This window comes from Streptomyces sp. NPDC018031 (genome assembly GCF_044327625.1).
In the GTDB taxonomy this organism is placed as follows: Bacteria; Actinomycetota; Actinomycetes; order Streptomycetales; family Streptomycetaceae; genus Streptomyces.
Genome location: NZ_JBIRFT010000016.1, coordinates 56,240 through 113,910, shown reverse-complemented (window position 1 = coordinate 113,910; position 57,671 = coordinate 56,240). Strand labels below are relative to the sequence as shown.

Below are 57,671 nucleotides of genomic sequence, written 5' to 3'. Positions count from 1 at the left end.
ATGAGGTGTGCGTCCGCGAACTTCACGGCGCCCTCCGGGATCTCGGGAGCAGGGGGGTGTGGTCACGCCCTCCAGCCTCATCTACAGTAATCCATGGATTCATGGAGGATGCTATGTCGGAGAACACCAGGAGCGGGGCGAAAGCGCGGCTGTACGACGCGTTCGCGGCCAGTGGAAAGGCGCTGGCCAGCGGAAAGCGTCTGGAGCTGCTGGACCTGCTGGCCCAGGGCGAGCGCACCGTCGACGCGCTGGCGAAGGCGGCCGGGCTGAACCTGACCACCGCGTCGGCGCACCTGCAGACCCTCAAGCAGGCCGGGTTCGTCGCCACCCGACGTGAGGGCGTGCGCATCCACTACCGCCTCGCCGGCGACGACGTCGCCCAGTTGTTCGCGCTGCTGCGCAAGGTCGCCGAGAAGCACCAGGCCGCCGTGCCCGCCGCCCGTGACGCCTATCTCGGCGAGGACGCCGCGGCCGGGGTCGGCCATGAGGAGCTGCGGGCGCGGATCGCGGCCGGGGATGTCGTCGTACTCGACGTGCGTCCGGTGGAGGAGTACCAGGCCGGGCACATCCCCGGGGCGATCTCCATTCCGGTCGCGGAGCTGGCCGACCGGATCCACGAGCTGCCCGAGGGCACCCAGATCGTCGTGTACTGCCGTGGCGAGTACTGCGCCCTGGCCTACGACGCGGTGCGGTTGCTGACCGACCGCGGGCGCCGGGCGATCCGCCTCCACGACGGCATGCTGGAGTGGCGCCTGTCGGAACTGCCCGTCGACGCCGCGGACCTGACGTGACGGGGCCGGGCGGCCTCCCGTCGCACCCGGGTGCGGCCCACCGGCCCGGCTGCCTGTTCCGGGCGGCTGCCGCCCGGTGAACCGGACCCCGTCCGGGCTCGCCGGACCCGAAGGCGGTGAACAGTCCCTCGCCCTCTCCTCCGGCATGGCCGCCGAGGCCGCCGTGTTCCTCGCCGCTGCCGCACCGGCGAGCACCTCGTGCGTGCCGGCGCCGGCCTCGCTCACGCCCGCACCGCCGGCTGACGCACCCCCCTCGGGCGCGCCGCCCGCAAGCCCCTTGGCCGGGGCCGGGCCGGTGCGTCACCACGCCCGCATTCCTGCTTCGGAAGAGAACATGACCAGCACCGCACCCGCCGGCACGGCTGCCCGCATATCCGATCCCGGCCAGGCCCAGCGCCGCGTCCTGCACGTCCTGGTCGTCTCGCAGATCCTCAGCGGCGCAGGGCTTGCCGCCGGGGTCACCGTCGGCGCCCTCCTCGCCCAGGACATGCTCGGCTCCACCAGCCTCGCCGGGCTGCCCAGTGCCCTGTTCACCGCCGGATCGGCACTGGCCGCGGTCGCCGTCGGCCGCATCTCCCAGGCCCGAGGCCGCCGTCCCGGCCTCGCCGCCGGATACCTCGCCGGCGCCGCCGGATCGGCGGGCGTCATCATCGCCGCCGTACTCGACAACCCCGTCCTGCTGTTCAGCGCCCTCTTCGTCTACGGTGCCGGCACGGCCACCAACCTCCAGGCCCGCTACGCGGGAGCCGACCTCGCCGCACCCGGGCACCGAGCCCGCGCCGTCTCCACCGTCCTGGTCGCCACCACCCTGGGCGGCGTCGCCGGCCCCAACCTCGCCGCCCCCACCGGCACCTTCGCCGAGCGCCTCGGCATCCCCGACCTCGCCGGGCCCTTCATCCTCTCCGGCGTCGCGTACGCGCTGGCCGCGCTCGTCCTCGCGTTCTGGCTGCGGCCCGACCCGCTGCTCCTGGCCCGGGCCGTCGCCGAGGCCGGGGAGGATGCCGACCCCGCGACCGCCCCTGCCGCCGCCGGCACGGCGGAAGGCGGCGGCGTCGTCCTCGGCGCGCTGGTCATGATCCTCACTCAGTTCGTCATGGTCGCGATCATGACGATGACGCCGGTCCACATGCACGACCACGGCCACGGAACCGCCGCCTCCGGCCTCGTCATCGCCATCCACATCGGCGCCATGTACCTGCCCTCCCCGCTCACCGGCTGGCTCGTCGACCGCTACGGCCGTATGAAGATCGCGGCCGCCTCCGGCCTCGTCCTGCTGGCCGCCGGGATCCTCGCCGCGGCGGCGCCCGGTGACTCCGTCGCCCTCCTCGCGCTCGCCCTCACCCTGCTCGGACTGGGCTGGAACTTCGGCCTCGTGGCCGGCACCGCGATCATCACCGACACCGTCCCGCTCGCGACCCGCGCCAGGACCCAGGGCCTGGCCGACGTCTCCATCGCCATCGCCGGCGCCACCGGCGGGCTGGCTTCCGGGCTGATGGTCGCCGCCACCGGCTACCCCGTCCTCGCCCTCACCGGCGGCGTCCTCTCGCTCGCTCTCCTGCCCGCCATCGCCGCCACCGCCCACCGCCGATGAGCACCGTGGACCGCGGCACCCCCGCTCCCGGCATCACCGTCGACGGCACCGGACTCCTCTGCGTCGCCCTCCTGCTCCGACTGCGCAGGGCAATCGACGGAGCGGAGCCGGGTACCGTCGTCCATGTCATCGCCACCGATCCGGCCGCCCCGCTCGACCTGCCCGCCTGGTGCCACATGACCGGTCACACCTACCTCGGTCCCGTCGCCGGTACCGAGCAGCCCGTGTACGCGTGTCAGCTGACCGCCGGGGCGCTGCCCACCCGCCCGGACGCGCCATGGCACCCGGCCACCCGGTAGCCCTCCCGCCCCGGCCCACCCGTCCTGGTCCCGGCCGGCCGCGGCGGAGCCCCGCGCAACGGGCGCCGGCCGCCACCGGAGTGGGCGTGCGGTTCACCCAGGAGGGCATCCGGGTCAACGCCCGGTGCCCCGGCCGGGGGCGGTGACACGGAAGCCGTAGCGGTCCGGGCAGTCGGACGGCCCGCCGCCTCACGCCGCCAGTGCCGCCTCCACCTTCGCCAGCTCCTCCCCCGGGTCGACCATCCGGGACAGTACGTCCAGGTCGTCCCGGCTGTAGCGGGCGCGCACGTCGTCATCCCAGCGTGCGGCGGCGATCCGCAGCGGCTCGACGGCTTCCGCAAGGCGGCCCAACCGGTGCAGGGCGAGTCCGTAGTAGCCGGCGGCCTCCGTCCGGTAGGCGGTGTCGCCGCCGTGTTCCCAGGCCACGTGGAGAAACGGTTCCGCCTCGGCGTACGCGCCGCGCTGGGCCTTCAGTTTGCCCGCGAGCATGGCGTTGAGCGGGGTTCCGTCCTCGGCCGCGCGCACGTACCAGCGCTCGGCCTCCTGGTAGTCCCGGTGGTGCTCGGAGAGCCATCCCATCTGGTTGCACGCGTCGTGGTGGCCCGCCTCGGCGGCCGTCCGGTACCACCGGTCGCGCAGGGCGGGCCTGCGCAGCGCGGCGTACAGCTCCGCGAGGTCGTATGCCGCCTGCGGGTCTCCGGCCAGCGCGGCGGGTTCGATCCAGCGGACCAGGTGACGGTCGTCCGCGCCGCCCCAGTCGCCGAGGATCCTCCCGTACGCGTACGAGGCATGCAGGTCGCCCGCCTCGGCCCGCTCACGCAGCCCGGGCAGCCGGCGGAGGTCCTTGCCGGGGCCGACGGCCCCGCCCGCGCGGATCGCGGCGATCCGGGCGAGCTGCTCGACGACGTCCCCGTCGTCCTCGCCGACCTCCCGGAACCAGCGCTCGGCCTCCTCGTACCGCCGCTGCCGCTTGCACAGGAGCCCGAGGTTCCACTGAGCCGGCTGATGCCCGTGGGCCGCCGCGAGGCCGTACCAGTGCTCGGCGTCGCCGAGGTCGCCGCGCTGCTCGTGCAGGGCGCCGAGCACGTACGCGGCTCCTTCGTAGCCCTCCTCGTGGGCCTGGAGCAGCAGGCCGCGGGCCTCGGGCCAGGACGCCTCGCCGCCGGTCTCCGTCAGGAACACGGCGTGGTCCACGCGGGCGGAGGCGCTGAGCGCGGAAGCCCTGCGGTAGTGGCCGGCGGCCTCGGCCGTCAGGCCCGGGTAGTCGCGGAAGTGACGTTCCATGGCGAAGAGCGGGCGCAGCGCCTCGGCCGCGGCGTCTGCGTCGCCGGCGGCCTCGGCGGCGTCGAGCCCGGCCGCGACGCGGTCGAAGTCCGCGCGGATCGAATCGAAGAGCTGCGCCCAGCGGAAGACCGCGATGTCGCCCAACTCGATGTCGCTCATCAGGAACTTCGAGGCCTCGCCGAGCAGGCCCTCGGCCGCGAGCAGCTTGCCGAGCTCGATCTTGCAGTCGAGGTTGCGTCCCCCCTCCCAGCCGCGGCGGAACCATTCGGCGGCCTCCGGGTCGCCGTCCTCGCGGAGCAGTACGCCGAGTCCATAGGCGCATCCGGCGTGGCGGTCGGCGACGGCGCGGTAGAGCGCCTCCGCGGCCTGCCGGTCGCCCCGGATCTTCCGGTACCGGGCGAGGGTGTAGTGCGAGAAGGCGTCGCCGGCCGCAACGGCCCGCTCCCAGTACGGGATGCCTTCGTCCACGAGCTTGCGCAGTACGAAGAAGTCGGTGTGCCGACGGGCGGTCCTGGCGTCGCCGGCACGCGCGGCGGCGACGAGCGCCTCTCCCTGCGCCTGGATGTCTTGCGTCATGATCGCATCGTGTCAGGTGGCGCCGAGGACCAGCCAGTTCGCGGGGTGCCCGTCCACCGCCCTCGCCGGCCTTCTCCGGGACACGGGGCCGGTTCCCCGGAGAAGGCAGAGCCGGACCAGGTGGGCGAGCCGCCGGTCAGGCGGTCGTGGTGAACACGTGCAGATGCTCGCGGAGGAAGTCGGGGAGGGTCCTGGCGGGGCGGCCGAGGACGGTCTCGACGGTGTCGTCGGGGGCTTCCGGTCGGGTGAGGGCCAGTTGCTGGATCTCCACCACGTGGTCGGCGAGCCAGGGGGGCATGTGTGCGGTCGACCGCAGATGGCGGTGGAACTCGTTCGGCGGCAGGTCGATGTGGCGGACGGGGCGGCCCACCAGTTCCCCGAGCAGACGGGCGAGTTCTGGGTGGCTGAAGGCCTGCGGGCCGGTCAGGGTGTACGTGCTGCCGGCGAGGTCGGGGCGGAGGAGGGTTTCGGCGGCGACGTCGGCGATGTCCCGGACGTCGACGTAGTTGCAGGGGGCGTCGCGCATCGCCCCGATGAGCACCCCCGCGGCGACCGCCGGCGCGTTCAGGAGCAGTTTGTGCATGAAGGCGTACGGCCGGAGCAGCGTAGCCGTCATGCCGGTTGCGGCCAGGTGTTCCTCGACCCGCCAGTGCCCGCGCGAGACGGCCACCGGTGAGGCGGGCTCGGCTGCCGGGGCGGAGACCTTGACCACGTGCCGTACCCCGCACGCGGCCGCGGCGTCTATGACGTTGGTCTCGAGCTCGGCCTGGCGGGGGCTGTTGGCCATGGCGAGGAACAGTTGTGTGGTTCCTTCGAGGGCGTCGCGGAGTGTACGGGGGTCCGCGGCGTCCGCGGCGGCGATCTCGACCCGCGCTCCCGCGCCGGTGGTGGCGCGCAGGACGTCGGGGGTGCGGGTGACGGCGCGGCAGGGGACGTCGCGTCCGGTGAGCCGCCGGAGCAGCGCGCCGCCGGTGGCGCCGGTTGCGCCCATGATGGTGATCACAGTGTGCCTTTCAGGGTCAGGGGGCTGGAACACGGGGTCGCGGAGGGACGGATCACGTCCGCTGCCGTGATGCCATGCGGTGCCACCGCCAGGTGACGATGGCGGCGGCGAGAGCGGCGGACAACGGCAGATCGATCCGCAGTCGCTCCAGCCATCCGGCGTCGGGCACCGGTGTGTGCGACGGCAGCCAGTCGGATGCGAACCACCCGCCCAGGCCGGCGACCGCGGCCGCCGCGACGGCCAGTCCGAGGGTGAGCGCCGGTCGCGGCGCCGAGGTCGTCCACCTGCGGGGCCGGCCATGGCGGTGCAGCCACGCGCCGACGACGCAGGCCGCCAGGGCGGACGTGGCCCCGATGGAGGTGAGGGCGGCCCTGGCCAGTTGGGGCTGCCCGCTGAGAACTCCACCGAGCCCTGCGGTGACCGCCGGGGCCAGGTAGGCGACCGCGACTTCCTTCCCGAGGCTGAACGAGCGCGTCGCGGGAGGGGGTGCGGGGGTTCTGCGGAGCGGGCTCACGAGACTCCTCAAGGTGATTAGGGAGCTAATTATATGGACAGCAATTAGGTGGCTAACTATGCGGGCATGACGTAGCGCCGCTCGGCTGAACCGGCTGTTTCCCGCGCGACGCGGTGGGACTAATCGGCGGTCAGCGCGCCGATCCGTCGGGTGATCCGCCCCAGGAGGTCCAGGAAGAGCCCTCGCTCGTCGACACTCAATCCGTCGACCAGCGCCTCGAGTCGCGCGAAGTGGTCCGCGGCCATGTCGCGCAGCCGCTGGGCGCCGCGCGCGGTGAGTACCACCACGGCACCCCGCCCGTCCTCGGCGGAGGCACGGCGAGCCACCAGGCCCTCCCGCTCCAGCCCGCCGACCAGGCCGGTCACGGTAGCGCGCGAGACACCAAGACTCTTCGCGAGCCCCGACGGCGACTTCTCCCCGCCGCCGTCCTCCAGGTCCACCAGCAGGCGGTAGCGCCCGGTCGACAGCCCGGAACGCGAGAAGTGCACCTCCGAGGCCCGGTCCAGACGCGCCCCGGCCGCCATCAGACGCACCGCGACGAGCACCGCCTGCGGGTCGGCGTCAAGCCCGTACCGCTCGATCTGCTTCCGCGCCTGATCGAGCGTGGGTGCGGCGCCGGCCATCGCGTCCTCGTCACTCATACAAAGTAATATGGCAGCTAACCAGTAGGCGGTCAAGGTGCCGTTGCCGACCGCGGCGATGGCCGCCGGCGCGCCACGCGGTAATGGATCCTGGTCCCGGTCTCCCGGTACGGCATCGTGGCGGGTGCGTCCGTGACTGCCGTGCCAGAGTGGAACCAGGATCGTGCGCCGGCAGAGGAGGCGGAGGACCTTGATGCCCGACGACCGGCCCGGCCGGGCCCAGCGGATGGACAGGGAACGCAGCATCCGTGGGCGTGCGGAGGTGGCAGGCGTCCCCGGTTCCAGTGCCGTCGAGCTCGTCGCCCGGCTGCGCGCTTCCGGTGTCGACGCCGCCGCCGTGGACGGGCTGCGCGTCACCGTCGACCGGCTGTGCGCGCAGTACGCGTATCTGCCCGCTGATCAGCTCCTGCACGAGGCGCGGGGCTGGCTGACGCGTATCACCGCGCTCCGGGACCGCGGAGCCGCACTCGCCCTGCGCCGGGAGCTCCTGGTTCTCACCGGCCGGCTGACCCTCCTGCTGGGCTGCGTCGAATTCGACTCCGGGTGGCGCCGGCGTGCCGAGGCCGCCCGGCAGGTGGCGATGGCCATGGGCCGGGAGTCGGGACACTCCGGGATCGTCGGCTGGGGCCACGAGATGGGAGCCTGGTTCTCCCTCACCGCAGGGGACATCCACGGTGTCATGGCCTGCGTCGAAGCCGGCACCACCGCGACGTGCGACCGGAACGCGGCCGTACAGTTGCATGTGCAGGCAGCGAAGGCCTGGGCCCGCCTCGGCGACCGCCGCCGGACGAACGTCGCCCTCGACGCCGGCCGGCGGCTTCTCGACGCACTCCCCTACCCGGAGAACCCCGATGACCATTTCGTCGTCGACCCCGCGAAATGGGACTTCTACCTCATGGACTGCTATCGGACAGCGGGCGAGGACCGCCTCGCCGATGCGCTGGCACGCGAGGTGCTGCGAGCCGGAACCGAACGAGCCCCCATGCGCCTGGCAGAAGCACACGTCACGCTCGCCACGGTGGCCGCCAGGAACGGAGACCTGGAAGGCGCGATCGCCTACGGTCGGCAGGCCCTCCGGGCGGACCGGCGGTCACTTCCCTCCCTGACCATGATCCTGGGTGACCTGGAAGCCGTGCTGGCCCAGCGGTACCCCGCGGAGCCGGTGGCACGGGAGTTCGTCCACCACCTGCGGGAGCTTCGCCCGCAGGGGTAGGCCGCGGGTCGCGGGAGCCGGGGCGGTCCGTTGCCGTGCAGTGGCTCACCATCACTGCTGCCTGAAGTGCTCGATCAGACGCGAGTAGCTGTCATTGGCATGCCCTTCTTCCAGGGCCCCCTCCACGAGGCCGAGGGTGTAGCCGGGGAATTCGGCATCGATGTTCCGCGCCACGCTCTCGCGGACCAGGTCCTGGACCGAGGGAAGGTGGTGCTGGAGTGCCCCGTACTCCGTCGCGTACTCACCGCGGTCCACCTCGTCGGCGATCATCGGGAGGGATGCCAGCAGTGCGGAGACGGACGGGTTGGCGTCGTCCAGGAACCGCTTCACCTCGATGCCCTCGCTGGACAGCAGAGCGGCTGCGTGCAGGAATCCGTTGAGCGCTCCCCACATGGTGCCGTGCACAGCCATTCCGTACAGGGTCGGTACACCGGCATCGGCTGCGACCAGGGCGCCCCGACCGCCGATGAGCTGGAGCGTCCGCTGGTAGCGGTCGTACACGGCGTGGGATCCACCGTAGAAGACCACCGTCTCCGCTCCCCCGATGCCCGGAGCGATCGTCATGATCTGCCCGTGGAGGTACGGGACGCCTTGCCCCTCCGCCCAGTCGGCAACAGCCCTGACCTCGGCCGATGCCCCATCCGTCAAGTTGACTACGGCGCGGCTGGAAAGCTCCTCACCCGATGACTTCAAAAGCTCGTGGGCCGTGGCATTGCCCTTCACGCTGACGACCACGAGCGAACTGGCGGCGACGGCCTCGTGGACGGTCGCGGCCCGCTCAGCTCCCTTGGCGACCAGGGCGTCGGCCTTCTCCGGCGTACGGTTCCACACCGTGGTCGGATGCCCCCCGTCCAGGAAGGCGCTCGCCAGCGCGAAGCCCATTTCGCCCAGCCCGATCACGGTCACGGCCGGCAGGGCATCTGTCTGTGCTGAGGCAGTGGTCATCAACGTCATCCTCGTTCAGGTCGCCGTGGCCCAGCTCGTCCGGGCCACCCTTGGTGGTGCTGCTGAACGTCACGCTAGAAGCTGAACCGCGCTTGAGGTCAAACGAGGTCTCGACCGATTCCACAAGCCGCGTCGGCGTGTTCTCACCCCTCGTGGTGACATGCGCGGCCGGGGTCGCCGGTGCGCGCGTTTCATCGAGTGGGTCGCCCGGTCGGCCTGGGGAGTTCCGACGGCAGGGGCCGGACGCGCCGTCGGCCGATGATGCCGGGCGCCTGAGGGCGCAGCCCGTGAGGCCGGTCGTGCGGTGGCGGAGGGGGGCGCGGGAGTGTGTGGCGAAGCCGGAGACGAGACCGATCAGGATCGGAGAAGCCCCGGCCCCCGCGCAGCCTCTAGCGTGATGGCCATGGCAACCACCGATTCCACCGCATCCACCGCGTCCACCGCGTCCATCGCGTCCATCGCGTCCGTCACCCTCGAGGTGGCCGACCCCGAGGCCGTCCGCGGCTTCTACGCCGCGTTCGGAGTGGACAGGTACATACGCCTGCGGGCGTCAGAGGCGCACTCCACCGGTTTCCGCGGCTTCACCATGGCGCTCACGGTGTCCGGGCCGGCCACCGTCGACGGCTTCCTCGACGCCGCCAGGAAGGCCGGCGCCACGGTGCTGAAGCCTGCCGCGAAGTCGCTGTGGGGCTACAGCGGAGTCATCCAGGCCCCGGACGGCACCATCTGGAAGGTCGCGACCTCGGCGAAGAAGGACACCGGCCCGGCCACCGGGGAGATCGACGAGATCGTCCTGCTGCTCGGCGTCGGGGACGTGAAGGCCAGCAAGCAGTTCTACCTCGGCCAGGGCCTGGCCGTGGCCAAGAGCTTCGGCGGCAAGTACGCCGAGTTCACCTCGCACGAGTCCGGCCCCGTCAAGCTGGCACTGTACAAGCGGCGCGCCCTGGCCAAGGACCTCGGCGTCCCCGCCGACGGCGCCGGCTCGCACCGCATCGTCATCGCCGGCACCACCGGCGCCTTCACCGACCCGGACGGGTTCGCCTGGGAGGCCGCCACGTCGCCCGCCTCCGCCGACCCCACGGCTCCTGTACCGGCCTGATCCCGCGCCCCGCACGCCCACCCCGACCCACCGCAGCCCCGCACGAGAGGAAACCCGCCATGCCGTCCACGAAGTCTTCCGCCGACAACTCCCAGTCCGACACCACCGCCGAGCAGTACAACGGATTCACCGCCGAGGAGCGGGCCGCGATGAAGGACCACGCGCTCGAGCAGAAGAAGGCGGCGGCGCGGCGCGGGTCCTCCCGGGCGGAGAAGGACGCGGCAGCCGAGCAGGACGTCCTCGCGAAGATCGCCGAGATGCCGGACGCGGACCGGGCCCTCGCCGAGCGGATACACCACATCGTCCGGACCGTCGCTCCCGACCTGATGCCGAAGCTCTGGTACGGGATGCCCGCGTACGCCCGGGACGGCAAGGTCCTGTGCCACTTCCAGAGCGCGCAGAAGTTCAAGACGAGGTACGCCACTCTCGGCTTCAGCGACCAGGCGGCACTCGACGACGGCGCCGTGTGGCCGACGGCGTACGCCCTGAGGGAACTGACCGCGGCCGACGAAGAGCGCATCAGCGCACTCGTCAGGAAGGCGGCCGGCTGAGGCCGGCCATGGCCGCGACGCCGGGCACGCCGCCGGCCGCCCCCGTCAGCACCCCGACGGGGGTGCGCGGCGGCACCGCCTCCGGTTCGCGCGGCGCGGGCACCTGCTCGCCGGAGCGTTCGGCGCCGCCGCCACTCCGGTGCCCATGACCGTGCCGGTCATCCGTGGTGACCTGGAGTTCCGTCCGGCCGCCTGATCGCGGTGGGCCGGCGTGCCGCGGCGGCATCCGAACGCGGCTCTCGATGGGGGTCAGGCCACGGCAGCGGGGCGAATTCCGGCAGCGTAAGGGCCGTGTGGGCCGGTACCGCCGTCGCGGAGGGCAGGGTGACGAGGTCGCGCAGCCTGGTGTTGCGTTGCTCCAGGGCCCGCGCCGTGGTGGGGAAGAGGGTGGCCCCGCCGTCGGCGACCAGTGCCTGGTTCATGGTGACGTACTCGCGCAGGTCGCGTTCGTAGGCCGCGAAGGCCGCGGTGTGATCCGGTTGTGTGGCCAGGGAGTCGGCGAGCACGTAGGCGCCGGCCAGCGCGAGGCTGGAGCCCTGACCGGTGAGGAACGACGGCGCGTACGCGGCGTCGCCGACGAGCGCCACGCGGCCGCGGGACCAACGGGGCATGCGGATCTGTCCGGCCGTGTCGAAGAACAGGTCATCCGCGCCGCGCATGGCGTCGACCAGGCCGGGGACCTCCCATCCCGCACCCGCGAAGACCGTGGCGACCAGGTCCCGCTGGGCGTCGGGGTTCCGGAGGGCGTCGAACGGCGGTGCCGGCTGGTGGAAGTTCAGGAAGGCGTGCAGCTCGTCGTCGTCCCCGACGGCGTAGAGGGCCGCGGCCTTCCCCGGGGTGTTCCACAGCAGGAGCTCGCGGGAGAGCCCGAAGGTGTTCGGCAGGGTGAAGACGGCGAAGCAGTAGCCGAGGTAGTGGTGGAACCGTCCTTCGGGACCGAACAGGAGCTCCCGGGTGTGCGAGTGCATGCCGTCGGCGCCGATCACCAGGTCGAACGTGCGGTGTCGTCCCCCGCGGAACGTGACATCCACCCCCTGCTCGGACGGGTCGAGGGTGTCGATGGAGTCGCCGAAGAGGAACTCCACGTCGTCGCGGACCACCCCGTAGAGGGCCGCGGCCAGATCCCCGCGACGCACCTCCAGGTCCTGTCCCTCGGCACCGCCGTCGACGGCTCGCGGGCTGAGCGAGACCACCGTGCCGCCGTCGGCGTCGAGGAACGTACAGCGCCGCGATCCGATGTGGGCGTCCCGCAGCCGCGGCAGTATCCCCATCCGCCGGACCACCTCTGTCGCGGTACCGCGGATGTCGATCGGATAGCCCCCGGCGCGCAGGGCGCCCGCCTTCTCCACCACGGTGACGGTGAAGCCGGACCGGTGCAGCCAGTACGCCAGCGCCGGGCCGGCGATGCTCGCCCCGGAGATCAGGACCTTCTGCCTGGCACCGGTACGCACGCCGGTGGTGGGTCCGTCAGGTGTCGTCATGCCTGGGCTCCTTGGTTCCTCGTGATCCGGACGATGGGCAGTGACAGTGCGGCGACGAGGCCGGCGGCGGCGAAACCGGTGGCGAAGGCCGATTCGGTCGGCAGGCCCGTCGCCGGGTCGGACCCGGCGTCGAGGATCGCGCCGCCGATCTGCACACCGAGGGCGACGCCGATCACCCGTGTCACCACGAGCAGGCTGGTGGCGATGCCCGTGTCCCCGGTCTCGACAGCGGTCGCGGTGCGGGTGAGCAACGCGGTGGAGGCGACGCCCGCGGCGATCGTGGTCAGCACCTTGGCGACCACGAGCTGCCATGCCGCGTCATGCAGTGCCGCCAGGGCGATCGCCGTGACCGCCGTGACGACGGCGCCCCCGACGAGTACGGCACGCAGACCGCAACGCCGCGCCACGATCCCGCCCACCGAGTCGCTCACCGCCCCGGCGACGGCACCGGGCAGCAGGAGCAGTCCGATGTCGGTGGTTCCGAGTCCGAACCCGTACCCGTCGGCCGATGCCGCGAACAGCTGCGGGAGCAGAAAACCCACCGATCCGAAGCTGGTGGTGATGACCAGGGTGAGCACGCACGAATGCCACACCGCAGGCTTCGCCAGCATGCGCAGATCGACCATCGGCGCGGCCGCCCTGCGCTCGACGGCGACCCATCCGGCCGCGAGGGCGGCCACCACCGCCGCGACGGCACCGGCCGCGAGGGGGGAGAGTCCGGCACCTGTCACCCGTACGAGCCCGAGCATGAACACCAGCAGTGCGCCGCTCAGCAGCATCGCGCCGGGCCAGTCGATCCTGTCGCCGGAACGCACCGGCGGATCGTGCGGCATCAGCCGGGCCACGACCGACGTCGACACAATGATCACGATCGTCGGCAGCGCGAACATCCAGTGCCAGGACATGCCTTCCGCGAGCGGCCCGGCGACCAGCGTCCCCACCATCCCTCCTCCCGTGAACAGCGCCATGACCAGACCGATCGCCATCCGTGACGCCCGCGCGGGCAGGTGTTTGCGCACCAGGATGAAGGAGAGGGGCAGCGTACCGACCATGACGCCCTGCAGGATCTGGCCCAGCAACAGCACCGGCAGGTTCGGCGCCAGAGCGGCCAGCAGACCACCGGCCGAGACCACGGCCATCAGCCGGACCAGCACGCGCTTCCCGCCGTAGCGGTCGCCGAGTTTGCCGGCGATGGGTGTGACGACCGCGCCGGTGATGAGCAACGCGTTGCCCACCAGTGCCCCTTCGGCGGGACTGACCCCCAGCTCGCGTTGGAGTTGGGGGAGCGCGGGCTCCACCACCGACTGCAGGGTGCCGAGGGCGAGTGCCAGGATGCCGAGGGCACCGATCGGCAGCCTCCCGGTACGGGCCGGGGAAACCACGGCTTCGGACATGGACATCCTCTTCGTCGTCGGTTGCGAGCAGGTGCGTGGACCCGCTCGATGTGTGCGCCGCGCTCTCGTGGCGCACGGTTCAAGGGGGTCAAGGGGGCTGCGCACAGCGCTGGTCCTGCCAGGCGGGCCGAACTGCCCGGCCCGGTCCTTCGGTTGCGTCGGCCCCGCCGCGTCGTGACGGGGTCGCCGGAAGGTCCACCGTCCGATCCGGTGAAGAGAAGTCGCCACCTGTTGATCACTCCAGACACCGTTAGGCAGGGGGAAGGCGCGAGATGTACGCGCCTCCCACACTCCCCTCCGGCGCCCGGCCGGGCATCGTGCCCCGCAGCCGTCTTCCCCTGGTGCGACCGGACCAGCCACTCGGGTGTCCTGGTGCCCGCGCACCACACGCCGGCCCGGACCGGGACGGGGCCCGACCTGCCGGCCGCTTCCGGCTCCGCTTCCCAGCGGCACCCGCGGTGTTCTGCCGGCGGCAGAACACCGGCCCGACCGGGCCCAACGATCACTACGGTCTCGTCTCATGCAGACGATCACCACGCGCACGGTCGAGTACCCGGCAGACGGCCTGACGATGACGGGGTACCTCGCGGTCCCCGCCGGCGTCGACCGCCGACCCGCGGTGCTGCTGGGACCAGAGGGCCCGGGGCTCAGCGACGTCGAACGCCGCCGGGCCGATGCGCTCGCCGAACTGGGCTACGTGACGCTGGCCTTCGACCTCCACGGCGGGCGCTATCTGGGCGACCCCGAGGAGATGCTGGCCCGTTGCATGCCGCTGCTCGCCGACCCCGACCGGATGCGGGGCATCGGCCATGCGGCGCTCGATGTGCTGCGCGCCGAACCGCGGACCGATCCCGACCGGATCGCCGCCGTCGGCTACGGCACCGGGGGCGCCATCGGGCTCGAACTCGGGCGCGACGGAGTCGACCTGCGTGCGATCGGGACCGTCAACGCACTGACCACGGGCCGGCCGGGCGAGACGGCGCGCATCCGCTGCCCGGTGTGGGCCGGGGTCGGGTCGGAGGACCCGATCATGCCGCCAGAGCAAAGGGAAGCGTTCACCGCCGAGATGCAGGCCGCGGGCGTCGACTGGCGCCTCGTGGTCTACGGCGGCGCCCTGCACGCCTTTCACCACCCGCCGGTCGACCATCCCGTGCTCCCCGGCGTCGGCCACCACCCACGGCACGCGCGGCGGGCCTGGCGCGACGTCGTCGACCTGCTCGCCGAGTGCCTGCCGGCGACGGAGTGACCCGGTCGGCAACCGTCGTCCCGGGCCGCGCGCCGGGCCGGTCGACCGCCCCCAGCCTGCCGGTCGGGTGGTTGCCGGGGTGTGCCGGGTGGGCCGGTGGTGCGCCGGGCCGGTGACGGTGCGGCAGCCGTCGAGCCGGTGGCGGATTCCGGGCCGGGCCCCGTCCCGGTCCGGGCCGGCGTGTGGTGCGCGGGCACCAGGACACCCGAGTGGCTGGTCCGGTCGCACCAGGGGAAGACGGCTGCGGGGCACGATGCCCGGCCGGGCGCCGGAGGGGAGTGTGGGAGGCGCGTACATCTCGCGCCTTCCCCCTGCCTAACGGTGTCTGGAGTGATCAACAGGTGGCGACTTTTCTTTACCGGATCGGACGGTGGGCCTTCCGCCGGCGCCGGCTCGTGGGTGGTCTGTGGCTGGCTGCCCTGGTGCTGGCCGGGGTCGCCTCCGCCGTGGCGCCGACCGGGCAGGAAGAGGACCTCTCCATGCCCGGCACCGAGTCGCAGAAGGCGTTCGACCTGTTGGACGAGCGGTTCCCCGAGAGCAACTCCCAGTGCGCCGAGGCCCGTTTGGTGTTCCGGGCCCGGGACGGGCAGCGGGTGACGGCCAGGGAGCACAAGGCGGCCGTGGCGGACTCACTCGGCTCGCTGGCCGCGGGTGACCAGGTCGCGTCGGCCACCGACCCCTATGCGGCCGGCGCCGTCAGCAAGGACGGCACCATCGCGTACTCCACCATCACCTACACGGCGGACGCGGTCGATCTGACCGAGCAGACGAAGAGCGCCCTGGAGGACGCCGCGAGCCGGGCCCGGGAGGCGGGGCTGACCGCGGAGATCGGTGGCTCGGCCCTGGAGTCGGAAGAGTCACCGGGCGGCACGACGGAGATCATCGGCGTGGTGGTGGCGGCGGTGGTCCTCGTCCTCACCCTCGGGTCGCTGGCCGCGGCGGGACTGTCGCTGCTGACCGCCTTCGTGGGCGTGGCCATCGCGATGGGTCTGGTGTCCGCGCTGGCGGTGCCGCTGGGCCTGACGTCCACCGTCGCCATCCTGGCGCTGATGCTGGGGCTTGCGGTGGGCATCGACTACGCACTCTTCATCATCTCCCGCTTCCGCGACGAGCGGGCCCGGGGCAGCGAGCCGGAGGAGGCCGCCGGCCGGGCGGTGGGCACGGCCGGTTCCGCCGTCGTCTTCGCGGGCGCGACCGTCTTCATCGCCCTGGTCGGCCTCGGGGTCGTCGGAATCCCCGAACTCACCAAGATGGGACTGGGCGGCGCGGGCGCCGTGGCCCTCGCCGTACTCGTCGCCCTGACCCTGGTCCCCGCGCTGTTCGGGTTCTTCGGCCATCGGGTGTCCCCTGCGCGAGCGGAGCCGAGGGCCGGGGGAAAGGTAAAGGTACTGTCCCGCGCCTCCCGCACGGCGGCCCGGCCGCGAAGCGAGGGCGCGCACCCGGTGCCCACCGCGGCCGGCCGGCATGGACTCGGCACCCGCTGGGCGCGGTTCGTGCTGCGCCGGCCGGTGGCCGTGCTGCTGATCGCCGGAGTCGGTCTCGGCGCCGTCGCGCTACCGGCGCTGAGCCTGGAACTGGGCCTGCCCGGAGACGAGTCCAAGTCGGTGGAAACCACCCAGCGCCGCGCCTACGACCTGCTGTCACAGGGTTTCGGCCCCGGTTTCAACGGCCCGTTGACCGTAGTCGTGGACAAGCCGGAGTCCGAGGACGTCCGGGCCACCGCGGCCCTGGTCGTGAGGACCGTACGAGGGGTGGACGGGGTCGCGTCGGTCGGTGATCCGGTGCTCAGCCGGGCCGGGGACACGGCCGTCATCACCGCCGTCCCGCGGACCGCGCCGAACAGCGGCGAGACCAAGGACCTGGTGCAGGCGATCCGGGGCGCGGTCGCCGGCGTCGGGGCCGACACGGGTGCCGGCATCCTGGTGACCGGCAAGACCGCGATGAACATCGACATCTCCGAAGCCATGTCCGACGCCCTCATCCCCTATCTGACCGTGGTCATCGGCCTGGCGGTGCTCCTGCTGACGGTGGTCTTCCGCTCGGTCCTGGTCCCGGTCAAGGCCGCGCTGGGCTTCCTGCTGTCGGTGGGTGCGGCCTTCGGCGTCCTCGTCGCCGTCTTCCAGTGGGGCTGGGCGGCGGACGTGGTCGGCGTCGAGCAGACCGGACCGGTCATGTCGCTGATGCCGATTCTCATCATCGGGATGGTGTTCGGCCTCGCCATGGACTACGAGGTCTTCCTCCTCACCCGGATGCGGGAGGCCTACGTCCACGGCGCGTCCCCCGGCGAGGCGATCGTCACCGGCTTCCGGCACAGCGGACGTGTGGTGGCCGCGGCGGCCGTCATCATGATCAGCGTCTTCGCCGGGTTCATCGGGATGAGCAGCCCGACCATCCGGACGATGGGCGTGGGTCTGGCCGCCGCGGTCGCCTTCGACGCCTTCGTGGTCCGGATGGCGATCGCGCCCGCGGTCCTGGCGCTGCTCGGCCACCGGGCCTGGTGGCTGCCCCGTATCCTGAGCCGTGTGCTGCCGAATGTGGACATCGAGGGTGAGAAGCTGAACAGGCAGGTCCCGGCCTCAGCGGCCGGTTCGGACGCGGCGGTGCCGCGGCTCCCCGTCGGTCGGCACCGGCACTGAGCCGGCCATGACGAACACCGGTGGCGGCGGCCCGCGATCACGCGGCACGTGGTGGCGGGAGGCAGCGGTCACGGCGACGGCGTTCACGCTCTGCCTGCTCGGCGGCGTGCCGCAGGACGACGGCAGCACACTGTCACCGCCGCCTGCCGCCGCCTACTTCATCGCCGTGGTGTCCAGTGCCGTGCTGCCGGTGCGGCACCGGGCGCCCCTGGTCGCCATGGTGGTGGCGACCGCGAGCGGCGTGCTGGTGCCGCCGTTGGGCCTTCTGCTGAGCCCGCTCATCGTGGCCCCCGCCGTGATCACCGCCTACTCCTACGCGCACACCGTGCGCGATGAACGGCGCGCGGTGAGCGCGGTGTTGCTCATCTCCGCGGCGCTGCTGGTCGCCTCCACCCCCTTGTTCGGGGCCCTGTCGTGGAAGGACGCGAGCAGGGTGGGAGCGGTGGCGGCGTTCCCGTTGGTGGCCGGCGTGCTCGGGCGCTCGGTGCGGAACCGGCGGGCCTATCTGGCGGCCGTGGAGGAGCGGGCCCGGCGGGCCGAGGAGAGCCGGGACAGCGAGGCGCGCCGGAGGGTGGCCGAGGAACGGGTGCGCATCGCCCGCGAGCTGCACGACCTGGTGGCCCATCAGATCACCCTGGCGAACGCGCAGGCCACGGTCGCCGCCCACCTCTTCGACGCCCGCCCGGAGCAGACCCGGAAGAGCCTGCGGGAGCTCGTCGAGACCACCAGCGACGCGCTCGACGACCTGCGGGCCACGGTCGGGCTGCTGCGTCAGTCCGGGGACACGGCCGCGCCCGCCGACCCCGCGCCCTGCCTTTCCCGGCTCCCCACGCTCCTCGAGTCCTTCCGCCGCGCGGGGCTGGAGGTGTCGGTGCACCAGGAGGGCACGGCCAGGCCGCTGCCGCCGGGAGTGGACCTCACCGCCTACCGCATCGTCCAGGAGGCCCTGACCAACGTGACCAAGCACGCCGGCACCGGGAGCGCCCGGGTGCGCCTCGCCTGGAACCGCGATCGCGTGACCATCACCGTCGCCGATGACGGGGCGGGCGCCCGCACGGCGCCGACCGCGTCCACCGGACCGAGTGCGGCCACCGCGCCGGACCGGCCCTCCGGTTACGGTCTGATCGGGATGCGTGAACGCGCCACCGCCGTCGGTGGACACCTCTCCGCGGGCAGGAGCCCGGAGGGCGGCTTCCTCGTCTCCACCCAGCTGCCCCTCCCGCCCACCAGGGACACGGCGTGGAGGACCGACGGTGCACCCCCCGTCGAGGGTGCGGCAGCCGACCTGGCGACGGGCGGCGGACCGACGCGGGACGCAGAGGCCGGGGAGGCGCCGTGACGCTCCGCGTGCTGCTCGCCGACGATCAGGCCCTGCTGCGCGGTGCCTTCCGGGTGCTTCTCGACTCCGCCGACGACATCACCGTGGTCGGCGAGGCCGGCGACGGCAGGGAGGCGGTGAGACTCACCCGGGAGCTGCGCCCGGACGTGGTGATCATGGACATCCGTATGCCCGAGGTGGACGGCCTCACCGCCACCTCGCAGATCTGCGCGGACCCGGAGCTGCGTGCCAGCCGCATTCTGGTGCTCACCACCTATGAGACCGACGAGTACGTCGCCCAGGCGCTGCGCGCCGGAGCCGCCGGCTTCATCGGCAAGGGCATCCGGGCCGAGGACCTGCTGGACGCCGTCCGTACCGTCGCCGACGGCGACACCCTGCTGTCCCCCGCCGCGACCCGCTCCCTGGTCGCCCGTTTCCTGGCCACACCGGACGGTACCCCGACGCGCCACCCCGAACGGCTCGCCATGCTCACCCCGCGCGAACGCGAGATGGTGGCCCTGGTCGCGACCGGCCTGTCCAACCAGGAGATCGCCGAGCGGATGTTCCTCAGCCCCTTCACCGTCCGCGCCCATGTGCAGCGCGCCATGACCAAGCTGGAGGCCCGCGACCGGGCGCAACTCGTCGTCATCGCCTACCGGACGGGCCTGGCCCACGCCACCCCCGACGGCGGCACCGACCGCCTGCCGTAGTCCGGTTACGGGGAGCCCGTTCCCCCGGTCGGTGCGCCGACCGTCTTCCCGCCGTCCCGGAACGCGAGGCTTCATCGCCGACGGCAGCCGGGCCTGCCGTCCCGGGGCAGCCGGCGCTGCCGCGGCCGACCCGCTGGACGACGTACGCGTGCACGGCCTCCCGCACGGTGGAGGCGGCATCGTGGCCGACCAATCGCCCGGTGCGCCCGGTTGCTAGCGTCACCGTCATGAATCACGACCGTGTACTCGAAGCGTTCCGCCGGGAAGCCGAAGCGCTCACCGCTGCCATGTCCGAACTGTCCCAGGCCGAATGGGACCTCCCGACGCGCTGCACGCCCTGGACCGTGCGCGACCTGCTCGGGCATGTGACTGTCGTGGTCGATTGGCTCCCGGGCATGCTGGACGCTCCGGCCCCGAGCGAGGCCGAGGTGTCCGCGGCGGAGTACTACCGGCCGGACGACCGCTTCTCACCCAGGACCAACCGTGCTCGGATCGCTCTGGCCCAGGACCGGGCCGCGAAGTCGGCGGACGGTGCCGCCTTCGCCGACGATTTCACCGCGGTCTGGCGACGGGTCGACCGGCTGTGCCGGGCCGAGCCCGCCGACCGTACCGTGCGGACGCGTCATGGTGACGCCATGCTCCTGTCGGAGTTCCTGCTCACCCGAGTCGTCGAAGTCGCCGTCCACGGCCTCGATCTGGCGGATGCGCTCGGACGGGAACCCTGGCTGACCGCGCAGGCGGGTGACGCCGTGCTGGAGCTGCTTCTCGGCAGGGAGCAGCTGGCGACGGTCGACGCGTTGGGCTGGAGCCGGCCGCGCTTCCTGCGCGGAGCCACCGGCCGCGAGCCGTGGCACGGACCGGAGGCGGCGCGGATCGAACAGCTCGGACTGCGCTGGCTCGCCCTGGGATGACGCCTGTTCGGGCCCGCATGGCACCGGTCTCGCTCCCGGTGACGGCAGGCTCCGGGAGCGGGGCCGTCACTCCCCGCGCCCGGAGTTCGTCCACCAGCGGTCGCGGCGGCTGACGTTCGCAGCTCTCCGCGCCGGTGACGCCGGCGGGACCGGGTGGCGCCCGGTCCCGCGGGCGTCAGTCCTTGACGGCGCCGCCCAGCCCCGAGACCAGGCGGCGCTGCACCAGGACGAAGAAGACCAGCACCGGGATGGTCATGATGGTGGAAGCGGCCATGATGCCGCCCCAGTCGTTGCCTTCGTCCTTGAAGAAGACCAGCAGCGCCATCGGCAGGGTGGAGTTCTCGGTGGCACTGATGATGAAGGTCCGGGCGAACAGGAAGTCGTTCCAGGCCGAGATGAAGGAGAACACGCTCGTCGCCACCAGCCCGGGGAGGACGAGCGGGAAGAGGATCTGCCACAGGAAGCGGGTACGGCTCGCGCCGTCGATCGCGGCCTGTTCCGCCAGGGACTCGGGGACGGCCCGGACGAAGCCGCGCAGCATCCAGATCGAGAACGGCAGCGAGAAGGCGATGTGCGGCAGGATCAGCGAGCCCAGGGTGTTCAGCCCCACCCCCGGCACCGTCTCCCCCAGGTCGCGCATGAGGAAGAACATCGGGATGGTGAGCGCCTCGACCGGCACCATCTGCGCCACCAGGAACATCACCAGCAGTGTGGTGCGGAACCGGAACCGGAAGCGGGTGACGGCGGCCGCGGCCAGGAAGGCGATCAGCGCGGAGGCGATCACCACCGTCCCGGCGACGAGCAGGCTGTTGAGGAAGTAGCGGCCGAAGTCCTCCTGGTCGATCACGCGTCGGAAAGCGGCGAGGGAGGGGTGCGTGGTCCAGGGGCGGGGCTCGGTGGACTGCACCTCCCCGGCCGGTTTCAGCGCCGAGAGCACCATCCAGTACAGCGGGAAGGCGACGACGGCGGCCACCAGCAGGGCGGTCACCTCCGCCACCAGCCGCCACGGCTTGCGGACACGCGGGACGCGCACGGTCACAGTTCCTCCCCTCGGCGGCGCAGCAGCCGCAGGTACACCAGCGTCACCACGAGCAGGATGAGCAGCATCACCACGCCGATCGCCGAGCCCAGGCTGTACTGCGACGACGCGAAGGCCTTCTGGTAGGCGTAGACGTTGAGGACCAGGTTCTGCCCGGCGACACCTCCGCCGTCGGTCATCACGTAGATCTGGGTGAAGACCTTGAAGTCCCAGATGACGGACTGGATGGTGACCACGACCAGGATCGGCCGGAGCATCGGCACCATGACGGTGCGCCAGGTGCGCCACTGTGAGGCGCCGTCGAGCGCGGCGGCCTCCAGGACCTCCTGGGGGATCGCCTTGATGCCCGCGTAGACGGTGACCATCACGAACGGGAACGAGCACCACACGACCTCGCAGAGCACCAGGGCGAAGGCGCTGTACCGGCCGTAGGTCCAGGAGTGGTCCTGGAACCCGCTGAGGCCGAACCACACCAGCACCCGGTTGACCGGGCCGTAGTCGGGGTCGAAGAGGAAGACCCAGACGGTGGAGCCGGTGACCGCGGGGGTGGCCCAGGCGCCGAGGGCGGCCAGCATCAGCGCCAGCCGGGGCAGCGCGCGGACCCGGGTGAGCAGCACGGCCAGCGCGCAGCCGACGGCGAGGGTGGCCGCCACACAGACGGCGGCGAAGCCGACGGTGGTGGTGAGCACCTCCCAGAACTGCTCGTCGCCGAGGAGCCGGGTGTAGTTGGCCAAGCCCTGGAAGGTGGTGGGTTCGCCACCGCTGACCTGCGCCTGGGTGTACTCCAGGAGGGACATCAGGACGAGCTGGTAGATGGGGTAGAGCAGCAGTCCGCCGAGCACGAGCAGTGCGGGCGCCAGGTAGATCCAGGGAGTCAGGCGTCCGCCCCGCGCACCACCGGCCGGGCGCGGTCGGCGCCTGCCCTCACGTTCCGAACCGCTCCGCACCGCTGTGGCCGGCCCGGCCGTCCTGGCGGCCGTCGCCTTCTCCACGCCTGGTTCCCTCACGACCGGAACGCCTCGTCCATCTTGCGCGCGGCGTCCTCGGCGGCGTCGTCGACGTCCTTACGGCCGCTGACGATCTCCTGGAACATCGTGGGCAGGACCAGGGAGGCGTCGATGGACGCCCAGGCGGGTGAGGCGGGCACGAACCTGGCGCCTGCTTCGAGCGTCCTGACGAAGGGGGCGACGAACGGCTCGCGCCTGGCCGCCTCGGCGCGTACGTCGGTGTACGTGGGCAGGAAGCCCATCGCGTCGAACAGCTGGGCCTGGGTCGCTTTGCCGGCCAGGGACTTCATCAGCTCGACGGCGAGTGTGCGGTGGCCGCTGCTCTTGAGTACACCGAGGTTGTTGCCGCCCGCGAAGGCGGGGGCGATGTCGCCCGGGCGGCGGCCGGGCAGCGGTACGACCGCGTAGCGGCCTTTCACCGCGCCGCTCTCCACGGCCTGGTGGCTGAAGTCACCGCCGATGGCCATCCCGGCCTTACCGGACGCGAACGCCTGCACCGTGTCGTTGCCGCCCCACTGGGCGCAGGCGGCGGCCGGGCAGTTGTGGTCGCCGAAGAGGGAGGTGTAGGCCTTGATGCCGGTGCGGGCGGCCGGGCCGTCGATGGCCGCGGTGTACCGGCCGCCGTCCTCCTCCGTGGCGAGTTCACCGCCGCCGGCCCAGATGAAGGGCATGGCCCCGTAGGTGTACGCGCCGCCGACCGCCAGCCCGTAGAGTTCCGGCCGCTCCGACCGGATCCGCTTCGCGGTCGCCGCCAGTTCCGCCAGGGTCCGCGGCACGTCGAGGCCCAGTTCCCGGAAGACGTCGGTGCGGTAGTACAGCGCCCGTACCCCGACGAACAGCGGCGCGCCGTAGACCTTGCCGTCGACGGTGACGGACCGCCGGGCCGTCGGGTCGGTGTCCGCGGTCTCCGGCCAGGCGGCGAACTCCGCGCTGATGTCGGCCAGTCCGCCGTCCTTGACGTATCCGGCGGTGTCGGTGTTGCCGTACTCGATCAGGTCCGGGGCGCTGCGGGGGTCGTTGAAGGCGGCCTTGATCTTCTGGGCCCGGGTGTCCACGGGGATGTAGGAGATGTCGACCTCGACGTCCCGGTGCCGCGTGGTGAAGGCGGCTACGGCCTCCTCGACGACCTTCTCCTTGGGTTCGTTGTCCACCTCCCGGAAGAGCCAGACCCGCAGGGTGCCGCTCTTCGCGTCACCCTTGGCGCTGTTGTCGGAGGTGGACGGGGCACAGCCGGCTACGGCGAGAGCCGTGAGCAGCAGCACCGCCAGGGCACGGGCCGCCGGGCGGGCCGCGGGGATGGCGCGGACCTTCATACGAGACCCCCATCATCGTGTTGCAACATACGCAACGTGCGTTTCGCTAGGCACAACAGGCAGGAGCGTAGGCGCGGTTCCGCGCGCAGAACAAGAGGTCTGAACCACTCGGTACGCTGTCCGCGCCGTCTCAGCCGGCCGGGCTCTCCCCGAACAGGCCGGTCCCGGGCACGTGGCTGTCACGGCCATCGGCGCGGGCCGCGTTTCCGCCACGCCACCTCTCGCCCCCACTCCGGCCCACGGGCCCTGGAGCCACCGCGGTCGGGCGGCGCGCGGCGGAACGGAGGCGCGCGCCCGCGGGGGGAGCGGTGTGGTGTCGTGTCCAGCCGCTGCCGGGCCACTGCCGAAGCGGGTCGACACCTCCGGCGTGAGGGGGTGGTGGGCGCCCAGGGAGCGGACCCCCCGCCGCCCGCCGCCCGCCGCCCGCCGCCCGCCGTGCACCCTGGGCCATTCGGGCCTCCGGATCCTCGTCGAGCTGCCGGAAGACCGACCCCTCCGCCCCGTCACCGGGTTTCTCGACGTTCCGCACCCCTGGACCGGCTGGACCGCCGGATTGATGTTCCCGCGGGATGTGGTCACTGCCCGCGGCCCGGTACGACAAGCCCGCTGTCCGCTATAAGGCGACCGTCCGGCTCACGCTTATCCGGCCATCACCGTGGCCGCGCCTCATGCACGCTCACGACCACCCCACGGCCCGTCCGGCACCAGGGCGCCGAGCACGGACCGCAACTGGGGCGGCTCAACCGGGTCCGGCAGCGACCCCAGGTCCGGCCAGGCGATCCAGGCGTGCCCGTCGAGGTTGGTCTGTTCATCGGGGAGAAGGCCGGTCCGTACGACCGAGGGCTTCCGGTCGGCGAACCGAGCGATGAAGAAGTGCTCCGTCCCGACGTACCGCTTGCCGTTCCACCGCACGTCGCGGTCCACCGGCACCGACCGGTCATGCACCGCAGCCGGGTCGAGTCCGGTTTCCTCGGCCAGTTCACGACGGGCCGCCGCCAGCGGCGTCTCGCCGGACTCGATGCCGCCACCGGGCGGCTCCCAGAGCCATGCCCCGTCGAAGGGGTCCCGCCAGCGCAGCAGAAGCAGGCGGTGGGCAGCGTCCAGGCAGATGATTCGAACGGCGGGCCGGTGTGTCGTTTCCACCGTCCTGACAGTATGCGGTACTCGAAATGTCGATCAGGAACAGAGTCGTGTCGACCGCATCTCACCTGTCCTAGGACCGGGTGCGAGTCCCCGCGCTCTCTCGGCCGACCCTGGTTCATTCGGCGTCTTTCCGTTACCGAACGGAGCAACGGACCGCACAGGACGCGGAGTTTGCCGGGCCTTTGTGGTGATCTTTCCTCGCCCTCGTCCGTCCGAGCATCCTCAAGGAGAGTTCCCCATGCGTGCACGTTCCTTCCTGATCGCCGCGGCAGCCCTGCTCGTCGCCGGTTTCGGTACCGCACCGGCGGCCGCGGCGGCACCCACGAGCGCGGTCTGCCTCAACGGGCTCTGCCTGCCTCTCTGAACCGAACGACCGCGGCACGGGCCCATCCCTCCTTTTCGCGGGCTCCGGGGCGCGGCGGACCCCGGGCGACGATCCGCAGCGAGGACTGACGCCGGGCCCGGTGAGCGAGTCACATCCCGTTCAGTCGTCCGTCGCGCTCAGCCGGGTGGACTCCGGCGCGGCGATGTGCCCCGGCAGCCACCGCACCGGCCACATCCGGGGACTCCCGTCGGTCCCGGTGCCGGCGGCCACGCCGGCACCGGGACCGAGGCTCGGGGTCGTTTCTCAGCCGCCGACCCGGCCCTGAACCTATGCCGGTGAGCCGCGGGCAGGGCCGCTCTCCCGGACGGGAACGGCGTACACCAGCAGGTTCCGCTGGTAGCCGCCGCGTTCGCGGTCATACGGGGGTGCGCAGGTGACCAGGGTCAGGACCGGCCGTCCGTGACGCCGGAACACCTCCTTGGGGAAGCTGTCCCCGTCGACCACCTCACGCGCCGTCACCTCGTACCGCACGGTGGGTGCGCCCCGGCGGGCGACGGTGACGGCGTCGCCCTTGCGGACCGCGTACAGCTTGGCGAAGGCCCCCAGGCGGCCGGTGCGGTCGTCCACATGACCGATGAGGACGGCGGACCCGGCCCGCGCGCCCGGCGCGGGGCCGTAGCGGTACCAGCCGGCCTGCCCGGCGTTGCCGGGGACCTCCACGGTGCCGTCGTCCTCGACGCCGACTCCCTGGACACGGGCGTCCAGGGAAACGCGTGGCACGCGCAGCGCCGTCGGCTCGGGTGCGGGGCCGGACGGGCTCTCCTCCTCGCCCGGTCCACCGTCGCGGGCCCCGAACGAGTGCCCGGCCGGAAGCTCCTGGACCCGCGGCCGGGCCCCGAAGTCCGACGGCACCGAGTCCCCGGACGACCACGGCGACCAGACCAGCAGCGCCGCCAGGACGACGGCGACGACCGCGGTGGCCGCTGCGGCCACCGCGGAGGATCGCCCGCCCTCGCCCGAGGAACGCATGGACCGGCCGTCAGTCTCTGCGGCTGTGGAGGCGACGGGCGGCCAGCAGACCGGCGGCCGCGACGGCACCCGCGGCGCCCAGGGCGAGCCAGGCGGTGACGGAATCGTCGTCGGCGGCCATCGCGCCGCTCTCACCGGCGTTCACACCGTTCGGCGCGGAGTCCGTGCCGCTGATCGTCTGTGTCGCCAGCGCGAGGTTCTTGTCCTCGGCGCTGCCCCAGGCGTAGACGACCGTACTGACGCCCTCGGCGAGGTCGAGGTCGGCGGGGCCGATGGCCACGGTGCTGGTCCCCGCCAGGACGACGTCGGCGTTCACCGTGCCGGCGGGCACCTCGAGCGACTTCTCGTTCGGGTTGGTCAGACCCTCGATGATGGGCTTGCCGTCCGCGCGGACGTCCACGGCGGGTGCCGCGGCCACGTGCCGGACGGTCAGCCGCGACTGACCGACCGGGACCTTGGCGGTGTCGTTGACGAACGCGGTGAGCGTGGGGTCGCCCTTCGCGTCGAGGTGGGCCGCGAGCGTGGCGTTCGCCCCGGCCGGGACGTCGACACTCTTCTGGATGGCGGGTTTGCCGTCGGGGCCCTCGCCGTCGGCAAAGATCTCGATGTCGTAGGTGCCACCGTCCAGCGGCTGGGGGTCGGTCACGGTGCCCGGCTTGAAGTCGGGGACCAGTTCGTTCCCGTTGGCGTACACGTCGACGGTGAGTCCGGGAACGCCGTGGAAGACGGACACGGATGCCTTGCCGTTCTGTTGCGCCACAGCGTCGGCGGAGGCGGGAACGGCTACGGCCAGGGACAGTACGCAGGCACTGGCGGTGGCGGCTGCTGTCTTCCTGCTGCGTGAGTGAAAGCCCTCCCCGATGGGCTCCGCGGACGAGCCGAGGCGGTACCACAGCAGCTCGTCGCTGCCGTCCACCGGCTCCCAGAAGAAGAAGAGCGGCTTTTCCGTCTCCAGGATGCGGTGGTAGTGCCCGAAGTCCTCGTCCGGCGCATGACCAGACACGATCCCGGAACTCACTTCCCCGATGTCCGAAGCGGTGAAGTCCCGGAAGAAGTAGATGACGGCGTTCATGGCCGGGTCGTCGAGCTTCATGGTGATGAACCCGGTCTGGCCATGGCCTCCCCTGGACTGCGAGCGGTTGACCGAGTAGTGCACGACGTCTGCGAAGGGCATGTCCTACCTCTTTCACCACAGCCGGACCGAGACCCCTCACCCAACGCTGCCACGATCCGCCGCGACGGGCATCCGGTACACGCAGGGCCCGCGGACCACGGCATTTCGGCCCCCGCCCGGCTCCGGACGGCACGGCCTTCTGCCGGTGATGGCCGGAACCCCCTCGATCGGCAGACCGGTCGGCCCGGCGCGCCTCCGGATTCCGGCATGCGAGAAGGTATGCCCGTGTCTTCTCCTCCTCAACCCCGCGACCCTGCCGGGCACATGATCGTCTGCGGTGACGACGCGCTGGCTCACCGGCTGGCCTCCGAGCTCCGTGACGTCTACCGGGAACAGGTGACGCTGGTCGCTCCGGGCGACGGACCTGCGCGCGGGCCACGGCTCTCGCTACCCGGCCAGGGTCGCGCGTCGGCCTTCATCAACCGGATATCCACCGTCATGGCGGGAGCCCCGCCGAGAACCGTCGGCGGCGCCCCCGGCACGATGGAGGCCCCCGAGCCGACCGAATCGGTGCTGGCATCGGTCGGCGTGGCCAGGGCCGCCGCACTGGCCCTGGTGTACGACGACGACGAGACCAACATCCGCGCGGCCCTCACCGCTCGCCGTCTCAACCCGGGTTTGCGGCTGGTGATCCGGCTCTACAACCGCAAGCTCGGGCAGCACTTGGAAGACCTCCTCGACCAGGCCGCTCTCGTCGCCATGCCCGACCTGGACCCCGGCGCCCTGGACGCGTCCACCACCGTGCTGTCCGACGCGGACACCGCCGCGCCGGCCCTGGCCGCCACCGCGGTCGCCGGGACCAGCAAGGTCATACACGCCGACGGGCTGCTGCTGCGCGCCGTCGAACGCACTCCGCCCGGGTCCGGCGAGGTGACCGACCCCGGGCTGTGCACGCTGGCCCTCCTCTCGGCGACCACCCACGACCCGGCCGGCGCCGAAGGTTCGGACAGCAGCGGCACCGAAGGGCCGCAGCTGCTGCCCGGCCAGGACGACGTCGCCGCCGCCGTCGGCCGCGGCACCGTCGTCCTGGAGGCGGTCAGCCATTCCGGTCCCCCACTGTCCGCCAGACGGCTCGCCGGTCGCCGGGTCCCGCTCGCGGAGCTCTTCTCCCGCCGTCTTCGCTGGACCGCGGCCGGCCTGGCGCTGGCCGTGATCGCCCTCGCCGTCACCTCCTGGCTCACCACCGGGGCCGGTCCCCTCCACGCCTCGTACCTCACGCTGCTGGATCTGTTCTCCATCAACGATCCCGCGCTCGGCGCAAGCCCGGCCCGCCAGGTGCTCCAACTGCTGGCGGGTATGGTCGGCCTGGCGCTGCTGCCCCTGTTCGTCGCCGGTGCCCTGGAGGCTCTGGGCGCGTTCCGCAGCGCCGCGGCGCCCCGCCGCCCGCCGCGAGGGCTGTCCGGCCACGTCGTCCTCCTCGGCCTGGGCAAGATCGGCACCAGGGTGCTGGCCCAGCTGCGCGACCTGAACATTCCCGTCGTCTGCGTCGAGGAGGACCCCGAGGCACGCGGACTTCCGCTCGCCCGCCGGCTGAGGGTGCCGACCGTGATCGGCGACGTCACCCAGGAAGGGGTGCTGGAGGCGGCCAAGGTCCATCGGGCCCACGCCCTGCTGGCGCTCACCAGCTCCGACACCACCAACCTCGAAGCGGCGCTGTACGCCCGGACCGTCCGGTCCGACCTGCGGGTGGCGCTGCGCCTGTACGACGACGACTTCGCCACCGCCGTGTACCGCACCCTGCGCGCCGCCCATCCCGAGGCCCGCACCCGCAGCCGCAGCGTCTCCCACCTGGCCGCTCCCGCCTTCGCCGGCGCCATGATGGGACGCCAGGTGCTGGGCGCGATACCGGTGGAACGCAAGGTGCTGCTCTTCGCCGCCATCGGCGTGGCCGGGCACCCGCAGTTCGAGGGCCGCACCGTCGCGGAGGCGTTCCGGCCCGGCGCATGGCGAGTCATCGCCCTGGACGCCACAGCGCCGGCCGACCGCCGTCCCGACCTGGCCGCGCCCCGCCCGGCAGACGGGGAACCCCACGTCCCCGGTCTGGTCTGGGACCCCCACCCCGGCTATGTGCTGCGGGCGGAGGATCGCGTCGTCATCGCCGCCACCCGCCGCGGGCTCGCGGAGCTGCTCGGTCGGCGGCCACCCGCCCGGCCGGCCACCCGCCCGGTATGAACCGCACAGCGCCGGGCGTGTCCGGTCCGGGAGGCGGGGCGCGGTCACCCCGGCCGGTCACCCCCGCGGGTCGCTTCGCCGCCCGGCAGGGGAACTCAGCCCGTCGCGAGCTGCTCGCCCTGGCGGGGTGCCGGCGGCGTGTCCGCTCGCTGCCGGCGGTCGATCAGTGACAGCAGCGGGCCGGTCAACGAGGTGGTGACGACCGCCATCATCAGCAGCGCCAGGTACAGGCTCGAGGTGAGGACGCCGGCGCTGTAGCCGGCCTGGAGCAGGACGATCTCGGTGAGCCCCCGGGTGTTGAGCATGACGCCGATGCGAAGCGCCTCGACGGGCTCCTCCCCGCCCAGGCGGGAGACGGCATAGCCGCCGCCGATCTTGGAGAGCACGGCCAGGACCGTCGCCACGATCGTCACCAGCCAGGGGATGCCGCCCGAGCCCGTCCATATCTTCAGCCCGGTGGCGATGAAGAAGACCGGCACCAGCCACAGGCCCAGCGTGGACACCCAGCGGACCGGTGCGTCCCAGTGCGGGGAGTCGGGCGGGATCATCAGGCCCACCATGAAGGCACCGAAGATCGCGGTGAGGCCCCTGGACTCCGCCACGTCCGCCGCCAGAAGCACGCAGGCGGCCAGGACGACGGCCATCAGCCAGGGCCACCGGGCGCAGAGGCGCTCGGCCTGAGGCGCCCTCAGCAGGCGGCGGCCCAGAGTGGCCGCCAGCGCTCCGGCCACCAGCACGACGGCCGCGGTCGAGATGCCGCCCGAGCCGGGCTGGGCGATGCCGATCACCACGGCCAGCAGCAACCAGGCGACGGCGTCGACGAGTGCCGCCGAGGTCAGCGAGAGCCGGCCGGCGCGGGTGGTGGTCAGATCGCGGTCGGTGAGGATCCTGGCGAGCACGGGCACCGCCGAGACGGCCATGGTGATCGCGAGCAGCAGCACGAAGGCCGAGGCGGGCGCGGTCCCCCGCAACGAGGGCCGGTCGTGGAGGACGAGCCATCCGCCGAACGCCGCGCCGACCGCCAGGGAGGGCACGAGGGTGCCCAGTGCCGTCCATCCGATGGCCCTGTCCCGCAGCCGGGAGGCGTCCAGCCGCAGTTCATGGGCGACGCCCACCAGGTACAGCACCAGTCCGGCGTGCCCGAGGTCGCGCAGCGGCTCCAGCACGTCGGCCGGTAACAGGACGGACTGCGCCTCGGGCCAGGCCCAGCCGAGGACCGCCGGCCCGAGCAGCATGCCGAACGCGATCTCACCGACCACGCCGGGCTGCCCGATCCGGCGGGCGAGCCGGCGTCCCAGGAGCCCGACGGCCAGGAAGGCGCCGAGGGCGGCGATCGCGTGCGCGGCCACGGGGAGCGTCACCGGCCCGCCGCGCCGTCCGCCGGGGGGCCGTCGCCCGCGCCGTCCGCCGTCAGGAAGCCGACGGCACGGCGGACCACGGCGTCGTCGCGCAGCACCTTGGTGTGTCCCAGGTCCCGCACCCGCATCAGTTCGGCCTCTCCCCAGGCCGCCACCAGCGCCTCGCTGTCGGTGATCGGCGACTCCGGGTCGTTCTCGTCGTGGACCACGAGCAGCCGGCTGGTGAAGTCCCGTGCCGCGACAACCGGTTCGATGGCCTCGAAGGAGATGCCGAGCCACTCCTCCGCACGAGCCCGGACCAGCCCGATGGCCCTGGGCGATACCTGCATGACCTCGCCGGAGCGGCGCCAGAGGCTGGTGTAGCTGCTGACGGGGTTGACGAAGACGGCCCGCTCCAGGGTGACCCCGCGCGACATGGCGTAGGTCGTGGCCGCGGCGCCCAGCGAGTGGGCGACGACGGCGTGGAAGGGGCCGAACCGCTCATGGGCCGCCTCGACCGCCGTGGCGAAGTGGATGACGGAGGACTCCGCTCCCTCCGACTCGCCGTGGCCGGGGAGATCCGCGACGACCACCGCGCAGCCCGCCCGGGCGAGCGCGTCCGCCAGGACGGTCAGGTGCCCGGCGTTGCCGGCCCAGCCGTGGACCAGCAGGATCCGCCGCTCGCCCTCGCCCCACAGGTAGTGGACCACCTTGCCGCCGTCGACGACCTCGACCTCCTTGGCGGCCTGTTCCAGGATCGGCCGGGTGGCGTTCGGAGGCTGTGTCCGCATCGGCGTGAAGGCCAGCCGGCGCAGCTTCTCCGTGGTGTCGGTGTCCAATGTGATCGCCCCTTACCTCGTGTCTTCCAGGCTCCGCAGGTGTGCGGAGATGATCTTCCGGACCTCGGGTGACTCCACGATGTCGAAGTGGCCGGCGCCCTCGACGAGTGCCACGGTGGAGTTCCGCCAGGCCGCGTGCAGTTCCCCGGCGTGCACCGGTGGCACGTAGTCGTCGGCCGTGCCGTGGACGACCAGCCCGGGCACGTCGATCGTGCGGGCCGCCGCGAGCGCCGAATACTCGTCCCACACCGTCGTGCCGAATCTTCTCTCGATCTCCCCGACCACCCCCCGGACCCGCTCGTCGTCGAGGGCGTGCATCTCGGCGAACCTCTCCACGAGGAACATCTTGGCGGGCGGGGAGGAGATCGAGACCACGGTCCGGGCGGCCACCCCGGCGTGCCACGCGGTCAGGGCCCACAGGCCGCCCATGGAGTGGCAGACGACCGCGTGCAGGCCGGTGAGCCTGGCGTACAGGGCGCGCAGCAGGGCGCGGATCTCGGTGGGGTCGCCGGTGGTGCCCAGTGCCTCCCCGTGCGGCGGCACGTCGAACAGCACCACCCGGTAGCCCTGCGCGAGGAGCTCCTCGGCGATGGCCACCATGCTGCCCAGATTGGTGTTCAGGCCGTGGACGAGGAGGACGGTCGGGCCGCTGCCACTCTGGAAGTACTTGTAGAAGCGGCCGTTCACCTTGACGGTGTGCGAGCGGCACCGATTGAGGAACGCCTTCGCGAACGGATCGTGCGGCAGTTGCACGACCGTGTAGAAGCGCTCCACGAGGTCGTCCACGGATTCGGTTCGGCTCACTGCGCATTCCTCGATCGGTGTCGGTGGCTCACTTCGGCCGCTTCCTCGCCCGGGTCCTCAGCCGCCGGGCTGTTCGCTCAGCGCCGCGAGGCACTGCCTGGCGCGCTCCGGCAGGACGTACTCCCCCTCCTTCACGATGCGGTCGTACAGCGCCTCGACCCGCTCGTAGTGGCCGTCGAGGTTCTGGTCCAGCAGGTGGTACTCGGACTTGTTGTAGATGCCGAACTGGAGGTCGGTCATCAGGCCGAACGGATCGATGTCGGCCGCGCGCCGGGTCCCGCCGAACACCAGGCGCAGGAACTCGTCCACGCTCTCGTAGCCGAGCGTGGCGAGGAGGAACTCGATCGACGCCCACTTGCGCCTGGTCTGGTAGGCGCGCTCGTCCGGGTCGACGATGAAGTCCAGGCCGCTGGTCATGCCCTTCGGGTAGTGCACCTTGTTGAAGCAGCGCAGGTCGATGGTGAGACGGTCCTTGGTGGTCCGGGGCAGGGTGCTGTCGGCATGTGCCCGGTAGTTGTCGAAGACCAGCGCGTCGCCCACCCGGCTGTCGCAGTAGTAGCCCGGCGACGGCTTGTCGGCGTAGGTCTTCGCCCAGTACATCGCCATGAGGAAGTCCCGCACCGAGGGCAGGTCGATCTCGGACAGCTTCCCCTCCAGGAAGAGGTACAGCGCCTTGTCGACGGCGTCCTTCTCCTCGCCCGCCAGGCCGCACTCCAGCATCTTCTCGTAGACGTACGGCAGGTTCGGGGCCTCCACCTCGGCCTCTTCGAAGATCACGAAGGGTTGCCGGCTCAGCGGGGTGGGGGTCAGCGCGGTGTGGAAGCTGCGGTACTCGGTGGGGAAGCCCAGCTGCTTCTTCACCAGCGACGGGATCTGCAGGGCGATCGAGCTGGCCGCGTGGGTGCCGTACGGCCGCTTCTCGGCCGGCACGATGAAGGCGTTCACCACCGCGGTCTCGACCTCGGGGAAGTGCTCCTGGACGATGTCCTGGTTCAGGTCGTAGAAGCGCTTCGCCGAGGGCACGAAGAGCACGCAGTTCTCGAACATGGTGGAGACCGGGAAGTAACTGCCGATCGAGGCGGCGGCGAAGCTCTCCTGGATCACCGCCTGGCAGCGCAGCTGGCGTGCCAGGTTGTCCGCCAGGTCGTCGTCCAGGTTCATCCGGACGACCTGGGTGGGGTGCACCTCGGGGTGGAAGCAGCTGGAGTTCAGTGCCCGGTGCGGAGGCAGCCGGGACTCCATCTCGCCCTTGTCCACCTGGTACTTGTCCAGCACCGGGGACAGCTGTTCGGCGTGCACCGCCGCCGAGGAGTGCAGGAAGGTGCCGGTCTTCCGGTAGGTGCCGGTGACCGTGGCGTCGTCGTCCACCGTCGCGTCTGCCGCCTGGGTCGCGTCGCTCATGCCGTCGTGTTCTCCGCTCGGTCCGAAGTGTTGATGCGGTCCACATAGGTGCGGACGAAGTCCTCGTCGATGGGCGGGGACGGGTAGTCCGCCGCGCCGAAGACGGCGCCTCCCACCGGGAGCGCGGCGAACATGTCCGCCAGGCCCTCCGCCGTCAGTCCGTCCACCAGGGCGGCGATCCGGGCCATGGGGCTCGCCGGATGCCCGGCGGCGAACTCCAGTGCCCGCTGCCGCCATTCGTCGAAGGGCACGACCTCCGCCCCGCCGCCGGCGGCACCGACCATCTCGAAGAAGCGGTCGAAGGCCGGGGCACCGGAGTTGACGAAGTCGTAGTCCCTGCCGATGCGCGCCAGGTCGCCGGTCATCGCCTCGGCGATCGTCCGGCACAGGTAGTCGACCGGAAGCACCGCCGTGAGGTCGGCGTCCAGCGACGGGAAGCTGCCCATCTCCAGTCCGCCGGTGATCAGGTTGTGCAGGAAGTCGCCGCGGTCGAGCCGGAAGTGCCCGGTGCGCCCCGAGGCGGCGACGAACGGCAGCCGGTATGTCGACGCCTTGGCGCCGCGCCACCGGGCGGCGGCCACCATCTGCTCCGCCTGCCACTTGGAGGTGAGGTACCCGTACTCCCGGTCGTCCTCGGAGACCTCGTACCCCAGGTACTTGGGCAGCGTGGCGAAGGTGGAGACGAAGTGGAACGCCTTGCCGCGGCCGCGTGAGGCCAGGCGCAGCGCCTCGTGGGTACCGACCACGTTGGGGCCGATGTAGTCCTCCAGCGGCCGCATCCAGTCCACCAGGGCACCGGAGTGGCAGATGGCGTCCACCTGGTCGGCCAGTTCGTCGAAGTCCTCCTCGGTCAGGCCGAACAGCGGCCGGGTGAGGTCGCCGACCACCGGGTTCAGCAGCGGCGCGAACTCCTCCCGCCACAGGCCGTAGCCGTCGAGGGCGCCGACCAGGCGCTCCATGGCCTGGCGGGCGTCGTCCGCCCGCACCAGGCAGTAGGAGACCACCTCGGAGGCGAGCAGTTCGTGCAGCAGGTAGGCGCCGACGAATCCGGTGGCACCGGTGACGAAGACCGCCTCCGGGCGTACCGGCGCCGCGGTGGCGTCGCCGAACCGCAGGTCGGGGTGGAGGCAGCCCTTACGGGCGGTGGACAGGTCCGCGCCCGCGGCCCCGGCCGTCTCCGCCGCCTCGGTGGCCGGCGTGCCGGTGGCCGTCCCCGGCTCCGTGTCCAGCCCCGCCTCCAGCAGCTTCGCCAGCAGGAAGTCGCCCAGCGAGGTGAGGTTGGGGTGGTCGAAGGCGATCTTCGCGGGCAGGGCGAGTCCGGTCAGGTCCGCGAGCTGGTTGCGCATCAGCACCGCGGTCAGCGAGTCGATGCCGATGTCCTGGAGCGGCACGTCGACGTCCACCGCCTCGGGCGAGGCGAAGCCCAGGGTCTTGGCCACCTCCTCACGGACCACACCGAGCACCACGGCCGGGTACTCCTCCGGCGTGGCCTCGCCCAGCAGCTTGCGCAGGTCCGTACCGCCGCCGGCCCGGGCGCGGTTGCCGGCGTTGCCGCTGAGCAGCGCGCGGTACAGCGGCGGTACGCCGCCGCGGTTCTCGAAGTAGTGCTGTACGCGGTTCAGGTCCAGCGCGGCGGCCATGGTCAGGGCGCGGCCGCTCCTGGCGGCGAGTTCGAAGAGCTCCAGGCCCTCGTCCGGCGCCAGCCGGTCCAGGCCGAGCTGGGCGAAGCGGGCCCGGTCGAACTCGCTGAGCCCGGCGGCCATGCCCTCGCCCTCCCAGGGGCCGAAGGCCACCGAGGTGGCGGGCAGGCCCCTGGCCCGGCGCAGGTGGGCGAGCGCGTCCAGGAAGGCGTTGGCGGCGGCGTAGTTGCCCTGGCCGGGTGCTCCCATGACGCTGGCGATGGAGGAGAACATCACGAAGAAGTCCAGCTCCATGTCCTGGGTCAGCTCGTGGAGGTGCCACAGGCCGTCCACCTTGGGCTGGAAGACCGCGTCGAACCGCTCCGGTGTCAGGTCCGTCAGCGCGCCGTCGTCCAGCACACCCGCCGCGTGCACCACGCCGCGGAGCGGGCGCTCGTCGCCGAACAGGGCCAGCACGGCGGCGACGTCGTCGCGGTCGGCCGCGTCGCAGGCCACCACGGTGGCCGTGGCGCCCAGCTCGGCCAGCTCCTCCACCAGGGACTGCGCGCCGGGGGTCGCCATTCCGCGGCGGGAGGTCAGCACCAGGTCGCGTACGCCGTGGGCGCCGGCCAGCCACCTGGCCACGCGCCGGCCGAGGTCGCCGGCGCCGCCGGAGACGAGCACCGCGCCGTCCGGCCGGACGAACTGCCGCGGCCGGGCCGGGACCAGCACCACCTTGCCCACGTGCCGCGCCTGGGCGATGAAGCGCAGGCCGTCGGAGGTGTGGGTCATGGGGAAGGTCCGCAGTGGCAGCGGCGCCAGCTTGCCCTGTGTGAACAGCTCGGCGATGGAGAGCAGCATCCGCTGGATGAGGTCCGGTCCCGCCTCGGGCAGGTTGTAGACGGTGTAGGTCACGCCCGGGTGGCTCTGGTCGATGGCGGCTTGTTCGCGCACATCGATCTTGCCCATCTCCAGGAACCGTCCGCCGCTGCCCAGCATGCCCAGGCTGGCGTCGATGAACTCGGTGGCCAGGGAGTTCAGCACCACGTCGAAGCTACCGCCGGCTTCCCTGCCGAAGTGCTCCACGAAGTCCAGATCGCGGGAGGAGGCCAGATGGGCGTCGTCCAGGCCGAGCTCCCGCAGCGCGGACCACTTGGCCTTGCCGGCGGTGCCGTAGACCTCGGCGCCGTGGAGCCGCGCCAGCTGCACCGCCGCCATGCCCACGCCACCGGCGGCGGCGTGGATCAGCACCCGTTCACCCGGTTGCAGGGCGCCCAGTTCGTGCAGGCCGTACCAGGCGGTGAGGAAGGTCATCGGGATGGTGGCGGCCTCCTCGAAGCCGAGGTGCTCCGGCATGCGCACCACCTGGCGCGCGTCCGTGACGACCTCGGAGGCGAAGGAGCCGCGGGCCAGGCCCAGCACGGCGTCGCCCACCTTCAGCTGGTCGACGCTGCCGCCGACCTCGGTGACCACACCGGCGAACTCCAGCCCGAACGCGGGGATCTCCACCATGCCCAGGGCGTTGAGCACGTCGAGGAAGTTCACCCCGGCGGCCCGCACCTCGGCCCTGATCTCGCCCGGTGCGAGTGCCCGCTCGGGCAGGGGCCTGACCGTCAGCGGCTCGTCCAGGCGGCCCTTGGCGGTGATCTCCAGCTGCCAGCGGCCGTCGGCCGGGAGCTCCAGGTCCTGGGCCGAGCCCACCCGCAGCAGCTGCGGCACCAGCACCTCGCCGTGGCGCAGGGCGCACTCCGGTTCGGCCTCCAGCATGAGCGCGGCGGGGAGGGCCTTGCGGTCCGCCTCCCCCTCGCCGAGGTCGATCAGGCGCAGGTTCAGTTCGGGGTGCTCGTTGCGCGCGGTCCGCACCAGGCCCCACAGCGGGCCGGCGCCCAGCCCGGTCACCATGTCGTCGGCGCCGGTGCCCACCGCGTGGCGGGTGACCCAGACCAGCGGGGTGCGGAACTCCGTGGCCACCGCTTCCTGGAGCTGTTCCAGTGCCCTGGCGGCGAACGCGTGGGCCTGGGAGGGCACCGCCGCGTCGGAGTCCCACAGGCAGACCAGGCCGTCCAGGTCTTCGGCGTCCTCCAGGTCCCGGACCTTGATCACCTGGATGCCGGCCCGGGCCAGCAGGGTCTTCGCCTCCCGCGCCCACGGCACGTCCCCGGCCGGCGTCATCAGGCCCCAGGAGCCGCCCAGTTCGACGTTCTCGGTGTCGGCCTGGCGCCAGTCGACGTGGAACTGGAAGCGGTCCACCCCGGCCGCGGCCAGGCGGCGCAGCACGGCGCGGTCGACCCGTCGTGCGTGGAGGCGGTGCAGCCGGCCGACCGGGGTGCCGTCGCCGTCGTGGATGTCGAGGGAGGCCCAGAACTCGCCGTCGCCCAGCTCGAAGTCGGCGACCCGGACCCAGATCTCCGCCAGACCCTTCACCCGCAGCGACAGGCGCTCGGCCTCGAACGGCACGAAGAGGTCGTCGCCGGTCCGGTTCTGCAGCCGCTGCGTCAGCAGCAGCGAGTGCATGGCCGAGTCCAGCAGGGCCGGGTGCAGGACGTAGCCGGCGGCGGACTGCTCCGCGCTCTCCGGCAGCGCGGCCCTGGCCCACACCTCCCCGCCCACGTGCCAGGCCTCCTTGATGCCCTGGAAGGTCGGTCCGTAGCCGTAGCCCAGGGCGTCCAGGTCGCGGTAGAGGGCGGACGCGTCGAGGGGCTCGGCGCCCCGGGGCGGCACGGGCACCGCGGCGCCGGTGCCGGTGCCGGCTCCCTCGGCGGGCGTGATCCGGCCCTCGGCGTGCAGCTGCCAGGCGCCGTCCTCCCCCTCGGGCGCGCTGTAGACCTGGACGGGACGGGTCTCACCCATCGCCGGGCCCACGGTGACCTGCATCCGCACCGGCGTGTCGGAGGCGAGGACCAGCGGCGAGGCGATGACCACGTCCGACAGGTCCCACTCGCCCTCGTGGGCCGCGTCGCCCGCCGCCCGCATGGCCTCGAAGAACGCCGTGCCCGGCATCAGGACGGCGTCCATCACCCGGTGCTCCTGCACCCACACCGGCTGGTCGGCCGCCACCACGTTGGTGAACAGCGACAGCTCGGTGCCGGCGATCCCCACGCCGCCGCCGAGGAGCGCGTGGCCGGTGGGGTCCAGCCCGGCGCCGACCTCGCGGGTGAGCGGCGGCTCGAACCAGAACCGCTCCCGCTGGAAGGCGTACGTCGGCAGGGCCACCCGGTCGCCGCCGAAGGGCGCGAAGTAGCCGGCCCAGTCGACCGCGACGCCCCGCACGTGCAGCTCGGCCAGGCTCCGCTGGACGACGGCGGCGCCGTTCTTGCCCGGGGTGCAGGACGGCACCCAGGACACCGGCCCCTCGTCGGCCAGGCAGGACGCCCCCAGGCCGGACAGCACCGGCTGCGGGCCGAGTTCCAGGAAGGTGTTGGCGCCCGCGCGGCGCAGGCTGCGCATGCCGTCGCCGAAGCGGACCGCGTGCCGCACCTGGCGGACCCAGTAGCCGGGCCGCTCCAGTTCGCCCGGCGCGGCGAGCTCGCCGGTGAGGCTGCTGACCAGGGGGATCTGCGGAGGGCGGAAGCGGACGGTCTCCGCCACGGCTCCGAACTCGGCGAGCATGCCGTCCATGTGGTGCGAGTGGAAGGCGTGCGACACCGTCAGCCGCTTGGCCTTGCGGCCCAGCTCCGTGAAGTGGGCGATGATCGCTTCGACGGCTTCGGTGTCACCGGAGAGCACGGTCTGGGTGGGCGTGTTGAACCCGGCGACGTCCAGACCGCCGCGCAAACCGAGGGCCTCGACGGCGGCTTCCGCCTCCTCGCCGCCGACTTCCAGCGACACCATGGCGCCGCGGGCGGGCAGCGCCTGCATCAGGCGGCCGCGGGCCTCGACCAGCCGGCATGCGTCGTCCAGGTCGAAGACCCCGGCCACGTGGGCGGCGGCGAGCTCGCCGATGCTGTGGCCGAGCAGCAGCTCCGGCCGCACACCCCAGCTCTCCCACAGCCGCCACAGCGCCACCTCCAGGGCGAACAGGGCCGGCTGGGTGAAGTCGGTGCGGTGCAGCAGCGCCGCGTCCTCGCTGTCCGGATCGGCCCACATCACCTGGAGCAGCGGCTTCTCCAGTCCGGTGAAGCGGGCGGCGGCCTCGTCCAGCGCCTCGCGGAAGACGGGGTGGACGTCGTAGACGTCCTTGCCCATGCCCGGGAGCTGGCTGCCCTGGCCGGTGAGGAGCAGGGCCAGCCGGGGCTCCTCGGTGTGGCTCCCGGTGCCCACCGACTCGGCGGGCACTTCCCCGGTGCGGGCGTAGGAGGCCAGCTTGTCGAGGAGTTCGGCCTTGTCCTTGACGGAGAGCACCAGCCGGCGGCGGAAGTGGCTGCGGGTGGTCGCCAGGGAGCGGGCCACGTCACCGAGGCGGTCCTGGATGTTCATGCCCATGTGCAGGTGCAGGTTCTCCACCTGCTGGCGCAGGGCGGCGTCGGTGTGGCCGGACACCACGAACGGCACCGTGGCCGGCAGCGGCGCCGGCGTGCCCTCCTCGGCGTCCTCGGCGGCGGGCCGCGGCGGCTCCTCGACGATCACGTGGGCGTTGGTGCCGCCGATGCCGAACGAGCTGACGCCCGCGCGGCGCGGCGTCTCCTTCGCCGGCCATGGGCGCTGCTCCCGGACCAGCTCCATGCCGGCGCCCTTCCAGTCCACGGCGGGGGTGGGCTCGGCGACGTGCAGGGTCCGGGGAAGTGTGTCGTGGCGCATGGCCAGTACGACCTTCAGCACGCCGGCCAGACCGGCGGCGGCCTGGGTGTGGCCGAGGTTGGACTTGGCCGAGCCGACCCACAGCGGCGTCTCGTGCGAGTGGCTGCCGCCGAAGACCTCCGCGAGCGCGGTGCCCTCGATGGGGTCGCCGAGCTTGGTGCCGGTGCCGTGCGCCTCCAGGTAGTCGATGTCGTCCGGCTGGAGTCCGGAGGTGGCGAGGGCGGCGCGGATGACCCGCTGCTGGGCGGGGCCGCTGGGGGTGGTCAGGCTGGCGCTGTGGCCGTCGTGGTTGACGGCGGTGCCGCGCAGCACGGCCAGGATGGGGTCGCCGTCGCGCTGGGCGTCGGACAGCCGCTTCAGCACCACCGCGGCGGAGCCCTCGCTCCAGCCGGTGCCGTCGGTGTCGGAGGAGAACGAGCGGCAGCGGCCGTCCGCCGACATGCCGCGCAGGCGGCTGAACTCGACGTGCAGTTCGGGGGTGAGCATCAGGCTGACCCCGGCCGACACCGCGAGGTCGCATTCGCCGTTGCGCAGCGCGTTGCAGGCCAGGTGGGTGGTGACCAGGGAGGAGGAGCACGCCGTGTCCAGAGTGAGGGTCGGTCCCTCCAGGCCGAACACGTACGACACCCGGCCGGACATGGTGCCGCCCGCGGAACCCGGGCCCACGTAGCCGTCGAGGTCGGTCAGTCCGCCGGCCATGGTGAGGCCGTACTCGTGGTAAGCCGAGCTCTTCCCGACGCCGATGAACGCGCCGGTCTGGCTGCCGCGCAGCCGGTCCATGGTGTAGCCGGCGCGTTCGAAGGCCTCCCAGGTGGTCTCCAGCACCATGCGCTGCATGGGGTCGAGCGACCGGGCCTCACGCGGCGAGATGCCGAAGAAGGGGGCGTCGAAGAGGTCGATGGGGGCGACGAACCCGCCCCGGCTGCAGTACGAGGTGCCGGGCACCTCGGGGTCGGGGTCGTACAGGGCCTCGGCGTCCCAGCGGTCCTTCGGGACCTCGACGATCCCGTCTCCGCCGCGCTCCAGCAGCTCCCAGTACTCCTCCGGGGTGTTGGCGTCGCCGGGGAGCCGGCAGGCCATGCCGATGATGGCCACGGGCTCGTCCTGGACGGCGCGGCGGCGTTCGGGCACGGCTTGCCGGCTGGTCCCGGTGCCGCCGGCCAGGTAGGCGGCCAGCGTCTTGACGGTGAAGTGCTCGAAGAGCTTGGCCCCGAAGAGGGGGCGTCCCAGCAGTTCCTCCAGCCGTGTCTGCACCCGGACGACCCGCAGCGAGGTGCCGCCGATCTCGAAGAAGTTCTCGTTGACGCCGATCCGGTCGTGGCCGAGCACGTCCGCCCAGATGGCCATGATGTCCCGCTCCAGCTCGGTGGCGGGCTTGGCAGTGGCGTCGACCTCCACCACGGGGTCCGGCAGGGCCCTCTCGTCGATCTTGCCGTTCGGGGTGAGTGGAAGCTCGTCCAGCTCCACGATGAAGGCCGGCACCATGTACTCCGGCAGCCGCTCGGCCAGCCAGGGGCGCAGCACGCGGTGCAGCGGGGTCCTGGGCGGTTCGCCGACCGCGGGTGTGTTGGCGTATCCGCCGGGAGCGTCGCGGTCCGGCGCCTCGGTGGGCTGCGGGCTGAGGTCGGGGGTCTGGCCGGGCCGCCAGAACAGGGCGTCGCACCGCCAGGTGCCGCCGGAGCGGCTGGGCAGCAGAGCCATCTCCAGGCCCGCCTCGTCGGCGAGGTCGGCGAGGTCGGTGGGGTCGGTCCAGGACTCGGGCACGTCCGGGGTGCCGGCGCCCGTGGTCTCCAGGGCCGCGGCGACCCGGCCGCACACCTGGCCCAGCCGCCCGTTGGGGATGCCGTTCAGGCGGAGCGGGCGGTCGGTGACGGACTCCAGCTCGGCGCGGAGCGCGGCCGGGTCGAGGCCGTCCGCCTGCCAGTCCTTCTCCGCCGCCGGGGTGGCGGGCGGGGCGTCTTCGCCGATGTGCAGGGTGACGTCGTAGCGGTAGCGCGTCATCTCGTTGACGTAGCGGCCGTCGCGCAGGGTGATGTCGACGCGGCTGATCTGCGGGAACCGCTGCGGCAGGTCGGCGAAGTAGTCGCGGCTGAGCACCAGTTCGCGCTCCGCGCGCATCCCGCTCCGGGTGCGGCGGGCGAGTTCCTCGGCGGATATCCCGCCGGCCTCCCCGTCCGCGCGGAAGTGCGCCACGTCGGCGTGGAAGACGTCCAGCAGCGACAGGTCGCGTACGTCGCCGAGGAACACCCGCCCCCGGGTGACCGCCCGGGTCGCCCACTCCAGCACCGAGGTCAGGTAGTCGACGTCGGGGAAGTACTGGGCCACCGAGTTGAGGACCACGGTGTCGAAGGCGCCCTCGGCGACCTCGGGGAGTGCGTGGGCGGGGCGCTGCTCGCAGGTCACGTGCGGCAGGGAGGCCAGGTGCCGGCGGGTCATCTCGACGGCCGCGGCGGAGGTGTCCACGGCGTGGTAGCTGCGGCAGTGCGGGGCCAGGCTGAACAGCATCAGGCCGCTGCCGGAGCCGATCTCGAAGACGTTCTCCGGCGCGTGGGCGAGGATGCGGCGGACGGAGCTCCGCTGCCAGTCGCGCATCTCCTCCTCGGTGAAGGGGAGTCCGTCGTAGCTGTTGCGCCAGCCCGCCAGGTTGAACGTGGCGTCGGCGGTGACGGGGTCGTCGCCGGTGCCGGGAGCGGAGGGAGCCGGGCCGGTTCCGGCCTCGTAGGCGCGGTCCCAGGCGGCGGCCCACTCGGCGAGGGCGACGCTCTGGTCCTCGGGGGCGGGGGCCGGATCGACGGCCGCGGCCGTCTCGCGGACGCAGTAGGCGACCAGCTGCTCGTCGCGGCCGACCACCACGGCGCGGCGGACCGCCTCGTGGCGGCTGACGGCCGCCTCGACGTCGGCCGGTTCGATGCGGTGGCCGCGCAGTTTGACCTGGCGGTCGTTGCGTCCCAGCAGGGTCAGCCGGCCGGGCTCGGCGAAGCGGGCCAGGTCGCCGGTCCGGTAGAGGGTGCCGGGGTGGAAGGGGTTGGCGGCGAAGCGGAGCCGCGTCTGTTCGGGGTCGTTGCGGTAGCCGCGGGCCACTCCGGCGCCGCCGATGCACAGCTCTCCGGGGAAGCCGAGCGGCACCGGCGACAGGTTCTCGTCGAGGACGTAGACCCGGGTGCGGTCGATCGGGCCGCCGATGAGGATGTGCTCCTCCTCGTCCCGGGCCGCCACCTCCCAGACGGTGGACCACACCGTGGTCTCGGTGGGGCCGTACATGTTCCACACCGAGGCGGGGGCCGCGGTGGCGAGCAGCCGGTCCGCCAGGTCGCGGGGCAGCGCCTCACCGCCGCAGAGGACCTTCCGCAGCGTGGGGGTGCCGCGCCAGCCGCCGTCCAGCAGCAGCTGCCAGGTGGCGGGGGTGCCCTGCACCATGGTGATCGCGTGCCGCTCCATCAGCCCGCTCAGGGCCTTGGCGTCCAGGGTCTCCTGGGGCTGGGCGATGACCGTGGTCGCGCCGCAGAGCAGCGGTAGGAACAGCTCCAGCACGGAGATGTCGAAGGACACGGTGGTGACCGCCAGCAGCCGGTCGGTGGCGGCGCAGCCCGGCCGTTCGCGCATGGCGGCCAGGAAGTTGCCCAGTGCCCCGTGGGTGATCTCGACCCCCTTGGGGCGGCCGGTCGAGCCCGAGGTGTAGATGACGTAGGCCAGGTCGTCGGCGCCCACCTCGACCGCGAGGTCCCCGTCGGCGCTCGGCTCGGCGCCCGGGTGGACACTCACGCAGCGGGTGTCCCAGGCGGCGAGCGCGACGGGCGTGGCGGCGGGGGTGACGATGAGCCTGGGATCGGCGTCGTCGATCATCTGCCGGATGCGTTCGGCCGGGAACCTGGGGTCGACGGGCACATAGGCGGCGCCCGTCTTCATGACCGCCAGCAGGGCCACGACCAGGTCGATCGAGCGGTCCAGGGCCACGCCGACCAGGTCGCCGGGCCCCACGCCCCGGCCGGTCAGCGCGTGCGCGAGGCGGTTGGCGCGGGCGTTGAGCTCGGCGTAGGTCAGGCTGGTGTCCGCGCAGACCAGTGCGGTGTCCTCGGCATGGCGGTGCGCGGCCTGTTCGAAGAGCCGGTACAGGCCCTGCTCGGGGAGATCGGTGGTGGCGCCGGCCGTGTCGTTGAACTCCTCCACGAGGTAACCGCGTTCGTCCGCGGTGAGGAGGTCGACGGCGGCCGGAAGCTGTTCCGCGGCGGAGCGGAGCCGGTCGCACCACGCGGTGAACTGGTCGGCCAGCCGGGTGACGTCGCGGGCCGCCAGGCGCGTGGCGTCGTGGTGGAAGGCGACGAGCGCACCGTCCTCGGCGCCGTCCTGCCGGATGTGGAGTTCCAGTTTCGGACGGTCGCCGTCCTGCCCGCCGGGGGCGTGGCCGGCGGCGTCGCGGGGGCCCCACGAGATCAGCACGTCCGGTGTCAGCGCGCCGCTGTGCCGGCGTTCCCGGAGCGCCTCGTCCCGGCCGACGGCGTCGCGGCGGATCCATCCCCGCTCCTGGCCGCGGGTGAACTCCTCCCGCACCGCCCGCAGGTTCTCCGAGACCGTCGCGTCGGCGTCCACCCGGCACGGCAGCGGCAGCCAGGCGGCGAACAGGTCCCGGTGCGCGGCGTCGACACCCTCGCGGGGGGCCGCCATCGCGAGGTGGACCTCCCGCCGGCCGCTCGCCCGGCTCAGGAAGACAGCCAGCGCACCGGCCAGCCGGGCGGCGGCGGCCGCGGAGGCGTCCAGCCCGCCGTCGTCGCCGTCCTGGCCCGGGACGTGGCATCGCACGAGGACGGGCTCCGGCTGCTGTCCGCTCCGGGCGCTCTCGGTCCCGGCCTCCGGAAGGGGCTGCGGGTAGGGCAGGCGGTAGGGGTGGTCGCCGCTCCCGATCAGGCGCTTTCGCCACCGGGCGGCGGCCTTGGAGGCTCTGACGCCCGCATCGGTGAGGCGCGCGCTCGCGTCCTCGGCGGGGACGTCCAGGATCGTGCCCGGCCGGATCCCGTGGGCCTCCGCGACGGCGCCGGCGGACCGTTCCTCGCCCTCCAGGGTGCACAGCCGGGTCAGCGCGACGCTTCCGGCGCCGGTGGCCACCCGCAGGCCCGTCGTGTCGTCGCAGGAGAGGACCGTACCGGGCGCGGCGGTGCCGTCCGCGGGCGCGGCGGTGCCGGCCTGGCAGTGAGCTCCCCGGATGGCGTAGAAGTGCCCGTCGAGGCGGACCTTGGGCCATACCAACGGGCTTGCGAACGGGCCGTAGTCGGTGGCTCGGACCAGGGCGGCGATGCGCTCGGCCGGAAGGGCCCAGTCGACCAGTCCCTCGGCGGCGAACTGGGTGTGCCGTGAGAAGTAGCGGCGCGTCGCGGAGTCCTGGGGCGTCGAGGTCTCGCGGCCCTCCGCGATCGCGTCGATCAGTCCGGCCAGGCTGCCGACGGCCGCCTCGTCGCACTTCAGGCCCAGGGACAGCGCGGTGTCCTCGGGCTCGATCGCCACCGGCACCCGCCCCAGCACCTCACCGCCGTCGACCACCTCGGCCATGCGGTGCCAGGTGATGCCGTACTCCCGTGCCCCGTCGGCGATGGCCCAGGAGGGTGTGTGCAGGCCCGAGTACTCGGGCAGCGGGCCGTAGTGGTAGTTGACGGCGGCCCGTGTCGCGCAGCCCAGCAGCGCTTCCGGTACCACCGCGTAGTTGCCGACGCTCAGCAGGAGGTCGCAGGTCAGTCGCGGTGCGAGTGCCACGGCCTCGGCGAGCTCGTGGTGCGGGACACCCGCCTTGACCGCCCACGACTTGGCGGTGGCGTCACCGGTGACCACGGCCGCGATCCGGTGCCCCTTCGCCATGAGTACCTCGCCGCAGCGCGCGAGTACGCTCCCGCTACCGATCAGGACGGAACTCAAAGAAGTCAATGCCGTGTCTCCCCGTGATGACCCGCGGCGCGTCCGGTGAGCGCCACCCGTCCCGGGGCAGGGGAAACGGCGCCCATGGCGGCCCGGTAAGGGCCCGCAGGTGCCGGAACCAAGCGCGCACCCGGGGTCGGTCCCCCGTGCACGCGTGCCGATCCCCCCGAGATCGAGCGGCGGCTGCCTCACGGGCAGTCGGGCAAGCGGCTGCGCCGTGAGTCGTCCGCGCTGTCAGGATTGCAAGTACGCCAGGTGCTGAACTGCCGAGCTGCGCAAGTGCTGTCGTGCGGAAAGGCTGTCCTGCGGAACGTGCGGTGGTACGGGGCCGCGAGCGATCCGCTGTCGCGCGATGGGGACGGGGCAGTATCGACCCCCGCCTTTGTGCCGGTTCCTCCCCAGGCGCCCCGCCCCATCATTGGCCTGCCGCGATAGCCACCGCAAGGCATGGTGGCAAAGATCTTCGAGTGAATGCCGAGTGATGGTCATCACATGTACTGATCACACAATTCGCCCCGTCTCCGACGGGGTCGGCGGCACACTTGCATCGGCTGCATCGCTTCAACCAGCCGCTCCGCGCAACGAGTTGGGCCAGACGAGTTCGACGACGCACACGAGCTGAGGGGACCGGCATGCCCGACGAGTCGGCTGAGCGCACGGACACCACGCGGGAGGTCGACCCGGCCCGTGTCCTCGCGCTGTGCAGCGGCGCGAGCTTCATGGCCTTCCTCGATCTCTCGATCATCAGCATCGCCTTTCCGGACGTCCAGGACGACTTCCCGGGCACCTCGCTCAACACCCTGACGTGGGTCATCAGCGGCTACACGATCCTGCTGGCGGCCGTGCTCACGCCCGCCGGAAGGATCGCCGACAGCCTCGGCCGGCGCACCGTCTTCCTCTGGTCGCTGGCCGCCTTCACCGCCGCCTCGCTCGTCTGCGCCGCGGCGCCGTCCGTCTGGTGGCTCATCGTGGCGCGGTTCGTCCAGGGCGCGGCGGCCGGCGGCATGATCCCCGCCGCGCTGGGCCTGATCCTCGCGACGACACCTCGGGAGCGCATCCCCAGAGCGGTCGGCACCTGGTCCGCGGTGGCGGGATTCTCCGCCGTCATCGGACCGGCAGCCGGCGGGCTGCTGCTGCGCGCCTTCGGCTGGCGCTCGGTGTTCTACATCAACCTCCCGCTGTGCGGCGCGATGCTGGTCGCCGCCGTGGTGATGCTGCCGCGGGGGCGGCTGCGCGGCACCGGGGACCGGTTGCCGGACGCGGTGGGCAGCGTGGCGCTCGCCCTGGGCATCGGCGGTGTGGTCAGCGCGCTCACCGAGGGGGACACCTGGGGCTGGGGGGATGTCCGCACCATCGGACTCGGGCTGGCCGGGCTCGCGCTCGTCGCCGTGACCGTGCTGCGCTCGCGCACGCATCCGGCGCCGGCCCTGGAGATGGCGGTGTGGCGCAGCCCCGTCTTCCGGACCGCCAACCTCGGCCTCGGCATGCTGAACATGACGATGTTCGCGTGGATGCTGGCCGCCCCGCTGTTCGCCGCCGACATCTGGCACTGGTCGGTCCTGCAGACGGCGGGCGCCCTGAGCATCGGGGCCGTGTCCTCGATGGTCGGCTCGCTGGCCGCCGGACGGCTCACCCGACCGTCGGCCCAGGTGAAGGTGACGGTCCTGGGCGCGCTGTCCTTCACGGCCAGCAACGCCATCTGGGCGTCCGACCTCTTCGGCCCGACGCCCAACTTCCTGGGCGGCTGGCTGCCGGCCGCGATACTCGGTGGCGGCGGCCTCGGCCTCGCCATCACCTGCCTGTCGTCGCTGGCCGCCGGGACGGTGCCCCCGCAGAAGTTCGCGGGCGGCCTCGGCATGACCCTGACGGTACGGCAGGTGGGCGGTGCGGTCGGCGTCGCCGGATTCGCCTCCATCATGGCGTCGGGGTCGGCCGGCGTCTCCTCCTACCATCACGTCTATGTCGCCGCGATGGCCGTCAACATCGTGTGCGCGGCCGTGGTGTGCACGATGCTCGCCATGCTGCGGCCGAAGCCCGCACCGGCACAGGGCGTCTGAGGACCGGGCCACGCCCTCACCGTGACCGACCGCCCCCGTGCGTCACCCGGCCCACCGGATGACGCACGGTCCCCCGGGCGCGGCCGCCCTGGGCCGCCCCCGGGGGACCGTGTCGTTCCCGCGGTTCCGGGCCGCGTGGCCGCGACCGGCCGTCAGGCGGACGGCACGCGGATCAGCAGGGCGTCGCCCTGCCCGCCACCGCCGCACAGCGCCGCCGCGCCGAGACCGCCGCCGCGGCGGCGCAGCTCATAGGCGAGGTGGACGATGAGCCGGGCACCGGAGGCGCCGATCGGGTGGCCGAGTGCGATGGCTCCGCCGTCGACGTTCACGATCTCCGGGCTGATGCCCAGCTGCTCGGTGGAGACGATGCCGACGGCGGAGAACGCCTCGTTGATCTCCACCAGGTCCAGGTCGGACGGGTCCAGCTTGGCCTTGGTCAGCGCCGCCCTGATCGCGTTCGACGGCTGCTCGTGCAGGCTCGCGTCCGGCCCGGCCACCACGCCGTGGGCGCCGATCTCCGCGATCCACGGCAGGCCCAGCTCCTCGGCCTTGGCCTTGCTCGCCACCACCACGGCCGCGGCGCCGTCGGAGATCTGGGAGGCCGTCCCCGCCGTGATGGTGCCGTCGGCGCTGTACACCGGACGGAGCTTCGCCAGGACCTCCGTCGTGGTGTCGGGACGCACGCCCTCATCGGCGTCGCACACCACCGGGTCGCCCTTGCGCTGCGGGACCGTCACCGGCGCCATCTCCTCGGCGAACCGCCCGGCGGCCGCCGCGGCGGCGGCCCGCTGGTGCGAGGCCGCGGCGAAGGCGTCCTGCTTCTCCCGGGTCACCCCGGCGTAGCGGCTGTTGTACTTCTCGGTGGAGACACCCATGCCCACCTGGTCGAAGGGGCAGAACAGACCGTCGTGGACCATGTGGTCGATCAGCGGTACGTCACCGGCCTTGAAGCCCGCGCGCGACTTGGGGAGCACGTGCGGCGCCTGCGACATGGACTCCTGACCGCCCGCCACCACCAGGTCGAACTCGCCGGCCCTGATCAGCTGGTCGGCCAGCGCGATGGCGTCGACCCCGGAGAGGCACACCTTGTTGACGGTCAGCGCCGGGACGCTCATCGGGATTCCGGCGGCCACCGCGGCCTGGCGGGCCGGGATCTGGCCGGCGCCCGCGGTGAGCACCTGCCCCATGATCGTGTACTCCACCTGCTCGGGCGCCACCCCCGCCTTCTCCAGAGCCGCCTTGATCGCGATGCCCCCGAGCTGGGCGCCGGAGAAGTCCTTCAGAGCCCCGAGCAGGCGACCGGTGGGGGTACGGGCCCCAGCCAGGATGACGGATCCGGACACGATGTCCTCCGTGGGTAGAAGTTGTGGACCACAACACGGCTACATTACCCACGAGTTGAACCGGGAAAGTGCGGCCTTCGGCGGTGTGAGCGATGGCACAGCCGTTCGGAGGCGTCCCGGCATCGCGCCGCCGGGAACGGCCCGTCGCCCGCTACGGTCACGTGCCGGGGGCGGTCCGGCACAGCTCCTGATCCACGAGTGTGCGCATGGCCTGCTGCGTGTCCCGGCCGCCGTCACTGGTGACGTACACCGATACGCTCCGGGCCCCGTCCGGGCTGACGCCGACCCAGGTGCGATAGCCGAGCAGCTCCCCGAAGTGACCGAAGTAGCTGCCGCCGCAGGACAGCGGGATCTCGCCCAGACCGAGCCCGTACCGCACGCCCAGCGCGGGCGCGGGCGTGGTGGTCGTCATCTCGCCGAGCCGCGCGGGATCCAGCAGATCGCCGCCGAGCAGTGCGCTGTAGAACCGGTTCAGGTCGTGTGTGGTGCTGATGATCGAGCCGGAGCCGACGGCCATGCTCGGGTTGAGCGCCGTGACGTCGACGCTGGTGCCGGTACCGAACGCGGTGTAGCCCCGGGCGTGCGGGCCCGGGATGAACGGGAAGGCGCGGGGCGCACTGGTGCCCTCCAGGCCCAGCGGGCGGATGATCCGCTTGTCCACCTCGTCCGCCCAGCTCCGGCCGGTGACCTCGTGAATGATCATCGCGGCGAGGACGTAGTTGGTGTTCGAGTACGACCAGTCGGCGCCCGGGGAGAAGTCGGGCGACCGCTGCTGCGCCAGCCGCACCAGTTCCTCGGGGGTGTAGGTGCGGAACCGCTCGGACCGGTAGCCGTCCGCGCTGTTCAACGCGGGTATCTCCGGCAGCATGTCAGGAATGCCGCTGGTGTGCTGCAGCAGCTGCCGCACCGTGATCCGGCTGCCGTCGTTGCCGTTGTCCCGGACCACTCCGGGCAGCCATCGTTCGACGGTGTCCTCCAGGGACAACCTCCCCTCGTCGACGAGTTGCAGCACGACCGTGGCGGTGAAGGTCTTGGTGGCACTGCCGATCCGGAACCTGCCGTCGTGCGGCATCGGCCTCCCGGTGCCCGGCCCGGCCGTCCCGGCACGCGCGCTGTCATGTGCGGCCGGTGACGTCACCTCGGCGAACACACCGACGGCCCCGGTGGCGTGGATCGCGTTCACGCGCTGTTGCAGCGGGCCTGCCTGCCGCGGCTCGGCCGCCGCCGTCGGCCCGGTCGACGCGGCGAGGAGGACCGCGCCCAGGCTGGTCAGCACGGGCAGGCCTCGTCGACGCCGTCCACGCACACTCATGTGATCTCTCCTCCGCCCGGGTCACCCACACGCGGGGGACCCCTCCGACCGTGGCCCCGGGGAGGGTTCACCCGGAGCCGGTGACCGGAAGCCATCCCATCAGCGGAGCGGGGGCCGGCCCCATCCGGCTTTCCCCCTGATGTTCCGGTGGGCCGGCCTCAGTGCGGTACCGGGGGTTGTCCCCCGTGGGGCACTGAGGCTCCCCCTCCCCCGGGCTCGACAGGACGGGCCGTCCACGGAACGGGAACAGCTCCGATGGATACGCCGCCGTGCGACCGCGGGCACAGGGAGGCGGCGCAGGTCTGTCCGGTGCGAGTCGATGTGTCGGTCCCTCCGTCGGGCCGTGCCCGACGGAGGGACCGATCGTCCGGCGGCGTCCAGGCCGGTGAACAGGTACCGGCCGGACCGGCACGCGTTCGCGGTCCGACAACGGCGCCAGGGGGCGGCCGTGCCGGTCGGCGTCGCCGGCACGGCCGCCTCGTCGGGTCCCGGGGGCCGTCGCTCCGCACCAGCGGCAGCTCTCAGAGTGCCGACCGGCTCTCGCGGGTTCTCACTGACCGGCCCAGCGCCGGAGTGTCTCCGTCGCGGCGTTCTTCTCCTCGGCCGGGAGTGCGGCGATCCGGGCGCCGTGGTTGGCACCCGGCACCACGTACTTGTACGAATCGCGCTTGCTCGGCGTGAACTGCTCCGCGCTCCACGGGTCGTTCTGTCCGTAGACGAAGAGCATGCGCTGCGAGTCGTGCCTCACCCACTTGTCCACGTCGTGCATCGCCTTGCCGCTGTACCTGGTGCGCATGTCGGCGGGCAGGACGGAGTTGGGCTGGTAGATGTCCGGGTGGTTGCGCACGCCCTTGAGGTGTTTGAACGCGAGGTCCGCCCAGCCGAGCTGCGCGGCGGCCTGCCGGTAGTAGGGGCCCGAGCTGTTGGCGCCGAGGGTGCTGTCCTCGTAGATGGACAGGCCGTGGTCGAGCGACCAGGTGTACAGGTCGTCGTCGGAGACCGTGCCGGCGTCCGGGACGGTGTCGCACTGGGAGGCCGATCCCGACTGCCAGAAGTTCCACACCTGGTCGAGGACGGCGAACTCGTAGGCCCGGTCGGTGGTGCCGAGGGTGTTGGTGAAGGTGTAGCCCTTCTCCTTCGCCGTCGCCTCGAACTTGGGCAGCAGGGTGTCGCGGCGGACGAGCATCTCGCGCTGCACGGCGTTCAGCGCGTCGCGGCACTCCCGGGTGCCGACGGTACGGAAGAACCGCTCGTACCCGCGGTCGTCGGCGTTGACGGCGTCGTTCGGGGCGACGTACGCGACGACACCGTCGAGGTCCTGCGGGTAGTAGCGGTAGTGGTAGGTGGCCGTCATGCCGCCCTTGCTGCCTCCGGTGGCGAGCCACTTGGAGCCCTTGTCGTACAGCGGACGGACCGCTTCGACGATGGCGTGCTCGTCGCTCGCCTCCTGCCAGACGGTCATCTTGTCCCAGGGGGTGGGCCCGGCGGGGACGGACGGGCCGAAGAAGCGGTGCTCGACGCTGAGCTGGTTGGCGTCGAGGATCGTGGTGGGCTCCCGGGTGGAGTCGGACAGGCCGTAGCCGCCGGTGTAGAAGACCACGGGCTTGGCCGACGACTTGTGCCACAGGGTGAATCGCTGCTCGAACGTCCCCAGGCGCGGCTTCCGGTGGTCCACCGGCTGGGTGATGGTCAGCGAGTAGAGGGGGTGGCCGCCCTTGTCGGTGACCCCCGTGACGGTGACGCCGGGTATGGCACGCAGCCGGTCCTCGAAGGACGTGTGGGTCGTGGTGGCGGCCGTGGCCGGGGCCGCCGTGGCTGCGAGTGCCCCCGCGGCGAGAGCGGCGGACAGCAGGAGCCTGGGAACAGTGCGGATACGCAGCACGAATTGGCCTCCGAAGTCGGGTTTCGCACGCACCCTGCCGCATCCGGCCCGTCGCCAGTAATCCCAGAATTCCATAGCATCCATGCGTTATGGAAAGTTAGGGTGCACCGTGTGCAGCTCGAAATACGCCATCTGCGGGCGCTCAGTGCCATCGCGGAGCACGGCAGCATCACCCGTGCGGCAGCCGCGATCGGTGTCTCCCAGCCCGCGCTCACCGCTCAGTTGCGTCGCATCGAGGCGCTGCTCGGCGGCGAGGTGTTCACCCGGGGGCGGCACGGGGTGCGGTCGACGCCGTTCGGACAGTTCGTGCTCTCACGTACGCGGGCCGCGCTGAGCAACATCGACGACATCCTCAGCCGCATCCCGGTCGCCCCTTCCGAGCCGGTGGTGCGTTTCGGGGCCTACGAGAGCCAGTTGACCGTCGACGTCGAGGACCGGCTCACCGCGTTGCTGCCCGGCGTCCGTACCGAGCTCCAGGTGGCCTACTACACGGGGTTGCTGCTCGACCGCGTGTCCACCGGCCGGCTCGACGGCGCGCTGCTCGCCGACTACCCGGGCTTCGAACTGCGCCCACCGCCTCAGGTGCGGTACGCGGAAGTGGCCACGGAGCCCGTGATGGTGGCGCTGCCCTCGGCGCACCCCGCGGCAGCCGCCACGGAAGTGCGGCTCGCCGATCTCGCCGACGAGGACTGGGTACTGCCGCCGTCGGACGGCACCGGATGGCCCGAACACCTGGTGGAGGCGTGCGAGCGGGCCGGGTTCCGGCCGCGTGCCCGCTACCGCCTGGAGCAGACCGGTATGCGAGCGGCGGTGGTGTCCGCGGGCCGCGCGGTCTCCGCCTGCCAGTCCTCCTACCGCGTCGGCGACGGGGTGGTGGTGCGCCCGCTGGTGGGCGAACCGGTGCGGATGCGGCTGCTGCTGGTCTGGCACCGCGACGGCGCGCTCGCGGCACACGCGCCGGCGTTGGTGGAGGCGATCCGCGCGGTGCACCGGGAAGCGACGCGGGCGGCCGGGACGACGCGCTGATCGCTGCCGCCCCGGCCTGTCCGGCCAGGCCCGTTCCCCGGCCTCTGCGCCAGGGCGGGCCGGTGATCGTCGCCGGCCCGGCGTCCCGACCGGGCCTGGCCGGGGCCGGCCGGGTCGCTCTCAGCGGCGGCGGCGCCAGAAACCCCCCTGGCCGAGCGGGCGGGGCTCGACCCACCAGCCACCACTGGCCTTGATCACCAGCAGTCGCGGCCCTTCGGGCAGCGGTACGGTGCCGCGCCCCCGGTCCCATCTGCTGAACACGTGATCGCGCTTGCCGTTCGGCCGGACGGCCTCGATCTCGAAGTACCCTTCCCCGTCCTTGTCGCCCCGGTGCCTGATGGCGAGGTCGACGGCCTCCCCGGTGTGCGCCAGCACGTCCGGCCCGTGCCCCTCGAGGCGGCCGTCGAGCTCCCGGAGCGTGGACACCGGGCGTACCGAGACCGTCCAGTCGTCCCGCGTCTTCACATGCAGCCGCAGCGGAGCGTGGCCATGGTGATCCACCAGGGCCCGGCCGCGCACGTTCTCGATCCAGCTGAAGAAGACGGACTTGTCGTCGTGGTTGCGGTGGTCAAGGGTGGCGATCTCGAAGCTGCCGTCGCCCTCCTTGACCACGTCGACGACGACGAATCCGGCCGGCACCGGGACGTCGACCCGTACCACGTCCCGGCCGCTCCCCCGCTGCTCGAAAAGGGGGAACTCAGGCCCGAAATCGACCGGGAGGCCGTTCCCGGGCGCCGCGGGGGCACCGGCCGACGCGACGGCGGCCGCCTCCGGAACGGGCACCGGCACCGGCTGCGGGGCCGCCTCGGGAACGGGCACCGGAAGGGGCACCGGCACCGGCTGCGACGCCGGATCCGGGACAGCCTGCGGGGCCGGGGCAGACAGCGGAGCCGGGGCGGCCTGCGGGGCCGGGGCAGGGCGGGTGTCCGCGTCCGCCTCCGGCGGCGGCGCGGGGGCGTCGTCCGGCACGGTGAAACCGAAGTCCGCGGCGAGGCCCGGCAGTCCGGACGCGTACCCCTGCCCCACCGCGCGGAACTTCCACTCCCCGTTCCTGCGGTAGAACTCGCCCAGCAGGATCGCGGTCTCCGTCGTCGCGTCCTCCACCGCGTACAGCGCCAGCTGCTCCCCGGTGGCCGCGCTCAGCACCCGCACATAGAGGTCCGCGACCTCCCCGAACGTCCCGCCGTCACAGGACGCCGCGACCACGATCCGCTCCACGGACGGCTCCACCCGGCCGGGGGCGATCTCCAGCCAGTCCGCGGCCACACCACCCTCCCCGCGGACGTTCCCGGCCAGCCGTACCCCGCTCCCCGGGTGCTCGGGCTGGTTGTAGAACACCAGGTCACCCTGGTCCCTGACCTTGCCGTTCCCGTCCACCAGCAACGCGGCCGCATCGACCACGGGCGCCCCGGACCCGCCGGACCGCCGTACCACCGCCACCCGCATCGGCTCGCCGCCGAGCGGGAGGTTGTCACCCTTGATGATCTTCGTCATGGACGCATCCTGGCATCCCCGCCGTGTCACCGACAGGGGCGGCCCAGGGTTTCGCCGACCGTCAGAACCCAAGGGCCCGAGCCGGGGCCGCACCCGTGCCCGCGGGGCGGCCGGGGTCCTCCGGTGGATCGCTGTCCACGGCGGACACGAACATCCGTCTCCCCGCGGTCACATTCCTCCGTCGCGATCCGTCAGGGCAGTGACAGCAACGCGAAAGCCCGAAGGAGACGGCAATGGAAACACGTTCGATCACGGCGGAGGTCCCGATGGTTCCCCGGATGGCCGAGGACCCCGCGGAGCTCGTCCCCGAGCTGGCGGAGGTCTCGGCGGCGCTGTTCAGGGTCACCGGCAACGGATCGGTACCGCGCTCGACGATCAGCCTGGTCCAGCTGCGTGCGGGACAGATCGTCGGCAGCACCTACCTGACCGTTCTGCACACGGGCTTCCTGCGCAAGGCCGGGGAATCGGAGGAGCGGATCACCTCCGTGGCCTCCTGGCAGGACTCGCCGTACTTCACCGGTGCGGAGCGTGCCGCGCTGGCACTGGTGGAAGCGGTGCTGCAGCCGTCCGCACACGGCGAGAGGGTCTCCGACGCGCTGTACGACCGGGTGGCCGAGCACTACGAAGCCAAGGCGCTGGCCACCTTGATGTTCGCGATCGGCCAGGTCAACTTCTTCATCGCGGTGGCGCTCACCGCCAAGCCGGTGCCCGGCCGGTCGTTCACCGACCCGTGGAAGTGAGGCTGCCCGGACAGGGCCCGGCTTCGGGTTCCGGTGCGCGGGGTCCGCCGCCGGCCGGTGCCTGCCCTCGGGTGCGCCGGCGCTGCGGCCATCCCGCGCACCGGCCGATGAACCGGCCCGGACGCCGGGCTCGTCGACTCGCTCCGCGACGGTACCGTCCACGGCCGCCCGGGTCCGCCCGGCCGGATGATCCAGCCGGCCGGGCCCCGGCCGCGCCGGCGATGGAGCCCGTCGGCCTCCCTCCACGCGACTTGACAAAAGGTATATTCCGCGATCTTCTGGGAATAAGGGAGACCCCGGAACGGGGACCGGGACACCTGCTCCGAGTCCGCGGGGCTCGCCTTCCCACTTTCCGAACACAGGCCCTTCGGCCGTCAGCCATGCGTCGATTCGCACCGGGCGAGCCTGGCTCGCCGGTCGTGCATCGGTACGTCGTCCGCCCCTACACCCGTGGCACTCCGGCCGACACGGTGCGCGCCGGGGCCGCCCCCGGCGCCGAGCCGGCGCCCGAGGAGGACACCATGGGAGACGAAGATCGGCGACCACGCGGCGGAGGACGACGCCGTGACGACGAGCAGGGACGCCAGGACCCCTTCGTGGAGCATGTCGCACCCGATCCGGCGGAGCCCGCTCAACGCACCGTGAATCTCCGTGGGTTGCTCGGCAAGAGCGACCGGAAGGGGTTCCAGCGGGTCTACTTCTCCAAGGATCTGGACTACTTCGCCGAGTTCAAGGCCGAGGACGTCGTCTTCACCGAGCCCATCAGCCCGGAGCAGCCGCCCTTCCTGGGCCTGGACGCCACCAGCGTGAACATCAAGCGCGACGCGAACGTCCAGTACAGCCGGATCAGCGAGGCGGGCGAGGCCCCGGACGAGTTCGACATGGACATCCGGGTCGGACCGGAGACGGAGGCGGGCTCGGTCTTCCTCACGGTGCTGACGGACCGGCCCTTCCAGCTCACTCCCGGACTGGGCCGCCGGCCGACGCCGTTGCGACCGCTGACCATGTTCACCATTCCGCCGGGGGCCACGAACTCCACGTGCGTGGGCTGCCACACCCGGCCCGAGTGGCACACATGCAACACGTGCCAGGGCCACACCTGCCCGGGCGGCACCTGCGGTACGTGCACGCCGACCTGTGGGCAGACCTGCCAGACCTGCCAGACCCAGTGCAACCAGGGCACCTGCCATCAGACCTGTATGACCTGCGCCACCCAGTGCAACGAAATCACCTGCAACACCTGCCACCAGAGAACCTGTCCGGGAGTGCAGTGCCTCAACGTGCCGACACAGCATTTCTGCATCACCCAGAGCGAGTTCTGCTGACATGCGGTCCCGGCAGCTACCGGAACCGGACGCCGGGGAGCGGACCACCGCCCGCACGGCTCCCCTCCTGACGGCGAAGCGTGCCGCGCGGGCAACGGCGGTGGCCCGGGACGTCGCCGAACGGATGCGCACCCCGGAATCCGTCACAGCGGCGCGGATCGCGGAGGCCGGGCAGACGGCGTTCCCGCGGAGCGCCCACTGGGCGCCCTACAGCCTGGCCTCGGGGGATGCCGGGCTTGCCCTCATGTGCGGGTACGCCGACGCCTGTTTCCCCGGCGACGCCTGGGACATCGCGGCCCACCGGTATCTGCGCACGGCAGCCGAAGCGGTGCAGCAGGTGCCGCTGCCGCCGACCGCGCTCTTCGAGGGGTTGAGCGGCCTGGCGTTCACCGCGGAGTACCTCTCCCGCGGAAACACCCGCTACCGACGACTCGTACGGGCCGTCGACG

General features: G+C 72.5%; 40 protein-coding genes (1 of these 40 cut by a window edge). 18 read left to right on the top strand and 22 right to left on the bottom strand.

What is annotated here, in order from left to right; all coding sequences use genetic code 11:
• Window positions 1-113: 113 nt before the first annotated feature.
• From ACH4B3_RS27760 to ACH4B3_RS27750, 3 genes are all read left to right on the top strand, one after another.
• Entirely contained in the window at window positions 114-791 is a 678-nt protein-coding gene (locus tag ACH4B3_RS27760) for an ArsR/SmtB family transcription factor (RefSeq protein WP_398467280.1), read from the top strand.
• A 334-nt stretch (window positions 792-1,125) separates the two neighbouring features.
• Complete coding sequence (locus tag ACH4B3_RS27755; protein WP_398467278.1) at window positions 1,126-2,382, top strand: MFS transporter; 1,257 nt, start codon at window positions 1,126-1,128, stop codon at window positions 2,380-2,382.
• Window positions 2,379-2,681: a sulfurtransferase TusA family protein gene (locus ACH4B3_RS27750; RefSeq protein WP_398467276.1), complete on the top strand. Its 303-nt coding sequence runs from the start codon at window positions 2,379-2,381 to the stop codon at window positions 2,679-2,681. The genes ACH4B3_RS27755 and ACH4B3_RS27750 overlap by 4 nt, the downstream gene beginning before the upstream one ends.
• A gap of 189 nt (window positions 2,682-2,870) precedes the next feature.
• Here ACH4B3_RS27750 and ACH4B3_RS27745 read toward each other — a convergent pair whose 3' ends face one another.
• From ACH4B3_RS27745 to ACH4B3_RS27730, 4 genes are all read right to left on the bottom strand, one after another.
• Window positions 2,871-4,541, bottom strand: coding sequence for a sel1 repeat family protein (locus ACH4B3_RS27745; RefSeq protein ID WP_398467274.1), 1,671 nt, complete (start codon window positions 4,539-4,541; stop codon window positions 2,871-2,873).
• A 136-nt stretch (window positions 4,542-4,677) separates the two neighbouring features.
• A complete protein-coding gene (locus ACH4B3_RS27740) occupies window positions 4,678-5,532 on the bottom strand; it encodes an NAD(P)H-binding protein (RefSeq protein ID WP_398467272.1) in 855 nt (284 codons plus the stop codon).
• A 64-nt stretch (window positions 5,533-5,596) separates the two neighbouring features.
• Complete coding sequence (locus ACH4B3_RS27735) at window positions 5,597-6,058, bottom strand: hypothetical protein (protein ID WP_398467270.1); 462 nt, start codon at window positions 6,056-6,058, stop codon at window positions 5,597-5,599.
• A 119-nt stretch (window positions 6,059-6,177) separates the two neighbouring features.
• Window positions 6,178-6,699 (bottom strand): MarR family winged helix-turn-helix transcriptional regulator, encoded by a 522-nt coding sequence (locus ACH4B3_RS27730; RefSeq protein WP_398467268.1) that lies wholly within the window; start codon window positions 6,697-6,699, stop codon window positions 6,178-6,180.
• A 193-nt stretch (window positions 6,700-6,892) separates the two neighbouring features.
• On the opposite strand from ACH4B3_RS27730, the gene ACH4B3_RS27725 reads away from it, so the two are divergent.
• Window positions 6,893-7,912, top strand: coding sequence for a tetratricopeptide repeat protein (locus ACH4B3_RS27725; RefSeq protein ID WP_398467266.1), 1,020 nt, complete (start codon window positions 6,893-6,895; stop codon window positions 7,910-7,912).
• A gap of 51 nt (window positions 7,913-7,963) precedes the next feature.
• Here the strand turns inward: ACH4B3_RS27725 and ACH4B3_RS27720 are convergent, their stop codons facing one another.
• Window positions 7,964-8,857, bottom strand: a complete 894-nt coding sequence (locus ACH4B3_RS27720) for an NAD(P)-dependent oxidoreductase (protein WP_398467264.1) — start codon at window positions 8,855-8,857, stop codon at window positions 7,964-7,966.
• A 397-nt stretch (window positions 8,858-9,254) separates the two neighbouring features.
• Here ACH4B3_RS27720 and ACH4B3_RS27715 point away from each other — a divergent pair, with 397 nt between their 5' ends.
• Together ACH4B3_RS27715 and ACH4B3_RS27710 are read left to right on the top strand one after the other, a co-directional pair.
• Window positions 9,255-9,956, top strand: a complete 702-nt coding sequence (locus ACH4B3_RS27715; RefSeq protein ID WP_398467262.1) for a glyoxalase — start codon at window positions 9,255-9,257, stop codon at window positions 9,954-9,956.
• A 59-nt stretch (window positions 9,957-10,015) separates the two neighbouring features.
• Complete coding sequence (locus tag ACH4B3_RS27710) at window positions 10,016-10,507, top strand: iron chaperone (protein WP_398467260.1); 492 nt, start codon at window positions 10,016-10,018, stop codon at window positions 10,505-10,507.
• Between the two features lie 158 nt (window positions 10,508-10,665).
• On the opposite strand, the gene ACH4B3_RS27705 is transcribed toward ACH4B3_RS27710, so the two are convergent.
• Window positions 10,666-11,988 carry an FAD-dependent oxidoreductase gene (locus tag ACH4B3_RS27705; protein WP_398467258.1) on the bottom strand — a complete coding sequence of 441 codons (1,323 nt, stop codon included), beginning with the start codon at window positions 11,986-11,988 and terminating at the stop codon, window positions 10,666-10,668.
• Entirely contained in the window at window positions 11,985-13,382 is a 1,398-nt protein-coding gene (locus tag ACH4B3_RS27700) for an MFS transporter (RefSeq protein WP_398467256.1), read from the bottom strand. Before ACH4B3_RS27700 ends, ACH4B3_RS27705 begins: the two co-directional genes overlap by 4 nt.
• A gap of 520 nt (window positions 13,383-13,902) precedes the next feature.
• Between ACH4B3_RS27700 and ACH4B3_RS27695 the strand changes: the two genes are divergently transcribed.
• From ACH4B3_RS27695 to ACH4B3_RS27675, 5 genes are all read left to right on the top strand, one after another.
• On the top strand, window positions 13,903-14,628 hold the full coding sequence (locus ACH4B3_RS27695) for a dienelactone hydrolase family protein (protein ID WP_398467254.1): 726 nt from the start codon (window positions 13,903-13,905) through the stop codon (window positions 14,626-14,628).
• Between the two features lie 341 nt (window positions 14,629-14,969).
• Window positions 14,970-17,264, top strand: coding sequence for an MMPL family transporter (locus ACH4B3_RS27690; protein ID WP_398467252.1), 2,295 nt, complete (start codon window positions 14,970-14,972; stop codon window positions 17,262-17,264).
• A 7-nt stretch (window positions 17,265-17,271) separates the two neighbouring features.
• The gene (locus ACH4B3_RS27685; RefSeq protein ID WP_398467251.1) at window positions 17,272-18,603 is read left to right on the top strand and encodes a sensor histidine kinase; all 1,332 of its coding nucleotides are present in this window, start codon (window positions 17,272-17,274) and stop codon (window positions 18,601-18,603) included.
• On the top strand, window positions 18,600-19,292 hold the full coding sequence (locus ACH4B3_RS27680; protein WP_398467249.1) for a response regulator: 693 nt from the start codon (window positions 18,600-18,602) through the stop codon (window positions 19,290-19,292). The genes ACH4B3_RS27685 and ACH4B3_RS27680 overlap by 4 nt, the downstream gene beginning before the upstream one ends.
• Window positions 19,293-19,519: 227 nt before the next feature.
• A complete protein-coding gene (locus tag ACH4B3_RS27675; RefSeq protein WP_398467247.1) occupies window positions 19,520-20,203 on the top strand; it encodes a maleylpyruvate isomerase N-terminal domain-containing protein in 684 nt (227 codons plus the stop codon).
• Window positions 20,204-20,378: 175 nt separating this feature from the next.
• On the opposite strand, the gene ACH4B3_RS27670 is transcribed toward ACH4B3_RS27675, so the two are convergent.
• From ACH4B3_RS27670 to ACH4B3_RS27655, 4 genes are all read right to left on the bottom strand, one after another.
• Window positions 20,379-21,236 (bottom strand): carbohydrate ABC transporter permease, encoded by an 858-nt coding sequence (locus tag ACH4B3_RS27670; protein ID WP_398467245.1) that lies wholly within the window; start codon window positions 21,234-21,236, stop codon window positions 20,379-20,381.
• Window positions 21,237-21,238: 2 nt separating this feature from the next.
• The gene (locus tag ACH4B3_RS27665) at window positions 21,239-22,189 is read right to left on the bottom strand and encodes a carbohydrate ABC transporter permease (RefSeq protein ID WP_398467361.1); all 951 of its coding nucleotides are present in this window, start codon (window positions 22,187-22,189) and stop codon (window positions 21,239-21,241) included.
• Window positions 22,190-22,245: 56 nt separating this feature from the next.
• Entirely contained in the window at window positions 22,246-23,562 is a 1,317-nt protein-coding gene (locus ACH4B3_RS27660) for an extracellular solute-binding protein (RefSeq protein WP_398467243.1), read from the bottom strand.
• 666 nt (window positions 23,563-24,228) lie between these two features.
• Window positions 24,229-24,705: an NUDIX hydrolase gene (locus ACH4B3_RS27655; protein ID WP_398467241.1), complete on the bottom strand. Its 477-nt coding sequence runs from the start codon at window positions 24,703-24,705 to the stop codon at window positions 24,229-24,231.
• A gap of 238 nt (window positions 24,706-24,943) precedes the next feature.
• On the opposite strand from ACH4B3_RS27655, the gene ACH4B3_RS27650 reads away from it, so the two are divergent.
• Window positions 24,944-25,069, top strand: coding sequence for a hypothetical protein (locus ACH4B3_RS27650; RefSeq protein ID WP_398467239.1), 126 nt, complete (start codon window positions 24,944-24,946; stop codon window positions 25,067-25,069).
• Window positions 25,070-25,357: 288 nt separating this feature from the next.
• Here the strand turns inward: ACH4B3_RS27650 and ACH4B3_RS27645 are convergent, their stop codons facing one another.
• Both ACH4B3_RS27645 and ACH4B3_RS27640 read right to left on the bottom strand, forming a co-directional pair.
• Window positions 25,358-26,023 carry a class F sortase gene (locus ACH4B3_RS27645; protein ID WP_398467237.1) on the bottom strand — a complete coding sequence of 222 codons (666 nt, stop codon included), beginning with the start codon at window positions 26,021-26,023 and terminating at the stop codon, window positions 25,358-25,360.
• A gap of 46 nt (window positions 26,024-26,069) precedes the next feature.
• Complete coding sequence (locus tag ACH4B3_RS27640; RefSeq protein WP_398467359.1) at window positions 26,070-26,921, bottom strand: DUF4397 domain-containing protein; 852 nt, start codon at window positions 26,919-26,921, stop codon at window positions 26,070-26,072.
• 531 nt (window positions 26,922-27,452) lie between these two features.
• Here ACH4B3_RS27640 and ACH4B3_RS27635 point away from each other — a divergent pair.
• The gene (locus tag ACH4B3_RS27635; protein WP_398467235.1) at window positions 27,453-29,405 is read left to right on the top strand and encodes an NAD-binding protein; all 1,953 of its coding nucleotides are present in this window, start codon (window positions 27,453-27,455) and stop codon (window positions 29,403-29,405) included.
• Window positions 29,406-29,500: 95 nt separating this feature from the next.
• Here the strand turns inward: ACH4B3_RS27635 and ACH4B3_RS27630 are convergent, their stop codons facing one another.
• The 5 genes from ACH4B3_RS27630 to ACH4B3_RS27610 are packed head-to-tail and all read right to left on the bottom strand — an operon-like array spanning window position 29,501 to window position 46,052.
• Window positions 29,501-30,766 carry a cation:proton antiporter gene (locus ACH4B3_RS27630; protein ID WP_398467233.1) on the bottom strand — a complete coding sequence of 422 codons (1,266 nt, stop codon included), beginning with the start codon at window positions 30,764-30,766 and terminating at the stop codon, window positions 29,501-29,503.
• Window positions 30,763-31,581: an alpha/beta hydrolase gene (locus tag ACH4B3_RS27625; RefSeq protein ID WP_398467231.1), complete on the bottom strand. Its 819-nt coding sequence runs from the start codon at window positions 31,579-31,581 to the stop codon at window positions 30,763-30,765. Before ACH4B3_RS27625 ends, ACH4B3_RS27630 begins: the two co-directional genes overlap by 4 nt.
• A gap of 12 nt (window positions 31,582-31,593) precedes the next feature.
• Complete coding sequence (locus ACH4B3_RS27620; RefSeq protein ID WP_398467229.1) at window positions 31,594-32,385, bottom strand: alpha/beta fold hydrolase; 792 nt, start codon at window positions 32,383-32,385, stop codon at window positions 31,594-31,596.
• 57 nt (window positions 32,386-32,442) lie between these two features.
• Entirely contained in the window at window positions 32,443-33,786 is a 1,344-nt protein-coding gene (locus ACH4B3_RS27615; protein ID WP_398467227.1) for a hypothetical protein, read from the bottom strand.
• Window positions 33,783-46,052, bottom strand: coding sequence for an amino acid adenylation domain-containing protein (locus ACH4B3_RS27610; RefSeq protein WP_398467225.1), 12,270 nt, complete (start codon window positions 46,050-46,052; stop codon window positions 33,783-33,785). The genes ACH4B3_RS27615 and ACH4B3_RS27610 overlap by 4 nt, the downstream gene beginning before the upstream one ends.
• Before the next feature lie 623 nt (window positions 46,053-46,675).
• On the opposite strand from ACH4B3_RS27610, the gene ACH4B3_RS27605 reads away from it, so the two are divergent.
• Window positions 46,676-48,100, top strand: coding sequence for an MFS transporter (locus ACH4B3_RS27605; protein ID WP_398467223.1), 1,425 nt, complete (start codon window positions 46,676-46,678; stop codon window positions 48,098-48,100).
• A gap of 152 nt (window positions 48,101-48,252) precedes the next feature.
• Here the strand turns inward: ACH4B3_RS27605 and ACH4B3_RS27600 are convergent, their stop codons facing one another.
• The 3 genes from ACH4B3_RS27600 to ACH4B3_RS27590 all read right to left on the bottom strand — a co-directional run bounded on the left by ACH4B3_RS27600 (window position 48,253) and on the right by ACH4B3_RS27590 (window position 52,637).
• Window positions 48,253-49,443, bottom strand: coding sequence for an acetyl-CoA C-acetyltransferase (locus ACH4B3_RS27600; protein ID WP_398467221.1), 1,191 nt, complete (start codon window positions 49,441-49,443; stop codon window positions 48,253-48,255).
• Between the two features lie 157 nt (window positions 49,444-49,600).
• A complete protein-coding gene (locus tag ACH4B3_RS27595) occupies window positions 49,601-50,755 on the bottom strand; it encodes a serine hydrolase domain-containing protein (protein ID WP_398467219.1) in 1,155 nt (384 codons plus the stop codon).
• A 550-nt stretch (window positions 50,756-51,305) separates the two neighbouring features.
• The gene (locus tag ACH4B3_RS27590) at window positions 51,306-52,637 is read right to left on the bottom strand and encodes a S28 family serine protease (RefSeq protein ID WP_398467217.1); all 1,332 of its coding nucleotides are present in this window, start codon (window positions 52,635-52,637) and stop codon (window positions 51,306-51,308) included.
• A 111-nt stretch (window positions 52,638-52,748) separates the two neighbouring features.
• Between ACH4B3_RS27590 and ACH4B3_RS27585 the strand changes: the two genes are divergently transcribed.
• Window positions 52,749-53,663: a LysR family transcriptional regulator gene (locus ACH4B3_RS27585; protein ID WP_398467215.1), complete on the top strand. Its 915-nt coding sequence runs from the start codon at window positions 52,749-52,751 to the stop codon at window positions 53,661-53,663.
• A 120-nt stretch (window positions 53,664-53,783) separates the two neighbouring features.
• Here ACH4B3_RS27585 and ACH4B3_RS27580 read toward each other — a convergent pair whose 3' ends face one another.
• Window positions 53,784-55,157, bottom strand: a complete 1,374-nt coding sequence (locus tag ACH4B3_RS27580; protein ID WP_398467213.1) for a TerD family protein — start codon at window positions 55,155-55,157, stop codon at window positions 53,784-53,786.
• Window positions 55,158-55,390: 233 nt separating this feature from the next.
• Between ACH4B3_RS27580 and ACH4B3_RS27575 the strand changes: the two genes are divergently transcribed.
• From ACH4B3_RS27575 to ACH4B3_RS27565, 3 genes are all read left to right on the top strand, one after another.
• Window positions 55,391-55,897: a carboxymuconolactone decarboxylase family protein gene (locus ACH4B3_RS27575; RefSeq protein WP_398467211.1), complete on the top strand. Its 507-nt coding sequence runs from the start codon at window positions 55,391-55,393 to the stop codon at window positions 55,895-55,897.
• Window positions 55,898-56,418: 521 nt separating this feature from the next.
• On the top strand, window positions 56,419-57,222 hold the full coding sequence (locus ACH4B3_RS27570; RefSeq protein ID WP_398467209.1) for a hypothetical protein: 804 nt from the start codon (window positions 56,419-56,421) through the stop codon (window positions 57,220-57,222).
• 1 nt (window position 57,223) lies between these two features.
• Window positions 57,224-57,671: the 5' end (the start) of a lanthionine synthetase C family protein gene (locus ACH4B3_RS27565; RefSeq protein WP_398467207.1), read on the top strand. It continues 920 nt past the right edge of the window; the window shows 448 of its 1,368 coding nt (coding positions 1-448); its start codon is at window positions 57,224-57,226; its stop codon lies off the right edge, out of view.

Excerpts from the sequence above, each read along its gene's own strand:
- ACH4B3_RS27760 (WP_398467280.1), top strand. The coding sequence starts at position 114 with ATGTCGGAGAACACCAGGAGCGGGGCGAAAGCGCGGCTGTACGACGCG.
- ACH4B3_RS27755 (WP_398467278.1), top strand. The coding sequence starts at position 1,126 with ATGACCAGCACCGCACCCGCCGGCACGGCTGCCCGCATATCCGATCCC.
- ACH4B3_RS27750 (WP_398467276.1), top strand. The coding sequence starts at position 2,379 with ATGAGCACCGTGGACCGCGGCACCCCCGCTCCCGGCATCACCGTCGAC.
- ACH4B3_RS27745 (WP_398467274.1), bottom strand. The coding sequence starts at position 4,541 with ATGACGCAAGACATCCAGGCGCAGGGAGAGGCGCTCGTCGCCGCCGCG.
- ACH4B3_RS27740 (WP_398467272.1), bottom strand. The coding sequence starts at position 5,532 with ATGGGCGCAACCGGCGCCACCGGCGGCGCGCTGCTCCGGCGGCTCACC.
- ACH4B3_RS27730 (WP_398467268.1), bottom strand. The coding sequence starts at position 6,699 with ATGAGTGACGAGGACGCGATGGCCGGCGCCGCACCCACGCTCGATCAG.
- ACH4B3_RS27725 (WP_398467266.1), top strand. The coding sequence starts at position 6,893 with ATGCCCGACGACCGGCCCGGCCGGGCCCAGCGGATGGACAGGGAACGC.
- ACH4B3_RS27720 (WP_398467264.1), bottom strand. The coding sequence starts at position 8,857 with ATGACCACTGCCTCAGCACAGACAGATGCCCTGCCGGCCGTGACCGTG.
- ACH4B3_RS27715 (WP_398467262.1), top strand. The coding sequence starts at position 9,255 with ATGGCCATGGCAACCACCGATTCCACCGCATCCACCGCGTCCACCGCG.
- ACH4B3_RS27710 (WP_398467260.1), top strand. The coding sequence starts at position 10,016 with ATGCCGTCCACGAAGTCTTCCGCCGACAACTCCCAGTCCGACACCACC.
- ACH4B3_RS27705 (WP_398467258.1), bottom strand. The coding sequence starts at position 11,988 with ATGACGACACCTGACGGACCCACCACCGGCGTGCGTACCGGTGCCAGG.
- ACH4B3_RS27700 (WP_398467256.1), bottom strand. The coding sequence starts at position 13,382 with ATGTCCGAAGCCGTGGTTTCCCCGGCCCGTACCGGGAGGCTGCCGATC.
- ACH4B3_RS27695 (WP_398467254.1), top strand. The coding sequence starts at position 13,903 with ATGCAGACGATCACCACGCGCACGGTCGAGTACCCGGCAGACGGCCTG.
- ACH4B3_RS27685 (WP_398467251.1), top strand. The coding sequence starts at position 17,272 with ATGACGAACACCGGTGGCGGCGGCCCGCGATCACGCGGCACGTGGTGG.
- ACH4B3_RS27675 (WP_398467247.1), top strand. The coding sequence starts at position 19,520 with ATGAATCACGACCGTGTACTCGAAGCGTTCCGCCGGGAAGCCGAAGCG.
- ACH4B3_RS27660 (WP_398467243.1), bottom strand. The coding sequence starts at position 23,562 with ATGAAGGTCCGCGCCATCCCCGCGGCCCGCCCGGCGGCCCGTGCCCTG.
- ACH4B3_RS27650 (WP_398467239.1), top strand. The coding sequence starts at position 24,944 with ATGCGTGCACGTTCCTTCCTGATCGCCGCGGCAGCCCTGCTCGTCGCC.
- ACH4B3_RS27635 (WP_398467235.1), top strand. The coding sequence starts at position 27,453 with ATGCCCGTGTCTTCTCCTCCTCAACCCCGCGACCCTGCCGGGCACATG.
- ACH4B3_RS27615 (WP_398467227.1), bottom strand. The coding sequence starts at position 33,786 with ATGAGCGACGCGACCCAGGCGGCAGACGCGACGGTGGACGACGACGCC.
- ACH4B3_RS27605 (WP_398467223.1), top strand. The coding sequence starts at position 46,676 with ATGCCCGACGAGTCGGCTGAGCGCACGGACACCACGCGGGAGGTCGAC.
- ACH4B3_RS27595 (WP_398467219.1), bottom strand. The coding sequence starts at position 50,755 with ATGAGTGTGCGTGGACGGCGTCGACGAGGCCTGCCCGTGCTGACCAGC.
- ACH4B3_RS27580 (WP_398467213.1), bottom strand. The coding sequence starts at position 55,157 with ATGACGAAGATCATCAAGGGTGACAACCTCCCGCTCGGCGGCGAGCCG.
- ACH4B3_RS27575 (WP_398467211.1), top strand. The coding sequence starts at position 55,391 with ATGGAAACACGTTCGATCACGGCGGAGGTCCCGATGGTTCCCCGGATG.
- ACH4B3_RS27570 (WP_398467209.1), top strand. The coding sequence starts at position 56,419 with ATGGGAGACGAAGATCGGCGACCACGCGGCGGAGGACGACGCCGTGAC.